We start from the raw sequence: 50,024 nt of genomic DNA, 5'->3' as shown, positions 1-50,024 counted from the left end.
TCGTCTACTGTTAAATCACCATGCTCGCGCGCCCAGGTGTCCCCCACCATGCATACGAGCGCACGCTAAGAAGGAAAAACCGAGCAGCCCCCCCCCACAAAAACCCCACACCCGCCCACCCCCCCGCCCCCAGCGCCCCCCCCCCACCACACCCCCCAGAAACCGGCCCCACACCCCCGAGTATAACCCCCCACAGAACCCCCCCCCCCGCCCGCCGCCTCACCTCCTCCACCACACTAAACGCCCCAATCCTCGCTACCCCCGCCCCCAACTTCGCCAACTGCGCCAATGCTTCCCCACTATTCCCTTCAATCGTCCCCGCCACCTTCAGCGAAAACTCCCGCCCCTCCACCCGAAACGGCCAATCCGGCGCCGCCCTGCGGAAGTTGAAGCGCAGGCAGTTGTGCTGCAGTAAATCCTGCGGCGTCACGGGAGTGCCATGCCGTGCCAGGTATTCCGGTGAGGCGACGATAACCTGCCCGGTAGAGCCGATAAGGCGAGCAGTCAGGGGGCTGTCAGCGAGGGGGCCGAAGCGGATGGCGACGTCGGCCTGGCCGCCGAGAATATCCACCACTTCATCGCCGAGCATCAGGTCGACGACGATGGCGGGATAGCGAGCGCTGAAGGCGGCAATCAGGGGGACGATGGTCATGCGGCCGTGGGCCAGTGCGGCGCTGACGCGCAGGCGTCCGCGTGGGGCGCCCTGGTCGGTAATGGCGTCTTCGACTTCGGCCATGTCGGCGAGGATGCGCCGGGCGCCGCGCAGGTAGGCTTCGCCTTCGACGGTGAAGGTGATGGCGCGGGTGGTGCGCAGCAGCAGGCGAGTGCCTATGCGCTGTTCGGTGCGGGTGATGATGCGGCTGATGGCCGATGGGGTCAGCCCCAACGCCCTGGCCGCACCCGACAGACTGCCGTGCTCGGCGACCATAGTGAAGACTTCCATCTCTCCCGAGCGCCCGCCGATGTCCATTTGTGCCTCCCGCGCAAAGCTGTAGTTCCCAACCAAGGGCTACTGCTGTAAAAGGCAGGATTGTAGCATTTGGCTCACAGATGAGGAGTCACCCATGCGTATCAATCCCCCCCTTGTAGCATTGTCCGTCGGTGCCTTTGGCATCGGAGTCACAGAGTTTGCCCCTATGGGCATGTTGCCCGGTATCGCCGCTGATCTTGGCGTTTCCATCCCCGCTGCGGGGCTGTTGGTAAGCGCCTACGCCATGGGCGTGTTGATTGGCGCGCCGATCATGACCCTGGCGACGGCCAGGGTGCCCCGCCGTTATCTGCTGATCGGGCTGATGGCGATTTTTACCCTGGGTAATTTGCTGTCGGCATTGGCCAGCAACTACCAGACGCTGATGATCGCCAGGCTGGTGACGTCGCTCAATCACGGAGCGTTCTTTGGGATTGGCTCGATTGTGGCCGCAAGCCTGGTGGCGCCCGAGAAGCGCGCGGGCGCTGTGGCGGCGATGTTCATGGGGCTGACCCTCGCAACCATTGGCGGCGTGCCCCTGGCGACCTGGTTTGGCGAGAACTTCGGTTGGCGTACCGCGTTCTGGGGCATCAGTGGGCTTGGCGCGGTGGTCATGGCCGCGCTGTGGTGGGCCTTGCCCAATACTCCCGCGCCCAAGGGTGGCGGGCTGATGGCGGAAATCCGTGTGCTGGGTCGCGGGCCGGTGCTGGCCGCGTTGGCGCTGACCGTGGTGGGCTCGAGTGCGATGTTTACGGTATTCACCTACATCGCGCCGATTTTGCGCGACGTCACCCACGCTTCGACCAACTTCGTCACCGGGATGCTGGTGCTGTTCGGAGTCGGGCTCACCCTGGGCAATGTGTGGGGTGGCAAGTCAGCGGACCGCTCGGTGGACCGCACCCTGATCATCTCGCTGGTGGTGTTGATTGCCGTGCTGTTGGCCTTCTCGGTCCTCATGCAATGGCCGCTGCCCGCCGCCTTGTCGATCCTGCTGTGGGGTGCTGCCAGCTTTGCCCTGGTGCCGCCGCTGCAGATGCGGGTGATGGAGGCTGCCAAAGACGCGCCTAACCTGGCTTCGGCGATGAACATTGGTGCGTTCAATTTTGGTAATGCGATTGGTGCGGCGTTGGGGGGTGCAGTGCTCAACGCTGGGCTGGGCTACCCGGCTATTTCTCTGGCAGGCGCAATCATGGCTGGGCTGGGTTTGTTGATGGTGCTGGGTTTGGGCTGGCGTGCGCGGCGTGCAGGTTTGCAGACTTGCCCGGAAGCGGTGCGAGCGTAAGCACACGCTGGAAAGCCCGATCCAACTGCCTTATAACTACGCCCTTCAGTCAAGGAGACGCGTAATGAAAACCATGGTAGTTGGCGCCAGCAAAGGCCTGGGCAAAGCCCTGATCGAGGGGTTGGGCGAAGCCGGGGATACGCTGATCGGTGTATCCCGCAGCCGTCCTGACCAGCTCAACCACAAGGCTGATGTGCAGGTGCACTGGATCGAAGCCAACCTGGCCGAACCCGCCAAAGCTGCTCAGACCATTGAAGCTTCGGTAGCCGAGAGCGGGCTGGATACTCTGATTTACAACCTGGGTATCTGGGAAGAGTTTGCCTTCGATCCGGCGTACAGCTTTTTGGCCGACAGTGATGAGCAGCTCGAAGCCATTGTCACGTGCAACATCACCTCTACTTTGTTGTTGATCAAACGCCTGCTGCCGGTGCTGCTCAACAGCGCCAACCCACGGATCATCCTGACCGGCTCCACCTCCGGCCTGCCGCAAAGCGGCCGCCCTGAGGTGGCCTTTGGTGCCTCCAAGTTTGCGCTGCGCGGGATTGCCGATGCCTTGCGTGAAGGTTATCGGCATCGTCGCCTGGGCGTGACCTGCCTGAACCTCGGTTACCTGAACACCGAAGACCCGTTGAGCGCCCCCCTCGCAGTGGCGGCGCAGCGCAGTGAAGGTCAGTTGATCCCCGTACATGACGTGGTGCAGGTGGTGCGCATGACGCTGAGCTTGTCGCCGGCCAGTTTCGTCAAGGACATCACCTTGCCGGCGATTCTGGATGAGCGGTTTTAGACGGAGAAGAACGCCTGCGGCTATCGTCTAGACTTCATACACCTTTCAACCCGAGGAGCCTTGCGATGAACAACAAGAATACGATCTGCCTCTGGTACAACGGCGATGCCCTGGAGGCAGCGACTTTTTACGCCAAGACCTTCCCAGACAGCGAAGTAAAGGCTGTACACCGTGCGCCTGGCGACTACCCGGCTGGCAAGCAGGGTGATGAGTTGACCGTGGAGTTCACCGTACTAGGCATCCCCTGCGTGGGTCTCAATGGGGGCCCCCTGTTCAAGCACAGTGAGGCGTTTTCCTTTCAGGTGTCTACCGAGGATCAGGAGGAAACTGACCGTTTGTGGCATGCCATCATCGACAACGGTGGGCAGGCGAGTGCTTGCGGTTGGTGCAAGGACAAGTGGGGGCTGTCGTGGCAGATCTCGCCGAAGGTGTTAGTCGATGCAGTTACCAGCAAAGATCCTGCCGTCGCCAAGCGTGCGTTTGAGGCGATGATGACCATGACCAAGATCGACATTGCTACCATCGAAGCCGCCATTGCCGGGAACTGAACTGTGGGAGCGCTCGAGCCTTGGCGAGACCGCGATGGCGGTGGGTCAGGCAACATAAATGCCGACAGTACCGCCGCCATCGCAGGCAAGCCAGCTCCCACATTTGGATTGCGCGCCCTCCCCCATGCGGCAAAAAAAGTCATACAACGGACGCCCGGTTGCGACACGGGCGATACCGGCCTATGTTCCAAGCCATGCTGTTTTTTTGCTGTCCCCCGCCCTACGCCCATCCCGTAACCAGGAGACGACATGCCCACGCCTTCACGTCCTGCCGTACTCGAACTGATCGGCAACACCCCGCTGGTCAAGGTCAGCCGCTTCGATACCGGCCCCTGCACGCTGTTTCTCAAGCTTGAATCGCAAAACCCCGGCGGTTCCATCAAGGACCGCATCGGCCTGGCGATGATCGACGCCGCTGAACGCGACGGTCGTTTGCGCCCTGGCGGTACCATCATTGAAGCCACCGCCGGCAATACCGGCCTGGGCCTGGCACTGGTGGGCCGGGCCAAGGGTTACCGGGTGGTGTTGGTGGTGCCCGACAAGATGTCCACGGAAAAGGTGCTGCACCTCAAGGCCATGGGCGCCGAGGTGCATATCACCCGCTCCGATGTGGGCAAGGGCCATCCCGAGTATTACCAGGATGTGGCGGCACGTTTGGCCAAAGATATTCCAGGCTCGTTCTTCGCCGACCAGTTCAATAACCCGGCCAACCCCTTGGCCCACGAAACCAGCACCGCGCCGGAGATCTGGGCGCAGACCCAGCACGACGTGGACGCCATCGTGGTGGGCGTCGGCTCGGCCGGCACCCTCACCGGTTTGACGCGTTTCTTCAAGCGCGTGCAACCCGAGCTGGCCATGGTGCTGGCCGACCCGGTCGGTTCGGTGATGGCCGAATACAGCCGCAGCGGCAAGTTGGAAACCCCTGGTTCCTGGGCCGTTGAAGGAATAGGCGAGGACTTCATCCCCTCGATCGCCGACCTGTCCAGCGTGCGTCACGCCTACTCCATCAGCGATGCCGACAGCTTCGACCACGCCCGCCAATTACTCAAGGCCGAAGGTATCCTCGGCGGCTCATCCACCGGCACCCTGCTCGCGGCTGCCTTGCGCTACTGCCGCGAGCAAACCGAACCCAAGCGCGTGGTGACCTTTGTCTGCGACACCGGCACGCGCTACCTGTCGAAGGTTTACAACGACCAGTGGATGAACGACGCCGGCCTGCTGCAGTACAAACACTACGGCGACCTGCGCGACCTGATCGCGCGCCGCTTCGAAGACGGCCGCGTGATCAGCGTGAGCCCAGGCGACACCCTGCTCACCGCCTTCCAGCGCATGCGCCTGGCGGACGTGTCGCAACTGCCGGTGCTGGTCGATGGCCAGACCCTGGTGGGCGTGATCGACGAGTCCGACATCCTGCTGGGCCTGCACCACGACGCCGCAGACTTTTCCATGACCGTCGCCAGCGCCATGACCAACACCCTGCACACCCTGGCCCCCAGCGCCAGCCTGGCCGAACTTCAGGCAGAGCTGGATCGCGGCCTGGTCGCCATCATTGCCGATGCCTCAGGCTTTTATGGCCTGATCACCCGCGTCGACCTGCTTAACCACCTACGGAGATCCCTTGCATGAGCCAGCCCGATAAAAGCGCGTTTGCCACCCGTGTGATCCACGCCGGGCAGTCACCCGACCCGACCACGGGCGCGCTGATGCCGCCGATCTACGCCAACTCCACCTACCTGCAAGACAGCCCCGGCGTGCACAAGGGCTTTGACTATGGCCGCTCCCATAACCCCACGCGCTTTGCCCTGGAACGCTGCGTGGCCGACCTTGAAGGCGGCAGCCAGGCGTTTGCGTTTGCCTCGGGGCTGGCGGCGATCTCCACCGTGCTGGAACTTCTGGATGCCGGTGCGCACATCGTCTCGGGCAACGACCTGTATGGCGGCACCTTCCGTCTGTTCGACAAAGTGCGCCAGCGCAGTGCCGGGCACCACTTCAGCTATGTCGACCTGAGCGACTTGTCGGCGTTTGAAGCGTCATTGCAGGACGACACGCGCATGGTCTGGGTCGAAACCCCAAGCAACCCGCTGCTGAGCCTGACCGACCTGCGCGCCGTCGCCCGCATCTGCCGTGCCCGCGGGATTATCTGCGTGGCCGACAACACCTTTGCCAGCCCCTGGATCCAGCGCCCGCTGGAGTTGGGCTTCGACATCGTGGTGCACTCCACCACCAAATACCTCAATGGGCATTCTGATGTGATCGGTGGTATCGCTGTTGTTGGTAACAACGCTGAATTGGCCGAACGCCTGGGCTTCCTGCAAAACTCCATCGGCGCCATCGCCGGGCCGTTCGATGCCTTCCTGACCCTGCGCGGGGTAAAAACCCTGGCGCTGCGCATGGAGCGCCATTGCAGCAATGCCCTGGACCTGGCCACCTGGCTGGAACAGCAACCGCAAGTGGCGCGGGTGTATTACCCCGGCCTGAAATCCCACCCGCAGCACGAGCTGGCCAAGCAGCAAATGCGCGGTTTTGGCGGGATGATTTCGGTGGATTTGAACAGTGACCTGGCCGGTGCCAGGCGCTTTCTTGAGAACGTCAGCATCTTCGCCCTGGCCGAGAGCCTGGGTGGTGTGGAAAGCCTGATCGAACACCCGGCGATCATGACGCACGCGAGCATCCCGGCGGCCACGCGGGCGCAGTTGGGGATCGGTGATGGGTTGGTGCGGTTGTCGGTAGGGGTTGAGGATGTGGAGGATCTGCGAGCGGACTTAGCCCAAGCCTTGGCACACATCTAACGATCAAAAATGTGGGTGGGGGGCTTGCCCACTGTAGGAGCGAGCTTGCTCGCGAAAAACCAATAGGCGCCGCGTTTATTCAGGAAACACGCGTTATCGTTGACGTTTTTCGCGAGCAAGCTCGCTCCTACAGGGGGCTCCAGGGCAGCCCCCCGCCCACATTTCAGCGCGCGGTGATGTTGGCCCGCGCCGCATGCAGCTTCTTGTAGCTGTCAATCAGGCGCAAATGCCGGTCCAGGCCTTCCAGCTTCATGCTGGTCGGCGTCAGCCCATAAAAGCGCACACTGCCGTCGACCGAGCCGATCACCGCGTCCATGCGCTCATTACCGAACATGCGCCGGAAGTTGGCCTCGTAGTCAGCCAGTTCCAGATCGTCATCCAACTCCATTTCCAGCACCGCATTCATCGCCTGGTAGAACAACCCACGCTCAACCGTGTTGTCGTTGTACTGCAGGAACATCTCCACGCACTCCTTGGCCTCTTCATATTGCTGCAAGGCCAGGAAGATCAGCAGCTTGAGTTCCAGAATGGTCAGTTGGCCCCATGCCGTGTTGTCATCGAACTCGATGCCAATCAGCGTAGTGATGTCGGTGTAGTCGTCCAGCTCGCTTTCTATCAGGCGCTCGACCAACGCCTGCAACTCCTCCTCGTTGAGGCGGTGCAGGTTGAGGATGTCTTCGCGGAAAAACAGCGCCTTGTTGGTGTTGTCCCAGATCAGGTCGTCCACCGGGTAGATTTCCGAGTAGTCCGGCACCAGGATGCGGCAGGCGGTAGCGCCCAGGTGCTCATACACCGCCATGTAGGACTCTTTGCCCATGCCTTCGAGGATGCCGAACAGCGTAGCGGCTTCCTGGGCGTTGGAGTCTTCGCCCTGGCCGGAGAAGTCCCACTCGACGAATTCATAATCGGACTGGGCACTGAAGAAGCGCCACGACACCACGCCGCTGGAGTCAATAAAGTGCTCCACGAAGTTGTTCGGCTCGGTGACCGCCTGGCCTTCGAAGGTCGGCTGCGGCAGGTCGTTCAAGCCTTCGAAGCTGCGGCCTTGCAACAGCTCGGTGAGGCTGCGTTCCAGCGCCACTTCCAGGCTCGGGTGCGCGCCGAACGAAGCGAACACGCCGCCGGTGCGCGGGTTCATCAAGGTCACGCACATTACCGGGAACTCTCCGCCCAGGGACGCGTCCTTGACCAGCACCGGAAAGCCCTGGGCTTCCAGGCCTTCGATGCCCGCCAGGATCCCGGGGTACTTGGCCAGCACTTCGGCGGGTACGTCCGGCAGCGCAAATTCGCCTTCGATGATTTCGCGCTTCACCGCCCGTTCGAAAATCTCCGACAGACACTGCACCTGGGCTTCGGCCAAGGTGTTGCCCGCGCTCATGCCGTTGCTCAGGTAGAGGTTTTCGATCAGGTTGGACGGGAAATACACTACCTCGCCATCGGACTGACGCACGAACGGCAGCGAGACAATGCCACGGGCTTCGTTGCCGGAGTTGGTGTCAAACAGATGCGAACCGCGCAGCTCGCCCTCGCGGTTGTAGACTTTCAGGCAGTAAGCATCGAGGATTTCACTCGGCAGCTCATCGTTGGGGCCCGGCTGGAACCAACGCTCGTCCGGGTAATGCACGAACGGCGCGTTGGCCAGGTCCTCGCCCCAGAACTGGTCGTTGTAGAAGAAGTTGCAGTTCAGGCGCTCGATGAACTCACCCAGCGCCGACGCCAACGCGCCCTCTTTTGTCGCGCCTTTGCCGTTGGTAAAGCACATCGGCGAATGGGCGTCGCGGATATGCAGCGACCACACGTTGGGCACGATATTGCGCCACGAAGCGATCTCGATCTTCATGCCCAGGCCCGCGAGAATCGCCGACATGTTGGCGATGGTCTGCTCCAGCGGCAGGTCCTTGCCGGCAATGTAGGTGCCCGCTGCGGACGTGGAGTTGGGCATCAACAACGCCTGGGCATCGGCGTCGAGGTTCTCGACTTCCTCAATCACGAATTGCGGCCCGGCCTGCACCACTTTTTTCACGGTGCAACGGTCGATGGAACGCAGGATGCCCTGGCGGTCCTTGTCGGAGATGTCTGCGGGCAATTCGACCTGGATCTTGAAAATCTGGTTGTAGCGGTTTTCCGGGTCGACGATGTTGTTCTGCGACAAGCGAATATTCTCGGTGGGAATATTGCGCGTCTGGCAGTACAACTTCACAAAGTACGCCGCACACAACGCCGACGAAGCCAGGAAGTAGTCGAATGGCCCCGGTGCCGACCCATCGCCCTTGTAGCGGATGGGCTGGTCGGCAATGACCGTGAAGTCATCGAACTTGGCTTCAAGCCGAAGGTTGTCGAGAAAGTTGACCTTAATTTCCATGCGGGCACACCAGAATAACGAGCTAAACAAATTGGCCGCCATTATGAAGCGTTTCGCCGGGAAGTCTCAGGGTTTTGCGTATGGGCTGCTGATCGGTGCTAATGTCCAACCTGTGGGAGCGGGCTTGCTCGCGAATGCATGCTGTCAGTTGATAAACACGTCACTGATAGACCGCATTCGCGAGCAAGCCCGCTCCCACATTTGGACTGCGTTATACCCGTTAGATAATGCTCACCACTGCCAGGACAGGCCATGGAACCGATAGCGCCGAACGCCGCATTGTTGATCATCGATATGCAAAAAGGCATGGCCGATCCCACCCTTGGGCGCCGCAACAACCCAGACGCTGAGCTGCACATACAGCAATTGCTCAATGCCTGGCGCCAGGCGCAACGCCCGATCATTCATGTGCGGCATATCTCCCGCTCTGCCGCTTCGGTGTTCCGGCCAGGCCAACCTGGCTGTGAGTTCCAGGATGCGCTGCACCCCCTGGCCCACGAGCATGTGGTGGAAAAAAACGTACCGGATGCATTCAGCGCCACGGGCCTGGAACGCTGGCTGCACCTGCGCTCGATCCAGCAGTTGGTAATCGTCGGGGTCATCACCAACAATTCAGTGGAATCCACCGCACGCTCGGGCGGCAACCTGGGGTTCGACGTGATCGTGGCGGCGGATGCCTGTTTTACCTTCGATCAAACCGACTTGTCGGGGCGGCTGTGGGCCGCAGAAGATGTGCATGCGTTGTCGCTGAGTAACTTGGCAATGGACTATGCCAGGGTGCTCAACACCGGGGAAATCCTGGCACGCCAATAACAAGGACGGCAGATATGGTTCAAGGCAAACGTATTGTGGTCATTGGCGCCGGTATCGTGGGGGCTTCACTGGCCTACCACCTGGCCGGCAAGGGCGCGAACGTGACGGTGGTCGATGCCGGCGATGTTGCGTCCGGGGTCACGGCTACTTCATTCGCCTGGATCAACACCACCCACAACGCGCCTGACCCCATTGCCTCTTTGCGCAGTGCAGCTATCCGCGAGTATCACCGCTTGGAACAGGAGCTGCCCAGCGTAAAAATTCGTTGGACGGGCGCCCTGTGTTATGGCACTGACACCCAACCGGCGATGGCTTTACGGGTCACCCGCGAGCGTATTCGCGAGCTTGAACCGCAGTTGAAAAAACCGCCCGAGCACGCGCAGTTCAAAGCCGAAGAAGGCGCGTTGGACGCGGTACGCACCACCCAGGCGTTAATAACGGGGGCCCAGGCCCACGGCGCCAAGCTGCTGACGCATACGCGGGTGTTGGGCTTCAAGACTCAGGGTTCACAGGTCACCGGCGTTGAAACCCGCCTAGGCGTCATCAATGCTGACGTAGTGGCGCTCGCCGCCGGAACGGGCACCCCAGCGCTAACGAAGCTGCTGGGTTTTCCCTTGCCGATTGACGCCTCCCCCGCGATCTTTATCCGCTACAGCGCCCCGTCCGGCATCGTGCGCACGCTTATTTCCAATGCGGCAATGGAGGTGCGCGAAAGTGCCGAAGGTATCTGGCTGGCAGCGGAAGACTACCTGGGCGATGCCGCGCACAACCAACCGGCCGCCATTGCCCTGCGCACCGCCCGCGCCATTGCGGATGAGCTCGAAGGCATCACGTCTATCGAGCCACAATTGGCCTGCGTCGGGCTCAGGCCCATGCCGGAAGATGGCATTCCCATCATTGGCGAGTTGCCAGGCCTCAGCGGTACGTATGTCTGCGCGATGCATCCCGGGGTAACGTTAGCGGCCATCGTCGGGCGGCTGGCCAGTGAAGAGATCATGGATGACAGGGCCTGCCCCGCCCTGGCCGCTTGCAGGCCGCACCGATTCTTTCCCCGCTAGAAACGGCTAAAACACCCCGGCATCTTCCAGCATTTGCGGTAACGCCTGCGGCCATACCGTATCGCTCGTCGCGCGTAGGGCCTCTGCCGACCACCAGCGATGATCCGCCATCACTTGGGCCTCCTGTACCGTCCACTCGGCCCTGGATAACGCCTCGCTGGGCGCATGCACAACGAAGTACCGCTCAACCGCCAGCACCGTTTCGCCGCAGGGTAGCATCAAGGTCACGTTGCGCTCTGCTACACATTCCCCGACGCTACTGACGGTGATCCCGGTCTCTTCGCGCAACTCACGAATCGCGGCGCAGTGAAAGCTCTCCCCCGCCTCCACGCCACCGCCCGGCGTGGCCCAGTAATCCTGGCCGGCCAGGGCGCCGTCTTTATGCACGAAGCGAAACAGCAACACTTGCTGTGCAGGGTTTATGACCAGTAATCGTGCGGCTTTGCGTTCACGCATCTGATTGATTCCTTTCTATGAGGGCCGAAACCATCCAGCTCAGAAACGCCCGTAGGCGTGTCGTAAATGCCTCGCCCTCGGCGCTCGGGTTGCGTGCTTCAAACAGGAAGTAGGCGATTTGCACGCGCATGTTCGGGTAATGCTGAACGAACAGCCCGACGTAGTCTTCCAGGGTTTGCGGCCAGGTTTGCGCATCCTCGGCTCGCAGGGTGTGGGTAGCGCGGATCAAGGCCCGCGATGCTTCCCGCTGCAGGCCAAGCCGTGTGTGTTCAGTGCTGGCCTGTTCGATACGCACCAGGTACGCCGTAAGCGCCTGTTCAAAATCGCCGTTGACCGCCAGGGCGATTGCGCGAGACGGGCGAAACGGCTCGAAGTGCAGTGACAGGTCTTCGCCCCAGAGACAGCGGCAATGATGTTTGAGCCAGAAGCCCCAACTGTTTCGGTTCTCGGGCGCCAACACCTGGGCGCGGTGGCCGATATCAAAGTCGATCTTGGTGACTTGGGGATGCCGTTGCCCCAAGACGAGTCGGGCCGACTCCAATTGTTCAAGCACGGGCGCATCCGGTGGTTCGACGAGTATCAGGGAAAGGTCAAGATCAGAAATGCCGGTCTCACCTTCGCCCCGTGCGATGCTGCCATACAGGTAAATCCCGTGCAGCCCGAGCTCAGGCCGGGACAAGGTAGCGCAAATGTCCGTCAGCAGGGGCTGGAACTCGGGTTGTATAGGCCCATCGGCGACGTTGAGGATATAGCCGTCGGCATCGATACCAGCAGGTTTTTGGGTGGTCACGGGCGATGCACCTCAATCACCAACCCTTCCTCTTCCCTCGGCACACTGAAATGGCGAGTGATCAGGTCGAACTCGGCATCGGTGGCGGCAAAGTCGTGGTCACCTCGGGCGTTGCGCGCATGCAGGCGCGCACGACAGGTGGCATCGTCCAGCTCCAGGTAATGCAGGCAGTGCGGCACCTTGGCTGCCTGGGCCAGGCCGAGTAACCATTGACGATTGGCCAGGGTATTGGCCGGAAAATCCAGCACCACATTGACGCCGCACGCCAACAGATCGATCACCAGCGGCTCAAGTACCCCACGAACCTGTTGGGCACAGCGCAGGTATTCGGCAATGCTCTGGATTTCAGCAGGGTAGAGACTGGCCAGCCACTGGTCTTCGCTGAGCACAATGGCTGCGTGCTCCGCGGCAAGGGTCTTGGCGAGTGTGGACTTACCGGAGGCGATCTTGCCGCATAACAGGTGCAGGGTTGGCATAAAACGATTCCTTGTTGTGGCCAAACAGGATGAGTCATGACGCTGGCGTCGTAAACACATCCAGGTACATCTGCCAGGAAACATCTCCATCTCTCAATGAACTTTCTTACAAATGCCATGCTCCTTTCCTATGCGAAGTCAGCGCGCCCTGAGTCCAGGGTGCAGAACGATAAGGAGCCGCCACCGACATGACTACCCTCCCCACTTACCCCGTCGTCAGGCCTGGGCCGTTGCATGGCTCTTTGCTTGCCGGCACCGTGCCGTTGTTTCTCGGGGCCTTGCTCAGTGATATCGCCTACGGCCAGACCTACCAGATTCAATGGGCCAATTTTGCCTCCTGGCTGATCGCCGGAGCGCTGGTGTTCTGTGGTTTTGCCCTGCTGTTTGCGTTGGTCAACCTAGTGCGTGCCGAACATAAGGGCGGGCGCCCGGTGGCGTACTTCCTGTTGTTGCTGGGCACTTGGGTGCTTGGGCTGGTGAACGCCTTTCAGCATGCCAAGGATGCCTACGCCATGATGCCTGCTGGCTTGGTGCTGTCGGCGATTGTCACCGTGCTGGCGATTGTCGCCACCTGGATCGGCTTGACCAACCTGCGCTCAGGAGCTGCCCGATGAAACCACTCAACACACTGACCCTGCTCAGCGCCGCCCTGTTGCTGAGTGCCTGTGGCGGCGAAGGAGACAAGACCCAGGCGCGCGGCCCTGACCCCAAACTGCCCGAGCAACAAAGCAGCCTGTTGCCGAGCATGAAGATTGCCGAGCCCACCCCGTGGGGCGATCAAAAACCCAAGGTGCCCGAAGGCTACAGCGTCACCGCCATCGCCACCGACCTTGCGATCCCGCGCCAGACCCTGGTGTTGCCCAACGGCGATATCCTGGTGGCCGAAGGCCGAGGCGGCAGTGCGGCCAAGCTCAAGCCCAAGGACGTGATCGCCAGTGTGATCAAGGCCCAGGGCAACACCAAGGTCAAGGGCGGCAACCGCATTACGCTGCTGCGTGACGCCGACGGTGACGGCACCTATGAACTCAAGACGGTATTCGCCGACAACCTCAACGCCCCCTCCGGCCTGGCATTCGCCGACGGCAAACTGTATGTGGCAACCCAGGACGCACTATTGCGTTTTGACTACGCCGACGGCCAGACCAAGGCCAGCGCCCCGCCTGTCAAAGTTACCGACCTGCCGGCGCAGATCAACCATCACTGGACCAAGTCATTGGCCGTAAGTGACGACGGGCTTCAGCTGTATGTGGGCATCGGCTCCAACAGCAACATCACCGAACGCGGCATGGAAGTGGAGATCGACCGCGCAATGGTCTGGCAGATCGATGCGGCCACCGGTGCGCATAAGCCCTACGCTACGGGCCTGCGCAATCCGACGGCGCTGACCATCCAACCGGGCTCCGGGCAACTGTGGACCGTGGTCAACGAGCGCGATGAACTCGGCCCCGACCTCGTTCCGGACTACCTGACGTCGGTGCGTGAAGGTGCCTTCTACGGCTGGCCGTACAGCTACTGGGGCCAGAACGTCGACCCTCGCGCACAACCGCAGAACCCGGCCAAGGTGGCTGCGGCGATCAAGCCCGATTACAGCCTGGGCTCACATGTGGCCGCGTTGGGCGTGGATTTTTCCATCCCTGCCATGGGTGAAAAATTCGCTGACGGCGCGTTTGTCGGCGAGCACGGCAGTTGGAACCGTGACAACCCAGTGGGCTACAAGGTGATCTTCGTACCGTTCAGCAACGGCAAGCCGGCGGGCGAGCCCATCGATTTTGCCACCGGTTTTCGCGGCGACGACGGCAAGACCCGTGGGCGTCCAGTGGGGGTGACGGTAGACCCCAAAGGCGCGCTGATCATTGCCGACGACTTGGCCAATACGATTTGGCGCGTCACGCGTAACCAATAACCGCAGATGACAGGGGCTGCGACGCCCCTGTCAGCCGTCACTCTGCAATTGTGCGTCAAGCCAGGCCAACAACGCCGTAACCTCCTCCCGACTGCCCGCCCCTTGCTGCTTGTAGACCGAAATAGCCTCGGGCAAAAACACGCTTTCAGCACAAGGCCGCACCAGCGCCCCACTCTCTATCAGCCGGCTTGCGGTACGACGCCAACCCATGGCGATACCGTGCCCTTCCACGGCGGCTTGCAACATCAGCGGGTAGCTGTCGAAGGTGGCACTGCGCACATCCCTGGCCAACGTGTGGCCGAACATCTGCAGCCACTCATCCCATTCCATCAAGTGCGGAGGCTCGGAGCTGTGGTGCAGAAATGTGCAGGGCTGTAATTCAGTCAGCGGTAACGGTTGTTCCGGGCAGAGATAGCCGGGGCTGCACACCGGGAACACTTCGTCGGAGGCGGTGAACATCAGCGTATGGCTGCCACTGGCGCGCCGGGTACTTTGCAGGGCCACATCGAAATGCCCGTCGAACTGGGTGATCGGCCGCGTACAGGTCACCACCTGGATCTCGATCTGCGGGTATTGCTGGTGGAAGGTCGCCAGACGCGGCATCAACCAATAGAACGCCTCGCATAGTTGACACAGCAGTACCACGCGATTGCGCTGCGGCGATGTTCTCAGGCTGACCGCGCCCTCACTGATGCTCTGCAAGGCCTGGCTGACCACCCGCCCCAGCTCACGCCCTTCTTGCGTCAGGAACACCCCACGGTTGCGCCGAGAAAACAGCTTGACCCCCAGGTTGTCTTCCAACCCGCGGATCTGCCGACTGACAGCCGCCTGGGTGATGTGCAACTCATCGGCCGCCTTGGAGAAACTCTCCAGGCGCGCCGCCGCTTCAAACGGCAACAAGCTGGCCAGAGGCGGTAAGGTTTTGCCAAGTGCATTCATAATCTGTGGTTATGCATCCAAGGCTGAAAACTCGTTTGTAGCACAGCCGCAGCGCTGGGCACCATGAATCTCTCACTTCATGGATCAGCCTGATGACCACCGCCCGCGCCTCACTCTTTACCGGTGTGACATTTGCCGTTGTCGCCACCCTGGGGTGGGCGCTGAACTTCATTGCGCCCTACGTCACGGGCGTCTACAGCCTCTACGACCTGATGGCCGTACGGTTCCTGATGGCCGGTGGGCTGGGCATCGTCTGGATGATGGTGTGCAGGGCGCAATTGAGTGCACTCAGCACCAGCCAGTGCCTGCTAGCCGCAGCACTGGGCGCGCTGGGTTGCCTCGGTTATGGCGTTTGCATTGCTGGCGGTGTGATGTTCGGCGGCCCGGTGCTGACGCCAGCGTTTGTCGGCATGGTCCCGGTGCTACTGGCGTTGATAGGCAACGCCAGTCACAAGACCCTGCACTGGCGCCAGTTGGTGATGCCGTTGTCCTGCCTCACAGTGGGGCTGTTGCTGGCCACAGTCAGCAGCCTCCACCTGCCCGGCACCGGTTCCTGGCTGGCGGGGTTGTGTTTCTCGCTGGGCGCAGTGGCCTTGTGGCTGGGGTTCAGCGTCATCAATCAGCAGCAACTGGCACGCCTGCCAGCCAGCGCAACTGGCCTGTGGACCGCCTTGATGCTAGTAGGCGCAGGAGGCGCGGCGCTGTGCCTGCTGCCGTGGATATACGCGCTGGGCGTGTTCCGATTGCCGACCCTTGGTGCGGCGTGGAACCAGGCATGGCCGCTGTATGCCTGGAGCCTGGGCATCGCGGTGATGTCAACGGTGGTCGGCGCCTGGGCCTGGAACGCGGCAACGCAGCGCCTGCCCATGGTACTGAGTGGCCAATTGATTGCCCTGGAATCACTCTTCGCCAGCCTGCTCGGTCTAGGCTTTCACCGGCGCTGGCCGACGCCAATGGAAGCCGTGGGCCTGGCTGCCGTGCTCGTCGGCGTGGTCATGGCGGTTCGTATCCTCCTGGCGCCGGCAACACCCGCCACACCCCATCAGACCTTAGGGGAGATTCAACCATGACCCATTCAAACGACGCACTGGCACTGCCCCACACCTTTGACTTCCACACTCAAGCCGTGCGCTGGGGCCAGCTAGGTACCCAGGGGCCGGCGCTGGTGATGGTGCATGGCACGCCGTTCTCTTCCCATGTGTGGCGGCGTATCGCGCCCTTGTTTGCCCAGCAGTACCGCGTGTTCTATTACGACCTGCTTGGCTACGGCCAGTCTGAACAGGCGCCGGGCCAGGACGTGTCTCTGGGCGTGCAAAACCTGTTGCTCGCCGCACTGCTACACCATTGGGGCCTGGAACGCCCCCACGTGCTGGCCCATGACTTTGGCGGCGCCACGGCGCTGCGTGCGCATCTGCTCGATGGCTGCGACTATGCCAGCCTGACCTTGATCGACCCCGTCGCCATGGCGCCCTGGGGTTCGCCGCTGGTGCAGCATGTGCGCCGCCATGAGCAGGCCTTCAGCGAAGCGCCGGCCTATATTCATCAGGCGATTGTGCGGGCCTATCTACAGGGCGCCGCCTTCACGCCGTTGCCTGCCGAGGTGCTGCACGCCTACGTCACGCCCTGGACAGACGAGATTGGCCAGCCCGCCTTCTATCGCCAGATTGCACAGATGGACCAGCGCTATACCGACACGATTGAAGACCGGCTCGCCGAACTGCGTTGCCCGGTGCAACTGCTCTGGGGCGAAGAAGACCAATGGATCAACGTGGCACAGGGCGACGCGCTCGCAGGTAGATTAGGTGCACGCTACCTGCGCGTCCCGCGTGCGGGGCATCTGATGCAAGAGGACGCGCCCGAGGTCATCGTCGCTGCCTTAATGACCTTTCTAGCTAGCGTCACAGATCAGTGATTTCCTTGTGGCGCGGCACCAGCGTCTTCATCACGCTCCAGGCCACCAGGTAAGCCAGAGCGCAGATGGCAAACATGATCATGTAGCCGGTATGGATGTCGTTGATGGACTTGTAATAGTCGAACACCCAACCGCCGATCTTGGTCATGAGCACGCCGCCCAGGCCACCGGCCATGCCGCCAATGCCGACCACCGAAGCCACGGTTTTCTGCGGGAACATATCGGACACGGTGGTGAAAATGTTGCATGACCACGCCTGGTGTGCCGAAGCGCCCACACCGATCAGCAGCACCGGCACCCAGAAGCTGAGGTAACCCAGTGGCTGCGCCAGCAACACCACCAGCGGGAACAGTGCAATCACCAGCATCGCTTTCATGCGCCCGTCATAGGGGGCATCGCCGCGCGCCATGAAGTAGCTGGGGAACCAGCCGCCGCCAATACTGCCGACCATGGTCATGCTGTACAGCACCGCCAGCGGCATCACGATATCGGCGCCTTTCATGCCGTATTGGGCGGACAGGTAAGTCGGCAACCAGAACAGGAAAAACCACCAAACGCCGTCGGTCATGAACTTGCCGAAGGCAAACGCCCAGGTCTGGCGGTAGGTCAACAGTTTGAACCAGGAGACTTTCTTCCCTGCGGTGCCCGTCGGGGCCGGGGTAAACGGTTGTGCGGTCTGGTCGCTGCGGATGTAGGCCAGTTCCTCAGGTGACAGGCGTTTTTGCTGTTCCGGTTTTTCGTACACGGCGGCCCACACGGCTACCCAGACAAAACCCAGCATACCGATGACCATAAACGCCGCCTCCCAACCCCACAGGCCGGCAATCAGAGGGACACAGATCGGCGCCAGGATCGCGCCGACGTTGGCGCCGGAATTGAAGATACCGGTGGCCAGGGAGCGTTCTTTCTTGGGGAAATACTCGGCAGTGGCCTTGATCGCGATCGGGAAGTTACCCGCTTCGCCAATCGCCAACACCGCCCGCGACAGCATGAAGCCGGCGATAGACACCGGGATCACCGCCAGGCCAATGGCACCACTGACGGCTGCGATACCCTCGCCCATCGGCACCGCAAACGCATGCATGATCGCGCCGGTGGACCAGATACCAATCGCCACCACGTAGGCGGCCTTGGTGCCGATCTTGTCGACGAAGCGCCCGGCAAACAGCATGGAAATGGCGTAGACGAACTGGAACACCGCCGCGATGTTGGCGTAATCGGTGTTGCTCCAGCCAAACTGCGTCGAGAGTTGCGGCGCCAACAGGCTCAGCACCTGGCGGTCGAGGTAATTGACCGTGGTCGCGAAAAACAGCATCGCGCAGATCGTCCAGCGATAGCTGCCGACCGCCTGGCCGACACGAAGGGCACTGATGGGCTCGTTCAGATTCATGGCATCACTTTTTATTTTTGTTAGATAGGACATATGTAACGTCATATGTCGTCGTACAACTATGAGTTTTATAGCGAGACGCACACGGGGTGTCAATCGCAAAGATTGCCGCTTATCCAGGATTTACGTGAAATATAAAAATGTCAGCTCTGCGCAGTTGTAGGATGACAAACCCTGAGCACTAGGCTGGGCGCTTGACCGGGGACATCATCGAGCAGGCCAAAGCGTTGCATGCCGAGTTTCTCAAGTACGCGGATCGACGCCGCATGATCGGGCCGCACCAGGCCGAAGACTTCCGGTAAAGACAGGGTGTCGAACGCCAGCGCTAGGGCATCCCGCCCCAGCTCAGTGGCATAGCCCTGCCCCCACGCCTCGACGGCCAGGCGATAGCCAAGGTTGATGCGCCGCTGCGTCAGATAGTTTAGTGGCGCAATGCCGCCAAACCCGATGATGTGTTCGGGGGCCTCTTTTCGGGCAATTGCCCACCAGCCGTAGCCGTGGGTGGTCCACTGTTGAATCCAGTGATCCAATAGCCGTTGTGCCGCCTCGAGGTTGGGCAGCGGGCCGGCAGGATTGAACAGGTTGGTTTGGGGATCGCCGAAGATCGCGAACAATCGCTGAACGTCTGCGGCCCGTGGTTGGCGGTAGGTGAGGCGCGAATGGCTGCTTGGCATATGAATGACTTCCCTGTTTTGCCTGACTGACAATGACACCCCCCTGTGGGAGCGGGCTTGCCCGCGAAAGCGGAGTGTCAGTCACTGAATCTTCGACTGAACCACCGCTTTCGCGGGCAAGCCAGCTCCCACATTTGATCTATTTTGCCGGTAGCCATGCATCGGCCTCCAGGACCAGGCATTTTTACCCCCGGGAGAAAAAATACACAAAGCGGTGAATTATTTCGTGTCCACTTGTATCTGAACTGACAGAGCGGTGCCATCGCAGCGATGGCACCTCCCCTGTTCAGCTTTTGAGTGGCCCGCATGAAACTACGTAAAAAACGCGTCAAACCCATCGGATTGAAAGACATCACCATTGTCGACGACAACAAGATGCGCAAGGCGATCACCGCTGCCGCACTTGGCAATGCCATGGAATGGTTCGACTTTGGCGTCTATGGCTTTGTCGCCTATGTGCTGGGCAAAGTGTTCTTCCCCGATGCCTCCCCCAGCGTGCAGATGATCGCTGCACTGGGCACCTTCTCCGTCCCCTTCCTGATTCGCCCGCTGGGCGGCCTGTTCTTCGGCGCACTGGGCGATAAGTACGGGCGGCAAAAAGTCCTGGCCGCCACCATCGTGATCATGTCCCTGAGCACGTTCGCCATCGGCTTGATCCCCGGCTATGCCTCCATTGGCATCTGGGCGCCGATACTGTTGCTGCTGTGCAAAATGGCCCAGGGTTTCTCGGTGGGCGGCGAGTACACCGGCGCGTCGATTTTCGTGGCTGAGTACGCCCCGGACCGCAAGCGCGGCTTCCTTGGCAGTTGGCTGGACTTCGGCTCCATCGCCGGTTTCGTCCTCGGCGCGGGTGTGGTGGTGTTGATCTCCACCGTGCTCGGTGAAGCAGAATTCGAGGCCTGGGGCTGGCGCCTGCCGTTCTTCCTCGCCCTGCCCCTGGGCATCATCGGCCTGTACCTGCGCCACGCGTTGGAAGAGACCCCGGCGTTTCAACAGCATGTCGACAAACTCGAACAGGGTGACCGCGAAGGCTTGAGCCACGGCCCTAAAGTCTCGTTCAAGGAAATCGCCACCAAGCACTGGCGTAGCCTGCTGACCTGCATCGGTATCGTCGCGGCCACCAACGTGACCTACTACATGCTGCTCACCTACATGCCGAGCTACCTGTCCCACAACCTGCACTATGCCGAAAACAGCGGCGTGCTGATCATCATCGCGATCATGGTCGGCATGTTGTTCGTGCAGCCGTTCATTGGCTTTGTCAGCGACAAGATCGGCCGCAAGCCGTTCATCATCGCCGGCAGCATTGGCCTGCTGTTCCTGTCGATCCCGGCCTTCATGCTGATCACCAGCGGCAAGACCGGCCTGATTTTCGGCGGTCTGTTGATTCTGGCGGTGGTGCTGAACTTCTTTATCGGTGTGATGGCTTCGACCTTGCCGGCAATGTTCCCCACCCACCTGCGCTACAGCGCCCTGGCCAGCGCCTTCAACGTGTCGGTACTGATCGCCGGTGTTACGCCGACCGCCGTGGCCTGGCTGGTGGAGAGCACCAACAACCTGTATATGCCCGCCTATTACTTGATGGTATTCGCAGTGGTTGGCCTGATCACGGGCCTGACCATGAAGGAAACCGCCAACAAGCCCCTGCGTGGCGCGGCCCCGGCAGCTTCTGACATGGAAGAAGCCAAGGAGCTGCTGCAGGAGCATCACGACAATATCGAGCAGAAAATCGAAGACATCGACGCCGAGATTGCCGCGCTGCAAACCAAGCGGGAAAACCTGGTACAGCAACACCCGCGCATCAATTAATAACCTGACTGTGCGTGGTCGCGGCCTGCGCCCACGCCATTGGAGCGTTCAGCATGGTTTCAAGCGTCACCGCCGCACACAGGTTACTCAGCGCAGACGAGCGCGCCGCCATTGCCGAAATTGAAGCAACCACCAACATCCTCAAGCTGGTCACCCGTCTGACCGGGATGAGATTCGCCGGCATCGCCAAGTTCACCGACCAGGAATGGATAGTGTGTTCGGCCTACGACCCGCTGCAAATGGGCATCAACGTCGACGACGTACTCGACCTTGAAACCACCCTGTGCAGTGAGTTCTGCATCAATCCGCACACCCTGTTCATTCCCCAGATCAGCCATAACGGCCGCTTTGCCTCGCGCCCGGTGGTCAAGCAATACGCCATCGAAAGCTATGCCGGCGCGCCGATCTTCCTGCCCGATGGCCGCCTGTTCGGGGCGCTGTGCGCGCTGGACTCACGGGCCATGCTGTTCGACGACCCGAACCTGCCGGAAACCCTGAGCCTGTTCGCACGGCTTATTGGCTGCATCTTCTACGCTAATCTGACCCCGGCGGATCACTGACACCCGCCCGGCCCCGCAGTGTTGCCATATCACGCTTGGGCGGCACCCCGAACAGCCGGCTGTACTCACGGCTGAATTGAGACGGGCTCTCATACCCGACTTTGAACGCGGCACTGGAGACATCCTGGTGCTCGTTCAACATCAATCGTCGTGCTTCATTCAGACGCAGCCATTTCTGGTATTGCAGCGGGCTCATCGCGGTCAGTTGCCGGAAGTGATGGTGAAAGGTCGCCGCGCTCATTTGCACCCGCGCTGCCAGTTCTTCCACACGCAAGGCCGCGTCGAAATTCAACTTCAACCAGTCGATGGCCTTGGCAATCCGATAGCCCTGCCCGTCCACCGAGCAGATCTGGCGCAGTCGGCCGGCCTGGTCGCTTTTCAATAGCCGGTAATGTATCTCGCGCTGGATCAGTGGCGCGAGTACTGGGATAGCCTCGGGCTCATCCAGCAACGCCACCAGGCGCGCGAATGCGGCCAGCATGCCGTCGGTGACCGTGCCGATCCCCACGCCCTTCATGACCGCACGCTCACGCACCGGCGGCAAGCCACCCTGGGCGATCAGCTCGGCGAGCATGCGCAGGTCCAGCTTGAACGTCAGCCCCAGGCACGGCTGCTCGGGGCTGGCCGCCAGCACCTCGGAATTGGCCGGGATATCCAGCGATGTCACCAGGAACCGGGAAGTGTCGTAGGGGTAGCCCTCGCCACCGACCCACAACTGCTTCTCGCCCTGGGCCACCAGCACGATGCACGGCTCAACCATGCACACCACCGGCGCAGCGGGTTGCTCACGCCGATAAAAGCCCAGGCCGGAGATCGGCATGGTGTAGTCGCCGGGCGACGGCGTGCGCGAACCAATCGAGTGAATCAGCGCGTTCAATGGGGTGGGAGTGGACGTCATGACAGACCCTTTCAATGCTTCATTGCACTTTACTCGCGCAAGCCACGGGCGTCGTCACCTGGCACTGAAACTCAGAGGATCAGGCAAGTAATCCACTCAAATGCACTACAGAAGCCCTGCCGTCACCCGGAAAATGTGCGGACACTTCACGAGGAACATCCCTATGAAACGCCTCTTGCTCGCTCTGGGTTTACTGGTGAGTTCTCTTTCTTCATTTGGAGCCGATATGTCTAACGGTGCGGATAACTTCTACAGCAGCGACACAGTGACGGCCGAGCCTGTCACCTTCAACAATCAATACGGCATGCAGGTCGCAGGCACGCTGTTCGTGCCCAAGCACCTTGCCCCAGGCTCAAAGCACGCAGCCCTTGTCGTTGGCCACCCGATGGGCGCCGTAAAAGAGCAAAGCGCCAACCTCTACGCCACCAAAATGGCTGAACAGGGTTTCGTGACCCTGTCCCTGGACCTGTCGTTCTGGGGCCAAAGCGCCGGCACACCACGCAACGCGGTATTGCCCGACCTCTACGTGGAAGACTTCAGCGCCGCCGTGGACTTTCTGGGCACTCGCCCACAGGTCGACCGGGAACGCATTGGTGCCATCGGCATTTGTGGCAGCGGTAGTTTTGTGATCAGTGCTGCGAAGATCGATCCGCGTCTGAGGGCAATCGCCACCGTCAGCATGTACGACATGGGCGCGGCCAACCGCAATGGCCTCAAGCACGGCATGACCTTGCAACAGCGCCAGCAGATCCTGCGCCAGGCCGCCAACCAGCGCTATGTAGAGTTCCAGGGCGGCGAAACCCTCTACACCGGAGGCACGCCGCAGAGCCTCACCGGCGACCCGGTCGGCGACGAGTTCTACGACTTCTACCGCACCCCGCGCGGCGAAGTCACCCCGGCGGGCGCCTCATCGCAAACCACCACCCGGCCGACGCTGACCAGCAACGTCAAGTTCATGAACTTCTACCCCTTCAACGATATCGAGACGATCTCGCCGCGCCCACTGCTGCTGATTACCGGGGCCAACGCGCACTCCCGGGAATTCAGTGAAGACGCCTATCAACGCGCCGCCGAGCCCAAGCAATTGCTGGTCATCCCCAACGCCGGCCATGTAGACCTGTACGACCGCGTCGAACTGATCCCCTTCGACAAGCTCACCACCTTCTTCCAGAGCCACTTGCAGTGAGGTCCGTTACCCCTCAATCGCAACGCTGGGGCGCGGTACTGGCGATGTCGCTCGCGGCGTTTGCCTTGGTCGCCTCCGAGTTCATGCCCGTCAGCCTGCTGACCCCGCTGGCCGCTGACTTGCACATCACTGAAGGCCAGGCTGGCCAGGGTATTTCCGTGTCCGGGGTGTTTGCCCTGCTCACCAGCCTGGTGATCGCTGCGGTTGCCGCGCGGATAGATCGCAAGCGCCTGCTGATGGCCTTGACCCTACTGATGATCGTCTCTGGCAGCGTGGTGGCGTTCGCACCGAATTACGCGGTGTTCATGTTCGGGCGCGCGTTGATTGGGGTGGCGATTGGCGGCTTCTGGTCACTGTCGGCGGCCACGGCAATGCGCCTGGTCGAGCCCGCCCAAGTGCCAAGGGCCTTGGCCATCGTCAACGGTGGCAACGCCCTGGCGACGGTGATCGCGGCGCCGCTGGGCAGCTTTCTCGGCGGCCTGATTGGCTGGCGCGGCGCATTTTTTTGCGTGGTGCCGGTGGCCGTGATTGCGCTGGCCTGGCTGTGGCTGAGCTTGCCGGCGCTCAAGCACAGCGGCACGGCGGCCACCGGCAATGCGCTGCGCCTGCTGAAAAACCCCAAGGTGGCCTTGGGCATGTGCGCTGTCAGCCTGTTCTTCATGGGCCAGTTCATGCTGTTCACTTACCTGCGGCCGTTCCTGGAAGGCGTGACCCGGGTCGAGGTGTCCACCCTGTCGCTGATGCTGCTGGTACTTGGCCTGGCCGGCCTGGCGGGCACGGTATTGATTGAACATTTGCTCAAGCACTACCTCTACCCGACGCTGATTGCCATCCCGTTGATCATGGCGGGCATCGCCCTTGCACTGGTGGGGCTCGGCGGTTCGGCGATTGTCACCACCGTGCTGTTGGGCTGCTGGGGCCTGGTAGCGACAGCCGCACCGGTTGGCTGGTGGACATGGCTGGCACGCACCTTGCCCGACGACGCTGAGGCCGGTGGGGGGTTGATGGTCGCCATCATCCAGTTGGCGATTGCCGCCGGCGCCACCGTCGGTGGTGTGGCATTCGACTTGAGCGGTTATCAGGCCACCTTCGAGCTGAGCGCCGCCTTGCTGGTAGTCGCCACGCTGCTGGCTTACCTGGCATCCCGGCGCCCTGCTCACGCGCCCATGGCAAGCGGCACTACTTGAAAAAATGACTCGGCGTTTTGCCAAACTGTTTCTTGAACATACTGGTAAAAGCACTGGGGCTTTCGTAGCCCAGTTCAAACGCCACATCGATGATCTTCTCCCCCACCGCAATACGCTCCAGCGCCAGCAGCAACCGCGCCTGCTGGCGCCATTGGCCGAAGGTCATGCCGGTTTCCTTGCGGAACAGGCGCTGAATGGTGGTTTGGTCCAATCCCAACCGCGCACTCCAGTCGGCGACGGTGGAGGCGTCACTGGGTTCATCCTGCAACGCCAGACAGATCGGGCTCAGCCGCGGGTCGGCAGGCTGGGGCAGCGACAGCGGCAAGGCCGGGAGAATGGCCAGTTCGTCAAGAATCAGGTGCATGATCCGCGCGTCGCGTGAATCCTCGGCATACGGCGGCTTCAAGCTCACCGAGGCCTTGATCAGTTCACTCAGCAACGGCGAGACCGTCACGGTCTTGGGCTCGGCCGGCAGGTTCGGGAAGCTGTCCGGGCGCACGAACACGCTGCGCATTTTCAGTGTACCCACGCAGCGCAGTGAGTGAACTTGACCGCAAGGCATCCAAAAGCCACGATTGGGCGGCACCGTCCATTGCCTCAGGGCCGAGTACACCACCATCACACCGCCAATGGCGTACAGCAGTTGGTGCTTGTTGTGGCTGTGTTCGGGGATCACCCAGTTTTCGGGGTAATCGGTGGCCGAGCTGATGACGGCCCAGTCGCCCTCATCGATTTCTCGCAGAAATTTATCCAGTGATTTGATCATTTCGCCCTTTTTGCGATGGTTTCTGCCCGAATTGCGCGAGACAGGCATTGGCGCCGAATCTAGCATAAACGCCGAGTCCACATGGAGTGGCGGTTCACATCACCGTCGCCCGCCTCCACGCCTGTCAGCTGCCTTGTACGGAATGCCCGCATGTCCACAGTCACAGCGTCACCCGCCGCACCTTCGACCAGCCCGCAAGTAAGCCCCTTAGTCATGCGCGTCCTGGGCGCCTGTGCCCTGGCGCACCTGATCAATGACTTGATCCAGGCTGTGCTGCCATCGATCTATCCGATGCTCAAGGCCAACTACGGCCTGAGCTTCACCCAGGTCGGCCTGATCACCCTGACCTTCCAGTTGACCGCCTCCCTGCTGCAACCGTGGATCGGCTACCACACCGACCGCCATCCCAAACCCTGGTTATTACCAGCGGGCATGGTGTGCACCTTGATCGGCATCTTGATGCTGGCCTTTGTCGGCAACTTCCCGGCGATATTGCTCGCGGCGGCGCTGGTGGGTGTGGGCTCATCGACCTTCCACCCAGAAACCTCCCGCGTCGCACGCCTGGCTTCCGGCGGGCGCTACGGCCTGGCGCAATCGACCTTCCAGGTCGGCGGCAACACCGGCAGCGCTTTCGGCCCGCTGCTGGCGGCGGCGATCATCATTCCCTACGGCCAAAGCCACATTGCCTGGTTCGGCCTGTTTGCGGTGTTCGCCATCCTGGTGCTGTACGGCTTGAGCCGCTGGTACCGCCACCACCTCAACCTGTTCAAGCTCAAGCAAGGCAGCCAGGCGACCCACGGTTTGTCCAAAGGCCGCGTGACCTTCGCCCTGGTGGTATTGGCCGTGCTGGTGTTTTCCAAATACTGGTACATGACCAGCCTGACCAGTTACTTCACGTTCTACCTGATCGAAAAATTCCAGCTGTCGGTAGCCAGCTCGCAGATGTACCTGTTCCTGTTCCTCGGCGCAGTGGCCGTGGGCACCTTTGCCGGTGGCCCGATCGGCGACAAGATCGGCCGCAAGAAAGTCATCTGGTTCTCGATCCTCGGCGCCGCACCGTTCACCCTGGCCCTGCCCTACGTCGACCTGTTCTGGACCGCCGTACTCAGCGTGGTCATCGGCTTTATCATCGCCTCGGCGTTCTCGGCCATCGTGGTGTTTGCCCAGGAACTGGTGCCGGGCAATGTGGGCATGATCGCCGGAATATTCTTCGGCCTGATGTTCGGCTTCAGTGGGATCGGCGCGGCGCTGCTCGGGATGCTCGCCGATCATCACGGCATCGAGTACGTGTACAAACTGTGCTCGTTCCTGCCGCTGGTGGGCATCCTCACGGTACTGTTGCCGTCGACCAAAGGCGTTTGATCGAAAGCCGTCATCACCTTCTGTAGGAGCGAGCTTGCTCGCGAAAAACTCACAAGCGCCGCGTTTATCCAGAAAGCACGCGTTATCGTTGACGTTTTTCGCAAGCAAGAACTAGGCGTCCCCCTCGCTCCTACAGGTTATGACTGACCCTCACACTGCGCCCGGTCTTCACCGACTCCAGCGCACAATCAGCCAGATGCAACGCATACAAACCATCGCGCATACTGGTGGGCAACTCGCGCCCCTCATTCAGCGCATCGATGAACTGCGTCAGCTCATTGCGATACGCATCCGCGTAACGCTCAAGGAAAAAATGCTGCAACGGCTCTAACGCTTCGGTGTGCTCAGCGCTCCAATGGCGTACGGTGCTGGGCCGGTGATTGTCGGTCAGCAGCACGCCGCTGGCGCCGGAAACTTCTACGCGCTGGTCGTAGCCATACACCGCCTGGCGGCAGCAGTTGATATGGCATTGTTTGCCCGAAGCGGTACGTAGCAGGACCATGACGCTGTCGTAGTCGTCGATCTGCTCCAGGGTCGGGTCCACCAGGCGGCTGGCGAAGGCGCTGACATCTACGGGTTCCTCGCCGAGCAAGTGGCGAGCAGTGTCAAAGTCATGGATGGTCATGTCGCGCAGGATCCCGCCAGAGTGTTCCAGGTAGTCACGCGGTGCCAGGCCAGGGTCGCGACTGGTGATGATCACCTGGCGCACGGCGCCGATCTGGCCGGCGTCCAGCGCCTGGCGCAGGCGCAGCATGTCGGGGTCGAAGCGCCGGTTAAAGCCAAGCATTACCTTGCCGCCCTGGCGCTCCACGGTTTGCGCCGCGCTGCGCGCCTTGGCGATGTCCAGGTCGATGGTTTTTTCGCAGAGCACCGCCTTGCCCTGGGCCACCGCAGCCAGCAACAGGTCGATGTGGGTGTCGGTGGGCGTGCCGATCACCACCGCATCGATGTCCTCGCGGCTCAGCACGGCGGCGCAGTCATACGCGGCGTCACACCCTAACTGAGTGCTCAAGGCATCGACACCTGCGCGCCAGGGGTCGGCCACCAGCACCAGCGTGGCATTAGGATGGGCGGCAACGTTGGCGGCGTGGATCTTGGCGATGCGCCCGGCACCTAGAACGGCGATACGTAGCATGGTCGAACTCCTGGATTATTATTGGATAGGGTGTTTCAGCGCTTCAGTCCGGCAGGTTGAACGGCGTGACGATCTGCACCTGTGACGGCGCAATCGGCCCGGCCTTCCATAGCCGGTGGTATTGCAGGATGTGCAGGAATACGTGGCGGGCATCGATCTGCAGGTTGTGATCAATGATCGCCGCGACTTTTTCTTCGCGCAGCAGTTGGCGGTTTTCTTCGTCAAGGTCGTGGCCGATGAATACCTCCAATGGGCGGTCCTGCGCGGCAAACGCGTCGACAATTGCGCGGTTGCCACCGCCGACGCTGTACACCGCCTTCAGCCCGGGATGCTGGTGCAAGGCTTGGGTCACTCGTTCAAAGGTGCGCTCATACACGCCGTAGCCGCCGCTGATATCCAGTACCCGCAGGTGCTCGGCGCGGCCACGCAGCCAGGCACGAAAACCCATCTCGCGCTCTTCTTCACCGCGGAACAATTCGCTGCCAATCACCACTGCCACGTCCTGAGGATCGGTCGGCAGCCAGCGCGACATCAGGTAGGCAGCGGTCTGGCCGGCCGTGCGATTGTCCATGCCCACATAGCCGATGCGCTCGCTTTGGGGCAGGTCGGTGACCAAGGTCACCACCGGAATGCCGGCCGCAATCAGCTGCTTGACGGCCAGGTTCACCGCCGGTTCATCCGCAGCCTTGAGCACCACACCCTGGCTGCCCGTGTCGAGGCAGCGCAGCAGTTGGTCGTGCATGGCCTGGGGCTCGATCTCCTCGAACAGGTGAAAACGTGGCGCGATGCGAAACGGTGCCAGGCTGGCCAATTGGCCAACTATCGCCGCCTGCACCGCCGCGCTGAAACGCTGGGGCGTGTGCATGATGACGTCCACATGGAAGGTGCGCCCCACGGCCAAGCCATTTTTTTCCTGGGATTCCAACTCCTCCAATGCCTGCTCGATACGCCGCCGGGTCTGGGCATGCACGCTGCCGCGCTGGTGCAGCACGCGGTCCACCGTGGCCTTGCTGACGCCAGCCTGGGTGGCGAGTTGCTTGATGGAAAAATGTTTTGCGCGTTCGAGCATGGGTTTCGCCTGAGGTGTATTTGAGGTCTTTTTTGGGCGTTACTGAGGTTTTGCAATGCTAATCTCAGTTTTGCCTGGCGTCGAGCCGGGCCAGCAAAACAATAAAAATTCCAGGAGAACCCTCATGCTCCACACCGATCTTGCGACCTCGTTCAGCGGCCAATACTTTGTCGTGACCGGCAGCACCCAGGGCCTCGGCGCGGCGGTGGCCCATACCCTGGCTCGCCGTGGTGCGGCCGGGCTGATCATTTGCGGGCGTCGCCGTACCGAGGGCGACGAGCAGGTTCGCCAACTGGCACAGTTGGATTGCCAGGCGTTTTTTGTCGAGGCCGACCTGGAAAAGGTCGAGGACTGCCGCGCAATCATCGAAGCGGCGCGCGTCCATTTCGGCACCTTGCACGGCTTGGTGAACTGCGCCGGCATGTCTGACCGTGGCACCATTCTCGACACCTCGCCGGAACTGTTCGAGCGCTTGTTTGCGGTGAATGTGCGGGCGCCGTTTTTCTTAATGCAAGAAGCGCTGAAGCTGATGATCAGCAGCGGTGTTGAGGGCGCGGTAGTCAATATCCAGAGCGTTACCGGCCATGGTGGGCAGTCGTTCTTGAGTGCTTATGCGGCGTCCAAGGGCGCGCTGGCGATCCTGACCAAGAACGTCGCGTTCAGTGCCTTGCGCAACCGCATCCGCGTGAATGGCCTGAACATCGGCTGGATGGACACGCCCCACGAGGATCAGATCCAGCGCCAGTACCACGGCGCCCAGGACGGCTGGCTGGCCGATGCCGAACGCACCCAACCGTTTGGGCGCCTGCTCAAGCCCGAAGAGGTGGCGCGCAGCGTGGCATTTTTGCTGTCCACTGAGTCGGGAATGATGAGCGGCGCAGTGATCGACCTGGAACAAGGCGTGGTCGGCTGCACCGACAGCAGCACCCCACAACCTCACCAGGCCCTGAGCCTTCCAGGAGGTATGTGATGTCGGCTTTCGTAACCGGCGACGCGGTGCACCTGGCCGACTTCAGCCGGATCTGTGCGCAGCGCACCAACGCCAGCGACTACCCGCTGTGCCTTGAGGTACAAGGCAATGTGCCGATCTATCAGGCCCACACCTTGCGCAACAGCGACCGCCTGGTCGTCATGAACGAACTGCATCACCTGTTCCGTGACGGGCCCGGCGTAATGGTGGTGCGCCAAGCCTATGAAGACCTGGAAGTGGTGGACCGCCACAGCCAGGTCTTCGACGCGATCTTTGCCCATGAAGCCGCCCAGGGCGTGGCCGCCGATCACTTTGCCAAGGCCGGCAGCAATGGCAGGATCTGGAACGCGCTGCAGAAGGCGGCCTTACAGTCCCCCGAATCCTTTGCCGAGTACTACGCCAACCCTCTGCTGGGGCTGATCGCCGAAGCCTGGTTGGGGCCGGGCTTTCAAGTCACGGCGCAAGTCAACGTGGTGCATCCAGGTGGCCAGGCGCAGCAGCCGCACCGTGACTATCACCTGGGTTTCCAGACCAACGATGTGATCGAACGTTTTCCGCTGCCGCTGCATGCGCTGTCCCAACATCTGACGTTGCAAGGTGCTATCGCACACTCGGACATGCCGCTGGAAACCGGCCCCACCCAGCTGCTGCCCTTTTCCCAACAGTACGCCTTGGGGTACCTGGCGTGGCGACGCACGGACTTTATCGACTACTTCCAGCAACACGCGGTGCAATTGCCGCTGAACAAGGGCGACTTGCTGTTCTTCAACCCAGCGCTGTTCCATGCCGCCGGCACCAATCGCACGGCCGATCGCCAGCGCACGGCCAACCTGCTGCAAATCTCCTCGGCGTTCGGCAAGCCAATGGAAGCCATCGACCGCGACCGCATGATGCTGGCGGTGTATCCGGTGCTGCTCGCCAACCCCAACCTGGATGCCCACGCCGTGGTCGCCTGTACCGCAGACGGGTACTCCTTCCCCACTAACCTCGACACCGACCCACCCTTGAGGGGCCTGGCCCCGCAAACCGGGCAACAACTGATGCTGCAAGCCCTCGACGAACGCTGGCCGTGCTCGGACTTCGCCGCCGCCGTGGCGCAGCTGCGGGCCAAACGCCAAGCGTGAACCGCCCTGCTTTGACAACAACAAAAACAACGGAGCACAACCATGAAGAAGCAACTCCTTGCGGCACTGTTAGTCCTTGCGTTCAGCCCTTGGGCGCTGGCGGACATTCGCATCGGCGTGAGCATCGCCCAGGTAGACGACGTATTCCTCGCACAAATGCGCGACTACATGGCCGCCCACGCCAGGGAACTGCCCGATGTCACCCTGCAATTCGAAGACGCCCAGGGCGACGTGGTGCGTCAACTCAATCAGGTGCAAAACTTCACCGCCCAAGGCATGGACGCGATTATCGTCAACGCAGTGGACACGGCCGCCACCCAGAAGATGACGCTCAATGCCCAGCAGGCCAAGATTCCGCTGGTGTACGTCAACCGCCGTCCGGAGTTCAAGGAGGTGCCAGCGGGCGTGGGCTATGTCGGTTCGGACGAGATCAAGGCCGGCGAAATCCAGATGCGCTACCTGGCCGAGAAAATGGGCGGCAAGGGCAACCTGGCGATCATGCTCGGGCTGCTGTCCAACAACGCCACCCATAACCGCACGCTGGGGGTGAAGACCGTGCTAAAGGACTACCCCGACATCAAAATCATCGAGGAACAAAGCGCCGATTGGCAGCGCGGCAAGGCGATTGACCTGATGAACAACTGGATCGTATCCGGGCGCAAAATCGATGCCGTGGCCGCGAATGCCGATGAAATGGCGATTGGCGCGGCCATGGCTATCAGCCAGGCAGGCATGCAGCCAGGCAAGGACATCCTAGTGGCCGGCAGTGACGGCGGCGCAGCTGGATTGGACGCGGTGAAAAAAGGCCAGCTGTTGGTCACGGTGTACCAAGACAACAAGGGCCAGGCAGTGGGTTCCATCGACCTGGCAGTGAAGATGGTCAAGCAGCAGCCGTACACGGCGGAACTGACGATTCCTTATCAGCAGATCACCAAGGACAACTACCAAGCGTTCCTTAATCCCTGAAGACCGCGCACTACTCATGGCAAGGGAGCTTGCGCCCTTGCCATACAGGCTTAGTTGAGCGCTCGCCGAGAAAACCCATTAACCACGATATAGAGCAACGGCCCTACCGACACAAATACTGCCGTCAGCACAAAGTACGGCAACACCGAGCCTATCGACCGCCCTCTCCCACGCGCATCCCGGTACATCCACACACACGCCAGCACCGCCATCAGGTACAGGTCAATCACCACCTGCGCCGTATCGGGCCTGGACATCAGTTCCCATCCAAATGCCAACAGTGACTGCTCGGCCGTGAACATGGTCGCCACGGTATAGACGGTAAATCCCAGCAAGGCCGCCAGGGCGATATAAGGTTTTTGCATGGTCTCTTCCTTGAAGTGCAACGTTAATCAGCGCGGTCACCTTAGCGATAAGAGGCTGCCGCTCGCAATCCTGCTGACGTCTTTCTCGAGATGTCCTGCGCGCCGCCTACGCGAAGTATGCCGCGCTGGTTTTGTGAAATATCTGTACGTAGACTGCCGCCATACCCCCAATTGAAGGCGGCGAAAAAAACGTGATGCAAGTTACTGAAGTCTCCATTGCCCAATTGCGCGCTGCGCTTGACGCCGGCCAGACCACGGCAGTTGAACTGGTGCAGGCGTACCTGGCGCGGATCGATGCCTACGATGGCCCGCAGACGGCCACTGCACTGAACGCCGTGGTGGTACGCAATCCCGAGGCGATCAACGAAGCCCAGGCGTCCGATGCGCGCCGCGCCAAGGGGCAAACCCTGGGGCCGCTGGATGGCATTCCTTACACCGCCAAGGACAGTTACCTGGTCAAGGGGTTGACGGCTGCATCCGGCAGCCCGGCGTTTGCCAAGCTGGTGGCCCAGCGCGATGCCTTCACCATTGAGCGTCTGCGTGCCGGTGGCGCTATCTGCCTGGGCAAGACCAACATGCCGCCGATGGCCAATGGCGGTATGCAGCGTGGCGTGTATGGTCGCGCCGAAAGCCCCTACAACGCCGACTACCTCACCGCGCCGTTTGCTTCGGGCTCCTCCAACGGTGCCGGCACCGCCACCGCCGCGAGCTTTGCCGCCTTCGGGCTGGCAGAAGAAACCTGGTCCAGCGGTCGCGGCCCGGCCTCCAACAATGGCCTGTGTGCCTACACGCCTTCGCGAGGGGTGATTTCGGTGCGCGGCAACTGGCCGTTGACCCCGACCATGGACGTGGTGGTGCCCTATGCGCGCACCATGGCCGACCTGCTGGAGGTGCTCGACGTCGTGGTGGCCGAAGACCTGGACACACGTGGCGACCTGTGGCGCCTGCAACCCTGGGTGCCGATCCCCAGCGTCACCTCGGTGCGCCCGGCCTCGTACATTGCGCTGGCAGCCAGTAGCGAGAGCCTGGCCGGCAAGCGCTTTGGCGTGCCGCGTATGTACATCAACGCTGACCCGGATGCTGGCAGCAGCGAAAAACCCGGTATCGGCGGCCCGACCGGGCAAAAGATCCACACCCGCGCCACGGTGATCGAACTGTGGCAAGCCGCGCGCCAGGCATTGGAAGCGGCGGGTGCCGAAGTGATCGAAGTGGATTTCCCGCTGGTGTCCAACTGCGAAGGCGACCGCCCCGGCGCACCGACGGTGTTTACCCGTGGCCTGGTCTCCAAAGAGTTCCTCCACGATGAGCTGTGGGAACTGTCTGCATGGGCCTTCGATGACTTCCTGCGCGCCAACGGTGACCCTAGCCTGAACCGCCTGGCCGATGTGGACGGGCCAAAAATCTTCCCTCACGACCCGGGCACCCTGCCCAACCGTGAAGACGACCTGGCCGCCGGCATGGACGAATACGTGCGCATGGCCCAGCGCGGCATCACGCCGTGGGACCAGATCAGCACCGTGCCCGATGGCCTGCGCGGCCTGGAGCAAACCCGGCGCCTGGACCTGGAAGACTGGATGGACACTCTAGGGCTCGACGCCGTGCTGTTCCCCACCGTGGCCGACGTAGGCCCGGCGGATGCCGATGTGAACGAAGCCTCCGCCGACATTGCCTGGAGCAACGGCGTGTGGGTGGCTAACGGCAACCTCGCCATCCGCCACCTGGGCGTGCCCACTGTCACCGTGCCGATGGGCGTGATGGCGGACATCGGCATGCCGGTGGGGCTGACCTTCGCCGGGCGTGCCTATGACGATTCGGCGCTGTTGCGCTTTGCCTCGGCGTTCGAAGCCACCGGCAGCAAACGGATGATCCCGCCGCGTACGCCACCATTGGCAGCCAGCTAAACGCGGTCACCTGTGGGAGCTGGCTTGCCTGCGATGGCGGCCGTTCAATCGACAGAGATGTCGAATGTGCCGCCCACAGGTAACTACGATGCGAAGCGAGCCGCTCTTGATCTTGATCTGCTTTTGATCTTGATCTCAGGCGCCCCGTTAAACCACGCTGGCCGCACGCAGGCTTGAATTCGTGGGTAACCCGGCAGGACGCCGGGTTAGCCGCCCCGCGCCATGGATGGCGCGTGGTGGCGGCCCACGGATTCAAGCCTGCGTTCGGGCACACCGAGCCTAGGCGAGGTGCCGAGTGGTTGGGCAAGAGCGTTTTGCTTACTTTTGCGCTGTTCAAAAGTGAGCCGCTGTAAAAGCGGAACCCTAAGTAGCCGTTACCGTAGGAATGGATATGTACTCGGTATTACGGTGTCGACTGTGAGGCCGTTTTCGCAGGCAAGCCAGCTCCCACAGTTGGATCATGGGGTGTCAGGTAGATAGGCGTCTCCTGGCAGGCCGCCATCGCAGGCAAGCCAGCTCCCACATTTTGCCCGTATTTCAAATCAAGCCCTGTGGCTAGGTCTTGACTCACCACGCCACCACCTTGCGCACCTTCACCAGCGCCTCACGCAGCGCCGCCATGGGCACCGAACCCAGGGCCAGGCGCAGTGCATGGGGCACCTGGGCCGAGACCGCGAACGGTTCGGCGGTTGAAACAGAGATGCCTGCGCGCTGCAAGGTCATGGCGACCTGATCGGCGCGGGCGTCTTGCGCCAACGGCAGCCACAGAAAGTAGGATGACGGGTGGCTGATGGTCTTCACACCGCTCAGCACCTGTGCCGCCAACGCCTGGCGAGCCTGGGCATCCGCGCGCTTTTGCGCCTCCAGTTGCGCCACCGTGCCGTCTTCGAGCCAGCCCACCGCAATCGCGCTCATCACCCCCGGCACGTTCCAGGTGGTGGCCATGATCGTGCGTTCCAGGCCGCTTACCCAAGCCATAGGCCCAGCGATAAAGCCCACGCGTAACCCGGTGGCGACACTCTTGGACAGCCCGCCGATGTACACCGTGCGCTCCGGTGCGAGGGTCGCCAAGGGTGGCGGCGCTTCTTCGGCGAGAAACGCATAGGCGCCATCCTCGATGATCATCAGGTTGTGCTGCCGGGCGAGTGCCACCAAGCGCTCGCGCTGCGCCAGGCTCATCACCCAGCCCAATGGGTTATGCAGGGTCGGCATGCTGTACACCGCTCGCACCGGGCGCTGGCGACACAGGCTGTGCAGGTGGCCCAGGTCCGGGCCGCTGGCGGTGACGGGGATGGCGACGATTTCCAGGTGCAGGGTTTCGGCCAGTACCTTGAAACCCGAATAGGTCAATGCATCCACCGCGACCACATCCCCAGGCTTGAGCAAGGTCATCATGCTCACCGCCAGGCCATGCTGGGCGCCGCTGACCACCAGCACCTGCTCGGCTGGCACCGTCAGCCCTCGGTTCAACAAGTGCCGGGCCACGGCGGCGCGCTCGTGCACACGCCCGGCATGGGGCTGGTAGCGCAGCAGCGCCTCCAGGTCGCCAGACAGGGCGAGTTGGCGCAACGCCGTGCGCAGCAGCTCGGCCTGACCCGGCAAAGACGGGTAGTTGAAATTCAGGTCAAGCAAACCCGCCGCAACCGTCATCTGCCCACTGCCCTGCCCCGGTGGCAAGGCAATCTCACGCACGAAGGTGCCGCGCCCGGTTTCGCCACTGACCAGGCCCATGGCTTCCAGCTCGCTGTACACCCGGCTGGCGGTGACCAGCGCCAGGCCATGCTCGGCGGCCAATTGCCGATGGGTAGGCAACCGCGTGCCGGGCTGCAATTGGCCGCTGCGGATGGCCTCGGCGAAGGTATCGACCAGCGTCTTGTAGCGCGCACGGGGCATAAGGATGTATCCATGACAATTTTTTGATTGTCTTAATCTTCAATCCTAGGATGCCCAGCACGCAACTGCCATTTTCGGACAGGTCCCCCATGGAACGCACTTCTCCCCTCGCCACTCTGGACAGCAGCACCCAGGGTTGGATCAACGGCTTTATCGGCGTAGTGATTTTCAGCGGCTCGCTGCCAGCCACGCGCCTGGCGGTCATGGAATTCGACCCGGTGTTCCTGACCATGATCCGCGCCACCCTCGCTGCACTACTGGGGCTGTGCCTGCTGGGGTTATTCAAGGAAAAACGCCCCACGCGCCAGCAATGGGCACCGCTGGTAATCGTCGCGCTTGGCGTGGTGATCGGCTTTCCACTGCTGACGGCCCTGGCCCTGCAGTACGTGACCTCGGCCCACTCCATCGTCTTTATCGGCCTGCTGCCACTGGCTACGGCGGTGTTCGGCGTGCTGCGCGGCGGTGAGCGGCCGAGGCCGGTGTTCTGGTTGTTTTCGATCCTGGGCAGCCTGCTGGTGATGGGTTATGCCGTTGCACAAGGTTTGAGCGCCGCACCCGCGGGCGATGTGCTGATGCTGTTGGCGGTGCTGGTGTGCGGCCTGGGGTATGCCGAAGGCGCCAAGCTGTCGCGCAGCCTGGGCGGCTGGCAGGTGATCTGCTGGGCGCTGGTGGTGTCGCTGCCGGTGGTGGCGCCCTTGAGCCTGCTGCTGGCGCCGTCCACCCTCAGCGGTATCAGTTTGCCGGCGTGGTTGAGCCTGGGCTATGTGGCGTTGTTCAGCATGTTGATCGGCTTTGTGTTCTGGTACCGCGGCCTGGCCCAGGGCGGGATTGCCGCGGTCGGCCAGTTGCAGTTGCTGCAACCGTTCTTCGGCCTGGCGCTGGCAGCGGGTTTGCTGCATGAACAGGTCAGCCTGGGCATGGTGCAGGTGACGGTGGCGGTGATCGGCTGCGTGGCCGGGGCGAAGAAGTTTGCTCGCTGACCCCTGGCCTGCTAAATAGAGGCGTCGCCCAAAAAATAACAAGGACTCTGCATGCACAGCGCTTCTCTCCAGGACACCACGGCGCCGGAAGGCATCTGCTACGGCTGCGGCAGCAGCAACCCCCATGGCCTGCACATCAAGAGCCGCTGGGATGACGATGGCGTGCACGTCATTGCCGAGCATCAACCCGAGGCTAAATACAGCGGCTGGCCAGACTTGGTCTACGGTGGCCTGATCGCCATGCTGGTGGACTGTCATTCCAACTGGACCGCCATGGCCTACCACTACCGCGCCGAACAGCGTGAACCTGGCAGCCTGCCGCGCATCGATTGCGTCACCGGTAATCTGGGGATCAAATTCATCAAGCCCACGCCCATGGGTGTTCCCCTGGTCCTGCGGGCTCGGGTCGAAGGCGAAGTCGGCCGCAAAAGCCGTGTGGTCTGCGAAGTGTATGCAGGCAGCGTGCTCACCGCCGTCGGCGACTCGGTGTTCGTGCGCGTCGACACCGGGCAACTGGCCGCTGCCGCCCATGGCCGCGAGGTTTGATCCTGGTCTACAGTGACGGCAACCGCTAATCGAGGACTGCACCGATGACTCGTCTGACCGCGAAAGACTTTGCTCCCGAACTGCTGGAACTCTACGACGGCTACGCCCACGGCAAGATCAACCGCCGCGAATTTCTCGACCGCGCCGCGCTGTTCACCCTCGGTGGCCTCACCGCTTCGGCATTGCTCGCGGCCCTGAGCCCCAATTACGCCCTGGCCGAACAGGTGAAGTTCACCGACCCGGATATCGTCGCCGACTACATCACCTACCCCTCGCCCAAAGGCAACGGCACCGTGCGCGGCTACCTGGTACGCCCAGCCAAGGCCGCAGGCAAGCTGCCCGCCGTGGTGGTGGTGCATGAAAATCGGGGCCTGAACCCCTATATCGAAGACGTCGCCCGACGCCTGGCCAAGGCCGGCTTTATCGCCCTGGCCCCGGACGGCCTGACCTCGGTGGGCGGCTACCCTGGCAATGATGAAAAAGGCGTGGCACTGCAACAGACCGTCGACCCGACCAAACTGATGAACGACTTCTTCGCCGCCATCGAATGGCTGATGCACCACGACAGCAGCACGGGCAAAGTCGGCATCACCGGGTTCTGTTATGGCGGTGGCGTGACCAATGCAGCGGCGGTGGCCTACCCGGAACTGGGCGCGGCAGTGTCGTTCTACGGGCGCCAACCCGACGCCAGGGATGTGCCGCGCATCAAGGCGCCGATCATGTTGCATTTCGGTGAGCTGGATACGCGCATCAATGAAGGCTGGCCAGCGTATGAGCAGGCATTGAAGACCGCAGGTACGACGTATGAGGCGTTTATCTACAAAGGCGCCAATCATGGTTTTCATAATGATTCGACGCCGCGCTATGACGAAGCAGCGGCGAACCTTGCCTGGGAACGCACCCTGGGATGGTTCCGCAAATACCTCGTGTAGGAGCGAGCTTGCTCGCGAAAAACGACAACGCTAACGCGGGTTTCCTGGATAGACGCGGCGCCTGGGAGTTTTTCGCGAGCAAGCTCGCTCCTACATAATATGGAGGCCTGCCCCCCAAAAATGTTATCCAACACTCGCCTGCAACCACCCCTTGAACGCCACCATCGCTGACGTCTCAGCCCGCGACTGCAAGCGCGTCAACCAATAGCTGCCGGTGGTGATGCCCACCTCGAACGGCTGGCGGATCACATCGTTCTCCAATTGCCGCGAGAACATACGGGCTGGCGCCAGTGCCACGCCGGCACCTTGCAACGCGGCCTCCATCATTGCCAGCGAGGAGTCGAACACCACGCTGCGCGGCACCCGGGTATCGCTGGGCAAACCGGCGGCCTGGAACCACAGGTTCCACTCATCGGCACGGTAGGAACGCAGCAAGGTATGCTTCAACACATCAGCCGGGTTGCGCAGTTGTTCGGCAATTTGCGGCACGCACAACACCGTCAACGGTGCCTCAAGCAACGGGCACGCATCGGTGCCGTGCCACGCGCCGGCGCCAAAGCGGATGGCATAATCCAGGCCCTCGGCGGCGACATCCACGCGGTTGTTGTGGGTGGACAAGCGCAAGTCGATCAACGGGTAGCGGCTGTGAAAATCCGCCAGGCGTGGCAACAACCAGCCCACCGCAAAGGTACCGACCGCCCCCACCGTCAGGACTTCGCGGTAATGGCCGCCTTCAAACTGATCCAAGGTCAGGGCGATACGGTCGAAGGCGTCACGCAGCACGGGCAGCAGGGATTCGCCTTCGCTGGTGAGCATCAGGCCCCGAGGCAGACGCTTGAACAGCGTGACGTTGAGTTGCGCTTCGAGACTTTTGACCTGATGACTGACCGCCGCTTGGGTCACGCATAACTCGATGGCCGCACGGGTGAAGCTCAAGTGGCGCGCCGACGCTTCGAAGGCGCGCAAGGCATTGAGCGGCAGGTGGGAACGCAGCATGGCATGACCCAAATTTTTCTAATGGCTGGTGCGAGATATCATCGTTTGCCCAGGCCCGGAAATCCACCTACATTTGCCACGCCTGCGCAGGCCACCATCGCCACTGCCTTATTTACATGGAAGCGAAGCATGAAACACACCGTGAAAAAATATGCGATTTCAGCCTTGCTGCTCGGAGCCGGCAGCTGCATGGCCGCCACCGATATGCGCCAGGTCGTGGACAGCCACGTCACCCCCTTGATGAAACAGCAAGGTATCCCCGGCCTGACGGTCGCGGTGGTCCAACACGGCAAGGTGCAATACTTTAATTACGGCGTCGCCGCCAAGGACACCCAGGCACCCGTCACCGAAAACACCCTGTTCGAAATCGGCTCGGTGAGCAAAACCTTCACAGCCACCCTCGGCGCTTATGCCCAAGCCATCGGCAAGCTAAAGCTCTCGGACATGGCCAGCCAACATCTGCCCGCCCTGGCCGGCAGTGCGTTCGAGCGCATCAGCCTGCTACAACTGGCGACCTATACCCCCGGCGGCCTGCCGCTGCAGTTTCCGGATGAGGCCGATAACGCCAGCACCATGCTCGGCTATTTCCAGCACTGGAAGCCCGCTTACGCCCCAGGTGAGCAGCGCTTGTATTCCAACCCCAGTATCGGCCTGTTCGGCTACCTGGCAGCGCAAAGCCTGGGCCAGCCGTTCAACGTCGCCATGGAGAAAAACCTGCTGCCCAAGCTTGGCCTGACCAACACTTATGTCAGCGTGCGCACCGACAAAGCCAGCCAATATGCCCAAGGCTATGACAACCAGCAAAAACCCGTGCGCGTCGGCCCCGGCGCCCTGGACAGCGAAGCCTACGGCCTCAAGACCAGCAGCCAAGACCTGGCCCGCTACGTGATCGCGAACCTGCACCCGCAAACCCTGGAGCAACCGCTGCAACAAGCCATTGCTACAACTCACACCGGCTACTACACCGTCAACGGCATGACCCAGGGCCTGGGCTGGGAACGCTACCCCTACCCCATCGCCCTGCAAGCGTTACTTGACGGCAACTCCACACCGATGGCGATGCAGCCGCACAAAGTCACCTGGCTCAAACCCGCCCAGGCGCAGCCTGCCAACGTGCTCTACAACAAAACCGGCTCCACCGGCGGTTTTGGCGCCTATGTGGCGTATGTACCCAGCAAGGACATGGGGGTGGTGATCCTCGCCAACAAAAACTACCCGAATGCCGAGCGGGTGAAAGTGGCCTATGCGATCTTGAGTGCGATGGATAACTGAAGCAGCAAACACCCCAAGGGCGGGGGTTTGCCTTAGAGTTCGCGGTGCACGTTTGAAGATCGCCGACCTCTAGGTACAATCACCGCCCTCTCCCACTCCCCCAAGGATCCGCCATGTCCGGGCTTGAACTGTTCGCCGCCGCCCTGGGGGTGATCGCCGTTTGGCTGACGGTCAAACAAAACCCCTGGTGCTGGCCCATCGGCCTGGTGATGGTGCTGCTCTACACCTGGGTTTTCTTTGAGGTCAAGCTCTACTCCGACATGCTCCTGCAAGTGGTCTACGCGGCCTTGCAGGTCTACGGCTGGTGGCAGTGGACCCGCGCCGGCGAGGTCAAGCAGGGCCGCCAGGTCACTAGCCTGGGCGTGCCGGCGATCATGGCCAGCCTGGCTGTTGGCGCCGTCGGCAGCCTGTTGCTGGGTGCCGCCATGGCCCATTGGACCGACGCTGCCCAGCCCTGGCTGGACGCCGCGCTCACCGGGTTCAGCCTGGTGGCGCAGATGTGGATGGCGCAAAAACGCGTGCAGTGCTGGGCATTATGGATCGTGGTGGATGTGATCTTCGTCGGCCTGTTCCTTTACAAAGGCCTCTACCTCACCGCCGCGCTCTACGCGCTGTTTACCGTGATTGCCGTGCAAGGTTGGCGCGAGTGGCGCGCCGACCCGGCGTTGCACGCATGAAAGTGGTGGTATTGGCAGGCCCCGAATCCAGTGGCAAGAGCTGGCTGGCGGCGCAGTTGCACGCGCACTTCGGCGGGGTGATGGGGGGGGAATATGTGCGGTACTTCATCGATCAGCATCAGCGCGACACCACCCTGGCGGATATCCCGGCCATCGCCGAAGGCCAGTTGGCCTGGGAGGATGCCGCCCGCGCCAAATGCCCCGCATTGCTGATCCTCGACACCCACCTGCTGACCAACAGGCTCTGGAGCCAGACCCTGTTCGGCGACTACCCCGGCTGGCTTGATGACGAACTCCTGGCGCGGCATTACGACCTGCACCTGCTGCTCTCCCCCGAAGACGTGGAATGGAGTGCCGACGGCCAGCGCTGCCAACCGGAACTGGCGGATCGCCGGGCGTTTTTCCAGGCCAGTCTGGAGTGGATGCAGGAGCATCAGCAGCAGGTGGTAGTGATTCGCGGGGATTGGGAGCAGCGCCGCCAGGCTGCATTTACCGCCGTCAAGCAGTTGCTCGCCCTCCCCCTGTAGGAGCGAGCTTGCTCGCGAAAAACCGGAGTGCGCCGCTGTGAATCAGGCACCCCGCGTTATCGTTAACGATCTTCGCGAGCAAGCTCGCTCCTACACCAACGGTGTGAAGCCTTAGTAACCCAACGACAAGCCCGTATTGCGCCGCGGATCGTTCGCCCCATAGAAACGGTTGTTACCCACCGGCTTGCCACCCAGGGACGGCGCGCCTACCAGAATCGCGGCCAGGTGGTTAGCATCTTGCGGGCCGGCGAACGTGTGGCCCCAGCTTTCGAGGATCTTCTGGGTGTCCGGGCTGACCGCAAAGGTCTCAAGGTTAGTGGTCTGCGGCATCCATTGCTGGTGGAAACGCGGCGCGTCCACGGCTTCCTGGATGTTCATCTTGTAGTCGATGACATTCAGGATGGTCAGCAAGGTAGCGGTAATAATGCGACTGCCCCCCGGTGTACCAACCACCATCACCGCCTTGCCGTCCTTGGTGACGATGGTCGGGCTCATCGACGACAGCGGCGCCTTGCCCGGTGCGATGGCGTTGGCTTCGCCCTGCACCAGCCCGTACATATTCGGTACGCCGACCTTGACGGTGAAGTCATCCATCTCATCGTTGAGGATCACCCCGGTCTTGCTCGCCATCACCCCGGCGCCAAACCAGTCGTTGAGGGTGTAGGTCACCGAGACCGCGTTACCCCATTTGTCGACGATGGAATAGTGGGTGGTGTTATTGCCTTCGTGGGGCGACACGCCCGGCTTGATCGCTTGGGAATCACCGGCCTTCTGCGGTTCGATCGCCGCGCGCAGCTTGGCCGCGTAGTTCTTGTCCAGCAGGTGCTCGATGGGGTTCTTCACGAAGTCCGGGTCACCGAGGTAGCTGTTGCGGTCCACGTAGGCGTGGCGCATCGCTTCGATCTGGTAGTGCAGGCCCTGGGCCGAGTGATAGCCCAGGTCGGCCATCGGGTAGCCTTCGAGGATGTTCATGATCTGGCAGATCACCACACCGCCCGAGCTGGGTGGCGGCGCCGAGACCACATGGTAGCCACGGTAGTCGCACTCGATGGGGGCCAATTCGCGGGTTTTGTAGGCGTCGAGGTCGGCCTGGGTGATGATGCCTTTGCCGGCCTGGCTGGAATCCACCACCGCCTTGGCGACCCAGCCTTTATAGAAACCGTCGGTGCCCTTGGCCGAGATTTCCTTGAGGGTCTTGGCCAGGTCCTTCTGTACCAGCTTCTGGCCTACCTGCATCGGCTCGCCGTTATGCAGGAAGATGCCACGCATATCCTGATCTTTTTCGAACTCACCGGTGGCGGTGTGCAACAGGTCGATATCGCCCTGCTCCAACGCAAAGCCGTTTTCCGCCAGCTGGATCGCCGGGGCAATCACCTGGGCGCGCTTGAGGGTGCCGTATTTGCTCAGGGCCAGCTCCATGCCGGACACCGTACCCGGTACGCCAACCGCCAAATGGCCTTTGGCGCTGAGGCCTTCGACCACATTGCCGGCCTTGTCGAGGTACATGTCGGCCGTCGCCGCCAACGGGGCTTTTTCGCGGAAGTCGAGGAAGGTCTTGCGCCCGTCCGCCAGTTGCACGGTCATGAAGCCGCCGCCGCCCAGGTTACCTGCGGCCGGGTACACCACCGCCAGTGCGTAACCTACCGCCACCGCCGCATCGACCGCGTTACCACCAGCCTTGAGCACATCGACACCCACGTGGGTTGCCAGGTGCTGGGCCGTTACCACCATGCCATTTTCACCCGCAACCGGGGCTTGGGAAGCTGCGTGCACACCGCTGACCGTCAATACCAGCGCGGTGGCAATCAAGGTGTGGCTGAAGGGTTGGTATTTCATCCATGGCTACTCTGATTATTGAGATGCACCAAAATAGCCCTTCGCTGATTCAATCCCCAGCGCAGTGGCGTTTTTATTACAGAACTTGTCGGTCACGGAACGCACGCCGCTGTGCTAGGCGGCAATCAGCTCTGGCCTATAAAATTAATGGCGCTAGAATCGGCGCCATTCTTTTACCGCCGCCCTGATACGAGCCTGTCCATGAGCTTTGATTTCGACACCCTCCACCCACGCTTCGATACCGGCAGTACTAAGTGGAGCCGTTACCCGCAAGACGTCCTGCCGATGTGGATCGCCGACATGGACATCGCCGCGCCGCCCGCCATCTTGCAAGCCCTGCACGCACGCCTCGACCAGCAGATTCTCGGCTACAGCGTGGCCGGCCAGGACGTGCGCGACGCTATCGTTGCTGACCTGTGGGCCAAGTACGCCTGGCGCGTACAGCCCGAAGAACTGCTGTTCCTGCCCGGCGTGGAGCCTGGCTTCAATATGGCCCTGCACGCCTTCGTCCAGCCTGGCCAGGCGGTGGTGCTGCAAACCCCCAACTATCGGCCGATTCGCCTGGCGCCCGGCAACTGGAACCTGCCACGCATTGAGGTGCCTTTCGAGCAGGTCAACGGCGAATTCCTCACGCCCCTGCCGGCGATGCGCCAAGCCCTAAACGGGGCCGGAGCCCTGTTGCTGAGTAACCCGCACAACCCCATCGGCAAAGTGTTTCCCCGTGAAGAGCTAATGGCAGTGGCCAATGCCTGCCTTGAAACCGGCGCATTGATCATCAGCGACGAAATCCACGCCGAGCTGTGCTTTGACGGCCGTCGCCACATCCCCACCGCCAGCCTCAGCCCAGAGATTGCCCAGCGCACCATTACACTGATGTCGGCGAGCAAGGCGTATAACGTGGCCGGCCTGAAGACCTGCTTCGCCGTGGTCCAGAACGCCGAGGTGCGCGAGCGCTTCAATCAGGCGCGCTGCGGCATGGTCGACAGCGTCAGCCCCCTGGGCCTGGAAGCCCCCCGCGCCGCCTACAGCGAATGCACCGACTGGCTCAGCGCGCTGGTGCAGTACCTGCAAGCCAACCGCGACTACCTGCTTGACGCGGTAAAAACCCGTCTGCCCGGCGTGGTGATGCATGCACCACAGGGCACCTTCCTGGCGTGGCTCGATTGCAGCGCATTGGGCCTGGAAGACCCGCAACGGTTCTTTCTGGAACAGGCCAAGGTGGGCCTGAGCGCAGGGCTCGAATTTGGCGATGACAGCCAGCAATTCGTGCGCCTGAACTTCGGTTGCCCACGGGCGATGCTGGAGGAAGGCGTGCAGCGCATGCAGATCAGCTTACAAAACCGCTGACGCTGGCCGGAACCGCATAGGAGGCTTTCAACACACACCAGGCTTAGCCGCCCGTTGTGCCATTGAAATCCTCCCGGAGCCGACCGCCGATGATCCTGCCGCCACGCCCCTTCTCGCCGACTGCCTGGAATTTCAAGCCCGCCGCCGACGATCCTCCTGCGCAATTGCCTGTTCACTCGGTGCAGCCTCTGCAATCCCCGCGCGAACCAACATTGACGCAATCGATAGCCCGCCAGAAAGCCCGCTACCGGCAACTGCTGCAAGCCACGCATGCTGCGTTGCCCAGGGTACGCGACGAAGCCAAACAATGGGCGCAAGCGATGGTCTTGAAGTTGACCGGCCTCAAGGTCGATGCCGACACCCTCTTCCTGAATCGCTTCCAGCAGGCACAAAGCGCCAATACCGTCACCGACTGGGAACATCTGGGGGAAGAGCCCACCGTTTCCCAAGCACTGCCGGATGCACTGTTGAGCAACTTCAACGAACACGACGCGCTCCCCGGCGTGCTTGACCAGCAAGCCGGCTTGTACACCGTGGGCCGCGGGCAAAGTACCCTAGGCGGCTATGGCGCCCATAACCAGTTTGCACTCGCGCCTTCCCAACTGATGCATGAAAGCTGGAAAAGCGACTTTCAGGCCCACATGACCGAAAAGCTCGAACGCTTCTGGCGCGACCATGGCGATGACTACCGAACCAGCCTGAAAGGCGAGTTCGTCTATCAGGCCCGCGAACAGCTCAAGGCCTACGAGCGTGCCTCACCCGCCGAGCGCCTGAAAATACCGGCCGAGCAACGCTTTACCCGTGATGACTACCGCCTGGTGATGGGCGCGGCCAGCAACCTGCCGCTGGATGAGAACCAGCCCCTCACCGTGGATCAACTGCGTGCGATGGCGCCAGTAGAAGGCCGGACACTCATCCACGTGTTCGATATCAACGGGCTTGCCGCTCACGACATCCTGCGTTTCACCGCCACTGATTACGGCAGCCACGGGCAATTACGTGATCGTCGAGACGGTGTGCAAGTCCTGTATATGCCAGGGCATAAGCCGGCTTTCCTGCGCTTTGATTCACTGGACGCGATGGACCAATGGGTGGCAGAGCAAGGCCGGCATGCCGATACGCGCAAGGCGCTGGAGTCGCACTTCTCCTTACGGGATCGACAGGACAGCGACCTGGGGTTCTGGAGCGATTTCAAGTCCTTCATCACCGGTGACACGCGCTCGAACAAAGGCGCGGACAGCGCCATTCGCTACCTGGCCAGCGGCTACTGGGACACAGTGGAAGGGACCGTTATCGACAGCGCCAATGTGCGCATTCACGGCGACGTGTTCAGCGTGATCAAAGACGCCACCCGCGAACGCATGTCCCGCGATGCAGACGTCATGATCAAGTCCAACAGCGAAGTCACCCGCGATACCTGGCTTAATGATTTGACGGTAGCCGCGGGCCTGGCGGCCAAGTTCGCAGTGATTGGCGAACCGGTCGCGGTCGGTTTCGCGGCGGCCACCGGCCTTGTAGAAGCCGAATTGGGTGTCGAGCAATCGATCACGGGCGACACGCAGGAAGAGCGAAAACATGGCAGCACTGCCGCACTGGATGGCGCGCTCAATGAGCTGTTTGCCATCGTGGGCGGTACCGTGAAGGAGCCTGCCTTTGAGCAACCGGCCACGATCCCCCTGACCCGCGAGCTTTTCAGCGACGGCCGGCAGGCGATGGTCATCGAACACCCGTTGAGTCCCAGTGCCTACACCCTGCCGCGGGCCAATGGCTATGACCTTGTGGACCGTGGTCGGGTATATCGCTACCTCAATACGAGACCTGGCGAGCTGACCGATCTGCAAGCAGCAGAACACGCCAAGCCCTTGGAGGACTTTGAGGCGCTTTGCCCTGTGCCCGCTCCGGGTGGGCGGGTGCGACGCGGCATCCAAGACGAGTGTTTCGTTAAACTCGTCGCCGACCTGCCCAAACCCGAACAACGCCTGCAGGCCCTGGAGCACGTGCGGTTGTTTCCGTCCAAGGCAGGGCTGTTCACGCGCGAGCGCACGGTGGTCTATGAAAAACGCCTGCACAAAATGGTCAAAGGCGACACCGGCCCCCAACTGGTGCCCGTCGCCAGCGGCGAACGCATCACTTACAAAGCACAAGTGCACGGCCAACTCGTTGACGACCCCGATTTCGGCTTTTACGCAGGCGATAGCGCCGACACGCTTGCTAAAGATACCCGGGTGGTCAAGCTCGGCAGCATCAGCAATGCCAGCAATGATCAGCGCCAGCTCAGAGGCGTGGTCGTCACCAGCGGCAGCCAGCGTTACCTGGTGGTAGAGGCAGACACCGCCGAGTTCTATTACGCACCGCTGGATAACACGCAGACGCGGGATATCCGGTTCAAGAAATGCGGGCCTCTAGAATTGAGCCTTGCACAAGGGTACCGCCAGTTTCTGAGTGCCAACCACGGTGTGCAGGCCCTGAATGCCGACTTTGTCGCGCTGGCTCCGCTCAAAAAAGCCTTCAAGCAGCTGCAGCGCGCAGGTTTTAGCAAAGCCGACATCGACGATTTGAAGCGCCACTGCAAGGGCATGAACCCTGAGCAGAAGCGCGAAGTGGTGTACCGGCTGCAGCAGGCCAACGCCATCGTGAAACCGGATGTGGCCTTGCGCCCCCATCGTGTTTCACCGTTGCAGACACCGGCTGGCTTTGAGCGTTGGCCAGAGAAACAGCAAAACCAGTTTTACGCGCAAAGTGCCAAAGACCGTGTGAGCCAAGCCCTCAAGGCCACTGGGCTGGGGCCTGGCAACCAGGTACATTCGGCCGCAGACCTGGCCAGGGCCGACGCGGCCACGCTCACCCTGGGCTGGTTGCGGCGCACCGCCAACCTGAAAGCCCCCAATGCCGGCGACTTGATCATGAAAACCGGCGCAGGCAATTGCGGCGAAATGGCCATCCTGGCCCGGGACCTCCTCAACAAAAGTGGTGCAAGGGCCGCCGAGTGGCAAGCCGGCGATGCACACGCCTTTACCGTGATCGGTGGCCCCCAAGGCCCTGCCCGCCCGACCCTGGACTTTTCCGAGCCAGCGTGGGCGAACGCCTGGATTGTCGACCCGTGGGCTGGCATCGCCTGCCCGGCGGCTGATTACACCCAGCAACTACACGCCACCATGGAGAAATGGGCCAAGGCCGGCTGGAAAATTCGTGACGGCATCAAGCGCAACATGAGCCCCCTGGACCCGGACTGGATGGACAGGCTCATCAACCAACCCAAACACCCCTACTGCGCTGAACCGCAGGCCGAGAAGCCAACGCCAATCCTGCCAAGGTTGCCGCTCAAGCCCGCCAATACCGTGCAGGTGGCCATGGGTGAAGCCACGACACTCACGAGCGGCAATGAAGCGCTCTGCACCCGCAGCCTGACCGACTGCTCGGCCATTGCGGTGCTCACCGACTGGGACGGTGCGCGTTACCAGGCCCGCACGCTGATGCACCTGACCGGCAGCAACCTGGAGCTGGGCCTGCGGGGCGGCAATACCCAAGCGCTGCTGGACCGATTGAACGCATCACTGAACAAAGGTGGGCAGGTCATCCTGGTAGGCGGGATCAATTCAGATTCAGTGCAAGGCATGGCCACCACCATCGGGCAATCGTTCCAGGGCGAACAACCGCTCAGGACACTGCTTCAAGCGCGGCCCGGCGTCAGCGTCACGCTGGCCAGCTCGCTGGGCATCACGGTTCATGCCGATGGTACGTTCGAGCTGATAGAAGGAACCGGCAAAGGTGTAGTGCCCGAGGATCAGGTCAGGGAGATCTTCAATCGAATTGACTGAGGTAGCTGCCCACCCCTTTCCCTGACCCTATTGGGCGTTTACAACTTGGCGATGGACACTTCAGTCGATTTCACGAAGGCAATCACTTCACTGCCCACCTTCAATTCCAGGTCACGCACCGAGCGCGTGGTAATCACCGACGTCACAATGCCCGAGGCGGTCTGCACGTCAATTTCCGACACCACTTCCCCCAGCAGAATCTCCTTGATCACACCTTTGAACTGGTTGCGCACGTTGATCGCTTTGATGGTCATGTCGGCTTTCCTTTTGGCTGTTGGGTCAATCCGCACGAATGCGCAGGCCCTCAAAATGCGCTGCCGGATAAAATATTAAAAGGAATAAATACCTATTTATTTATTCCATAACGACATATTAACAATTATGGGTCATGCCCAGGCCACCGCTGAATCTATATATGGCAGCGACCTATGACCGCACATCTTGTGCGTTGACCAACTTTGTTACACCCCATATAGTGTGCCCACAAACAGATCAGACCACTACATAGTGTGCAGCGCCGGTATTTACCGACCACACTACGCGCAGTATTTCAATGCCTTGTAGCCTGCAAAAACATTTATTTTTCGAGTACCAGGAAGGAGTATTTCCATGCTGAGTTGGGATGAAGTCGACAACGAAGACACCGGTGCAGCGGTGATCAAAGGCGCCAACGCCGGCCACGCCACCGAAGCCAACATGGACCGCCTCGACGGTGCCGGCGCCGCTGCCGCCGTGGAAGCCCGCGCCGTCACTGCCAAC

At 61.6% G+C, this 50,024-nt stretch carries 45 protein-coding genes and 1 pseudogene; 29 read left to right on the top strand and 17 right to left on the bottom strand.

The window, feature by feature from the left end:
• Positions 1–10: 10 nt before the first annotated feature.
• On the bottom strand, positions 11–970 hold the full coding sequence (locus CER19_RS27300; protein WP_256660561.1) for a LysR substrate-binding domain-containing protein: 960 nt from the start codon (positions 968–970) through the stop codon (positions 11–13).
• 94 nt (positions 971–1,064) lie between these two features.
• On the opposite strand from CER19_RS27300, the gene CER19_RS27295 reads away from it, so the two are divergent.
• The 5 genes from CER19_RS27295 (at position 1,065) to CER19_RS27275 (ending at position 6,370) form a co-directional block, all read left to right on the top strand.
• Positions 1,065–2,249 (top strand): MFS transporter, encoded by a 1,185-nt coding sequence (locus tag CER19_RS27295; protein ID WP_116668660.1) that lies wholly within the window; start codon positions 1,065–1,067, stop codon positions 2,247–2,249.
• A 64-nt stretch (positions 2,250–2,313) separates the two neighbouring features.
• A complete protein-coding gene (locus tag CER19_RS27290) occupies positions 2,314–3,033 on the top strand; it encodes an SDR family oxidoreductase (RefSeq protein ID WP_116668659.1) in 720 nt (239 codons plus the stop codon).
• 65 nt (positions 3,034–3,098) lie between these two features.
• Positions 3,099–3,581, top strand: a complete 483-nt coding sequence (locus tag CER19_RS27285; RefSeq protein ID WP_116668658.1) for a VOC family protein — start codon at positions 3,099–3,101, stop codon at positions 3,579–3,581.
• Positions 3,582–3,830: 249 nt separating this feature from the next.
• Complete coding sequence (locus CER19_RS27280) at positions 3,831–5,207, top strand: cystathionine beta-synthase (protein WP_116668657.1); 1,377 nt, start codon at positions 3,831–3,833, stop codon at positions 5,205–5,207.
• Positions 5,204–6,370, top strand: a complete 1,167-nt coding sequence (locus tag CER19_RS27275; protein ID WP_116668656.1) for a cystathionine gamma-synthase — start codon at positions 5,204–5,206, stop codon at positions 6,368–6,370. The genes CER19_RS27280 and CER19_RS27275 overlap by 4 nt, the downstream gene beginning before the upstream one ends.
• Before the next feature lie 163 nt (positions 6,371–6,533).
• Here the strand turns inward: CER19_RS27275 and CER19_RS27270 are convergent, their stop codons facing one another.
• Complete coding sequence (locus tag CER19_RS27270; protein WP_116668655.1) at positions 6,534–8,732, bottom strand: OsmC domain/YcaO domain-containing protein; 2,199 nt, start codon at positions 8,730–8,732, stop codon at positions 6,534–6,536.
• Positions 8,733–8,984: 252 nt separating this feature from the next.
• Here CER19_RS27270 and CER19_RS27265 point away from each other — a divergent pair, with 252 nt between their 5' ends.
• Together CER19_RS27265 and CER19_RS27260 are read left to right on the top strand one after the other, a co-directional pair.
• Positions 8,985–9,545 (top strand): cysteine hydrolase family protein, encoded by a 561-nt coding sequence (locus tag CER19_RS27265; protein WP_116668654.1) that lies wholly within the window; start codon positions 8,985–8,987, stop codon positions 9,543–9,545.
• Positions 9,546–9,559: 14 nt separating this feature from the next.
• On the top strand, positions 9,560–10,603 hold the full coding sequence (locus CER19_RS27260; protein WP_116668653.1) for an FAD-binding oxidoreductase: 1,044 nt from the start codon (positions 9,560–9,562) through the stop codon (positions 10,601–10,603).
• A 6-nt stretch (positions 10,604–10,609) separates the two neighbouring features.
• Here the strand turns inward: CER19_RS27260 and CER19_RS27255 are convergent, their stop codons facing one another.
• The 3 genes from CER19_RS27255 to CER19_RS27245 are packed head-to-tail and all read right to left on the bottom strand — an operon-like array spanning position 10,610 to position 12,325.
• A complete protein-coding gene (locus CER19_RS27255) occupies positions 10,610–11,059 on the bottom strand; it encodes an NUDIX hydrolase (protein WP_116668652.1) in 450 nt (149 codons plus the stop codon).
• Entirely contained in the window at positions 11,052–11,849 is a 798-nt protein-coding gene (locus CER19_RS27250) for a nucleotidyltransferase domain-containing protein (protein WP_116668651.1), read from the bottom strand. The genes CER19_RS27255 and CER19_RS27250 overlap by 8 nt, the downstream gene beginning before the upstream one ends.
• Positions 11,846–12,325 carry an ATP-binding protein gene (locus CER19_RS27245; RefSeq protein ID WP_116668650.1) on the bottom strand — a complete coding sequence of 160 codons (480 nt, stop codon included), beginning with the start codon at positions 12,323–12,325 and terminating at the stop codon, positions 11,846–11,848. Before CER19_RS27245 ends, CER19_RS27250 begins: the two co-directional genes overlap by 4 nt.
• Positions 12,326–12,513: 188 nt before the next feature.
• Between CER19_RS27245 and CER19_RS27240 the strand changes: the two genes are divergently transcribed.
• Positions 12,514–12,939, top strand: coding sequence for a DUF2231 domain-containing protein (locus CER19_RS27240; RefSeq protein ID WP_116668649.1), 426 nt, complete (start codon positions 12,514–12,516; stop codon positions 12,937–12,939).
• Positions 12,936–14,228, top strand: a complete 1,293-nt coding sequence (locus CER19_RS27235) for a sorbosone dehydrogenase family protein (RefSeq protein ID WP_116668648.1) — start codon at positions 12,936–12,938, stop codon at positions 14,226–14,228. Before CER19_RS27240 ends, CER19_RS27235 begins: the two co-directional genes overlap by 4 nt.
• A 30-nt stretch (positions 14,229–14,258) precedes the next feature.
• Here CER19_RS27235 and CER19_RS27230 read toward each other — a convergent pair whose 3' ends face one another.
• Positions 14,259–15,167 carry a LysR substrate-binding domain-containing protein gene (locus CER19_RS27230; RefSeq protein WP_116668647.1) on the bottom strand — a complete coding sequence of 303 codons (909 nt, stop codon included), beginning with the start codon at positions 15,165–15,167 and terminating at the stop codon, positions 14,259–14,261.
• Positions 15,168–15,259: 92 nt separating this feature from the next.
• On the opposite strand from CER19_RS27230, the gene CER19_RS27225 reads away from it, so the two are divergent.
• Together CER19_RS27225 and CER19_RS27220 are read left to right on the top strand one after the other, a co-directional pair.
• Positions 15,260–16,237 (top strand): DMT family transporter, encoded by a 978-nt coding sequence (locus tag CER19_RS27225; protein WP_116668646.1) that lies wholly within the window; start codon positions 15,260–15,262, stop codon positions 16,235–16,237.
• Positions 16,234–17,079: an alpha/beta fold hydrolase gene (locus tag CER19_RS27220; protein WP_116668645.1), complete on the top strand. Its 846-nt coding sequence runs from the start codon at positions 16,234–16,236 to the stop codon at positions 17,077–17,079. Before CER19_RS27225 ends, CER19_RS27220 begins: the two co-directional genes overlap by 4 nt.
• Here CER19_RS27220 and CER19_RS27215 read toward each other — a convergent pair.
• The gene (locus tag CER19_RS27215; RefSeq protein ID WP_116668644.1) at positions 17,066–18,469 is read right to left on the bottom strand and encodes an MFS transporter; all 1,404 of its coding nucleotides are present in this window, start codon (positions 18,467–18,469) and stop codon (positions 17,066–17,068) included. The genes CER19_RS27220 and CER19_RS27215 overlap by 14 nt on opposite strands.
• A gap of 143 nt (positions 18,470–18,612) precedes the next feature.
• A complete protein-coding gene (locus tag CER19_RS27210; protein ID WP_116668643.1) occupies positions 18,613–19,143 on the bottom strand; it encodes a GNAT family N-acetyltransferase in 531 nt (176 codons plus the stop codon).
• Positions 19,144–19,449: 306 nt separating this feature from the next.
• On the opposite strand from CER19_RS27210, the gene proP reads away from it, so the two are divergent.
• Both proP and CER19_RS27200 read left to right on the top strand, forming a co-directional pair.
• Positions 19,450–20,952, top strand: a complete 1,503-nt coding sequence (gene proP / locus CER19_RS27205) for a glycine betaine/L-proline transporter ProP (protein WP_003190871.1) — start codon at positions 19,450–19,452, stop codon at positions 20,950–20,952.
• Positions 20,953–21,005: 53 nt separating this feature from the next.
• Positions 21,006–21,512, top strand: coding sequence for a GAF domain-containing protein (locus CER19_RS27200; RefSeq protein ID WP_116668642.1), 507 nt, complete (start codon positions 21,006–21,008; stop codon positions 21,510–21,512).
• Here CER19_RS27200 and CER19_RS27195 read toward each other — a convergent pair.
• Entirely contained in the window at positions 21,487–22,410 is a 924-nt protein-coding gene (locus CER19_RS27195) for an AraC family transcriptional regulator (protein WP_116668641.1), read from the bottom strand. The two genes, CER19_RS27200 and CER19_RS27195, sit on opposite strands and share 26 nt — an antisense overlap.
• A gap of 163 nt (positions 22,411–22,573) precedes the next feature.
• Here CER19_RS27195 and CER19_RS27190 point away from each other — a divergent pair, with 163 nt between their 5' ends.
• Both CER19_RS27190 and CER19_RS27185 read left to right on the top strand, forming a co-directional pair.
• A complete protein-coding gene (locus CER19_RS27190; RefSeq protein ID WP_116668640.1) occupies positions 22,574–23,596 on the top strand; it encodes an alpha/beta hydrolase in 1,023 nt (340 codons plus the stop codon).
• A complete protein-coding gene (locus CER19_RS27185; RefSeq protein ID WP_116668639.1) occupies positions 23,593–24,783 on the top strand; it encodes an MFS transporter in 1,191 nt (396 codons plus the stop codon). The genes CER19_RS27190 and CER19_RS27185 overlap by 4 nt, the downstream gene beginning before the upstream one ends.
• On the opposite strand, the gene CER19_RS27180 is transcribed toward CER19_RS27185, so the two are convergent.
• Positions 24,776–25,597, bottom strand: a complete 822-nt coding sequence (locus CER19_RS27180) for a helix-turn-helix domain-containing protein (protein ID WP_014718649.1) — start codon at positions 25,595–25,597, stop codon at positions 24,776–24,778. The genes CER19_RS27185 and CER19_RS27180 overlap by 8 nt on opposite strands.
• Before the next feature lie 102 nt (positions 25,598–25,699).
• Between CER19_RS27180 and CER19_RS27175 the strand changes: the two genes are divergently transcribed.
• Positions 25,700–26,911, top strand: coding sequence for an MFS transporter (locus CER19_RS27175; protein ID WP_003190861.1), 1,212 nt, complete (start codon positions 25,700–25,702; stop codon positions 26,909–26,911).
• Positions 26,912–27,041: 130 nt separating this feature from the next.
• Here the strand turns inward: CER19_RS27175 and iolG are convergent, their stop codons facing one another.
• Entirely contained in the window at positions 27,042–28,046 is a 1,005-nt protein-coding gene (iolG, locus tag CER19_RS27170) for an inositol 2-dehydrogenase (protein ID WP_116668638.1), read from the bottom strand.
• A 43-nt stretch (positions 28,047–28,089) separates the two neighbouring features.
• Positions 28,090–29,115, bottom strand: coding sequence for a LacI family DNA-binding transcriptional regulator (locus CER19_RS27165; RefSeq protein WP_116668637.1), 1,026 nt, complete (start codon positions 29,113–29,115; stop codon positions 28,090–28,092).
• Between the two features lie 124 nt (positions 29,116–29,239).
• Here CER19_RS27165 and CER19_RS27160 point away from each other — a divergent pair, with 124 nt between their 5' ends.
• Genes CER19_RS27160 through CER19_RS27150 form a run of 3 tightly spaced genes read left to right on the top strand, consistent with a single transcriptional unit; the run spans position 29,240 to position 32,175 of the window.
• Positions 29,240–30,085 carry an SDR family oxidoreductase gene (locus CER19_RS27160; RefSeq protein WP_116668636.1) on the top strand — a complete coding sequence of 282 codons (846 nt, stop codon included), beginning with the start codon at positions 29,240–29,242 and terminating at the stop codon, positions 30,083–30,085.
• Positions 30,085–31,209, top strand: coding sequence for a phytanoyl-CoA dioxygenase family protein (locus CER19_RS27155; protein ID WP_116668635.1), 1,125 nt, complete (start codon positions 30,085–30,087; stop codon positions 31,207–31,209). The genes CER19_RS27160 and CER19_RS27155 overlap by 1 nt, the downstream gene beginning before the upstream one ends.
• 42 nt (positions 31,210–31,251) lie before the next feature.
• A complete protein-coding gene (locus tag CER19_RS27150) occupies positions 31,252–32,175 on the top strand; it encodes a sugar ABC transporter substrate-binding protein (protein WP_116668634.1) in 924 nt (307 codons plus the stop codon).
• A gap of 50 nt (positions 32,176–32,225) precedes the next feature.
• On the opposite strand, the gene CER19_RS27145 is transcribed toward CER19_RS27150, so the two are convergent.
• Complete coding sequence (locus tag CER19_RS27145; protein ID WP_116668633.1) at positions 32,226–32,540, bottom strand: DUF2834 domain-containing protein; 315 nt, start codon at positions 32,538–32,540, stop codon at positions 32,226–32,228.
• Positions 32,541–32,731: 191 nt separating this feature from the next.
• On the opposite strand from CER19_RS27145, the gene CER19_RS27140 reads away from it, so the two are divergent.
• Complete coding sequence (locus tag CER19_RS27140) at positions 32,732–34,441, top strand: amidase (RefSeq protein WP_116668632.1); 1,710 nt, start codon at positions 32,732–32,734, stop codon at positions 34,439–34,441.
• Between the two features lie 567 nt (positions 34,442–35,008).
• Here CER19_RS27140 and CER19_RS27130 read toward each other — a convergent pair.
• Complete coding sequence (locus CER19_RS27130; protein ID WP_116668631.1) at positions 35,009–36,334, bottom strand: PLP-dependent aminotransferase family protein; 1,326 nt, start codon at positions 36,332–36,334, stop codon at positions 35,009–35,011.
• 89 nt (positions 36,335–36,423) lie between these two features.
• On the opposite strand from CER19_RS27130, the gene CER19_RS27125 reads away from it, so the two are divergent.
• The 3 genes from CER19_RS27125 to yghX are packed head-to-tail and all read left to right on the top strand — an operon-like array spanning position 36,424 to position 38,792.
• Positions 36,424–37,314 carry a DMT family transporter gene (locus CER19_RS27125; RefSeq protein WP_116668630.1) on the top strand — a complete coding sequence of 297 codons (891 nt, stop codon included), beginning with the start codon at positions 36,424–36,426 and terminating at the stop codon, positions 37,312–37,314.
• A 51-nt stretch (positions 37,315–37,365) separates the two neighbouring features.
• Positions 37,366–37,860 (top strand): PaaI family thioesterase, encoded by a 495-nt coding sequence (locus tag CER19_RS27120; RefSeq protein ID WP_032892109.1) that lies wholly within the window; start codon positions 37,366–37,368, stop codon positions 37,858–37,860.
• Between the two features lie 44 nt (positions 37,861–37,904).
• Positions 37,905–38,792, top strand: coding sequence for a YghX family hydrolase (gene yghX / locus CER19_RS27115; protein WP_116668629.1), 888 nt, complete (start codon positions 37,905–37,907; stop codon positions 38,790–38,792).
• Between the two features lie 123 nt (positions 38,793–38,915).
• On the opposite strand, the gene CER19_RS27105 is transcribed toward yghX, so the two are convergent.
• A complete protein-coding gene (locus tag CER19_RS27105) occupies positions 38,916–39,788 on the bottom strand; it encodes a LysR family transcriptional regulator (RefSeq protein WP_116668627.1) in 873 nt (290 codons plus the stop codon).
• A 129-nt stretch (positions 39,789–39,917) separates the two neighbouring features.
• On the opposite strand from CER19_RS27105, the gene ampC reads away from it, so the two are divergent.
• The 3 genes from ampC to CER19_RS27090 all read left to right on the top strand — a co-directional run bounded on the left by ampC (position 39,918) and on the right by CER19_RS27090 (position 42,264).
• Positions 39,918–41,060 carry a class C beta-lactamase gene (ampC, locus tag CER19_RS27100; protein ID WP_116668626.1) on the top strand — a complete coding sequence of 381 codons (1,143 nt, stop codon included), beginning with the start codon at positions 39,918–39,920 and terminating at the stop codon, positions 41,058–41,060.
• Between the two features lie 113 nt (positions 41,061–41,173).
• Positions 41,174–41,737 (top strand): nicotinamide riboside transporter PnuC, encoded by a 564-nt coding sequence (gene pnuC / locus CER19_RS27095; RefSeq protein ID WP_116668625.1) that lies wholly within the window; start codon positions 41,174–41,176, stop codon positions 41,735–41,737.
• On the top strand, positions 41,734–42,264 hold the full coding sequence (locus tag CER19_RS27090) for an AAA family ATPase (RefSeq protein ID WP_116668624.1): 531 nt from the start codon (positions 41,734–41,736) through the stop codon (positions 42,262–42,264). Before pnuC ends, CER19_RS27090 begins: the two co-directional genes overlap by 4 nt.
• A gap of 111 nt (positions 42,265–42,375) precedes the next feature.
• Here the strand turns inward: CER19_RS27090 and ggt are convergent, their stop codons facing one another.
• The gene (gene ggt, locus CER19_RS27085) at positions 42,376–44,100 is read right to left on the bottom strand and encodes a gamma-glutamyltransferase (RefSeq protein ID WP_116668623.1); all 1,725 of its coding nucleotides are present in this window, start codon (positions 44,098–44,100) and stop codon (positions 42,376–42,378) included.
• A gap of 201 nt (positions 44,101–44,301) precedes the next feature.
• Here ggt and CER19_RS27080 point away from each other — a divergent pair, with 201 nt between their 5' ends.
• Positions 44,302–45,447, top strand: coding sequence for a MalY/PatB family protein (locus CER19_RS27080; protein ID WP_116668622.1), 1,146 nt, complete (start codon positions 44,302–44,304; stop codon positions 45,445–45,447).
• Between the two features lie 89 nt (positions 45,448–45,536).
• A complete protein-coding gene (locus CER19_RS27075; protein WP_178088140.1) occupies positions 45,537–49,265 on the top strand; it encodes a dermonecrotic toxin domain-containing protein in 3,729 nt (1,242 codons plus the stop codon).
• Positions 49,266–49,303: 38 nt separating this feature from the next.
• On the opposite strand, the gene CER19_RS27070 is transcribed toward CER19_RS27075, so the two are convergent.
• Positions 49,304–49,519 carry a molybdopterin-binding protein gene (locus CER19_RS27070; RefSeq protein ID WP_003173733.1) on the bottom strand — a complete coding sequence of 72 codons (216 nt, stop codon included), beginning with the start codon at positions 49,517–49,519 and terminating at the stop codon, positions 49,304–49,306.
• 355 nt (positions 49,520–49,874) lie between these two features.
• On the opposite strand from CER19_RS27070, the pseudogene CER19_RS27065 reads away from it, so the two are divergent.
• Positions 49,875–50,024: pseudogene (locus CER19_RS27065) on the top strand (ribonucleotide-diphosphate reductase subunit beta); the annotation flags it as partial.

This window comes from Pseudomonas sp. GL93, from assembly GCF_003408955.1.
Taxonomy (GTDB): Bacteria; Pseudomonadota; Gammaproteobacteria; order Pseudomonadales; family Pseudomonadaceae; genus Aquipseudomonas; species Aquipseudomonas paracarnis.
The sequence above is the reverse complement of the archived record's forward strand: the minus strand, read 5'-3'. Positions and strand labels throughout refer to the sequence as shown.

Coding starts and splice junctions, on each gene's coding strand:
- CER19_RS27300 (WP_256660561.1), bottom strand. CDS start 970: ATGGACATCGGCGGGCGCTCGGGAGAGATGGAAGTCTTCACTATGGTC.
- CER19_RS27295 (WP_116668660.1), top strand. CDS start 1,065: ATGCGTATCAATCCCCCCCTTGTAGCATTGTCCGTCGGTGCCTTTGGC.
- CER19_RS27290 (WP_116668659.1), top strand. CDS start 2,314: ATGAAAACCATGGTAGTTGGCGCCAGCAAAGGCCTGGGCAAAGCCCTG.
- CER19_RS27285 (WP_116668658.1), top strand. CDS start 3,099: ATGAACAACAAGAATACGATCTGCCTCTGGTACAACGGCGATGCCCTG.
- CER19_RS27280 (WP_116668657.1), top strand. CDS start 3,831: ATGCCCACGCCTTCACGTCCTGCCGTACTCGAACTGATCGGCAACACC.
- CER19_RS27275 (WP_116668656.1), top strand. CDS start 5,204: ATGAGCCAGCCCGATAAAAGCGCGTTTGCCACCCGTGTGATCCACGCC.
- CER19_RS27270 (WP_116668655.1), bottom strand. CDS start 8,732: ATGGAAATTAAGGTCAACTTTCTCGACAACCTTCGGCTTGAAGCCAAG.
- CER19_RS27265 (WP_116668654.1), top strand. CDS start 8,985: ATGGAACCGATAGCGCCGAACGCCGCATTGTTGATCATCGATATGCAA.
- CER19_RS27260 (WP_116668653.1), top strand. CDS start 9,560: ATGGTTCAAGGCAAACGTATTGTGGTCATTGGCGCCGGTATCGTGGGG.
- CER19_RS27255 (WP_116668652.1), bottom strand. CDS start 11,059: ATGCGTGAACGCAAAGCCGCACGATTACTGGTCATAAACCCTGCACAG.
- CER19_RS27245 (WP_116668650.1), bottom strand. CDS start 12,325: ATGCCAACCCTGCACCTGTTATGCGGCAAGATCGCCTCCGGTAAGTCC.
- CER19_RS27240 (WP_116668649.1), top strand. CDS start 12,514: ATGACTACCCTCCCCACTTACCCCGTCGTCAGGCCTGGGCCGTTGCAT.
- CER19_RS27235 (WP_116668648.1), top strand. CDS start 12,936: ATGAAACCACTCAACACACTGACCCTGCTCAGCGCCGCCCTGTTGCTG.
- CER19_RS27230 (WP_116668647.1), bottom strand. CDS start 15,167: ATGAATGCACTTGGCAAAACCTTACCGCCTCTGGCCAGCTTGTTGCCG.
- CER19_RS27225 (WP_116668646.1), top strand. CDS start 15,260: ATGACCACCGCCCGCGCCTCACTCTTTACCGGTGTGACATTTGCCGTT.
- CER19_RS27220 (WP_116668645.1), top strand. CDS start 16,234: ATGACCCATTCAAACGACGCACTGGCACTGCCCCACACCTTTGACTTC.
- CER19_RS27215 (WP_116668644.1), bottom strand. CDS start 18,469: ATGAATCTGAACGAGCCCATCAGTGCCCTTCGTGTCGGCCAGGCGGTC.
- CER19_RS27210 (WP_116668643.1), bottom strand. CDS start 19,143: ATGCCAAGCAGCCATTCGCGCCTCACCTACCGCCAACCACGGGCCGCA.
- proP (WP_003190871.1), top strand. CDS start 19,450: ATGAAACTACGTAAAAAACGCGTCAAACCCATCGGATTGAAAGACATC.
- CER19_RS27200 (WP_116668642.1), top strand. CDS start 21,006: ATGGTTTCAAGCGTCACCGCCGCACACAGGTTACTCAGCGCAGACGAG.
- CER19_RS27195 (WP_116668641.1), bottom strand. CDS start 22,410: ATGACGTCCACTCCCACCCCATTGAACGCGCTGATTCACTCGATTGGT.
- CER19_RS27190 (WP_116668640.1), top strand. CDS start 22,574: ATGAAACGCCTCTTGCTCGCTCTGGGTTTACTGGTGAGTTCTCTTTCT.
- CER19_RS27180 (WP_014718649.1), bottom strand. CDS start 25,597: ATGCCTGTCTCGCGCAATTCGGGCAGAAACCATCGCAAAAAGGGCGAA.
- CER19_RS27175 (WP_003190861.1), top strand. CDS start 25,700: ATGTCCACAGTCACAGCGTCACCCGCCGCACCTTCGACCAGCCCGCAA.
- iolG (WP_116668638.1), bottom strand. CDS start 28,046: ATGCTACGTATCGCCGTTCTAGGTGCCGGGCGCATCGCCAAGATCCAC.
- CER19_RS27165 (WP_116668637.1), bottom strand. CDS start 29,115: ATGCTCGAACGCGCAAAACATTTTTCCATCAAGCAACTCGCCACCCAG.
- CER19_RS27160 (WP_116668636.1), top strand. CDS start 29,240: ATGCTCCACACCGATCTTGCGACCTCGTTCAGCGGCCAATACTTTGTC.
- CER19_RS27155 (WP_116668635.1), top strand. CDS start 30,085: ATGTCGGCTTTCGTAACCGGCGACGCGGTGCACCTGGCCGACTTCAGC.
- CER19_RS27150 (WP_116668634.1), top strand. CDS start 31,252: ATGAAGAAGCAACTCCTTGCGGCACTGTTAGTCCTTGCGTTCAGCCCT.
- CER19_RS27145 (WP_116668633.1), bottom strand. CDS start 32,540: ATGCAAAAACCTTATATCGCCCTGGCGGCCTTGCTGGGATTTACCGTC.
- CER19_RS27130 (WP_116668631.1), bottom strand. CDS start 36,334: ATGCCCCGTGCGCGCTACAAGACGCTGGTCGATACCTTCGCCGAGGCC.
- CER19_RS27125 (WP_116668630.1), top strand. CDS start 36,424: ATGGAACGCACTTCTCCCCTCGCCACTCTGGACAGCAGCACCCAGGGT.
- CER19_RS27120 (WP_032892109.1), top strand. CDS start 37,366: ATGCACAGCGCTTCTCTCCAGGACACCACGGCGCCGGAAGGCATCTGC.
- yghX (WP_116668629.1), top strand. CDS start 37,905: ATGACTCGTCTGACCGCGAAAGACTTTGCTCCCGAACTGCTGGAACTC.
- CER19_RS27105 (WP_116668627.1), bottom strand. CDS start 39,788: ATGCTGCGTTCCCACCTGCCGCTCAATGCCTTGCGCGCCTTCGAAGCG.
- ampC (WP_116668626.1), top strand. CDS start 39,918: ATGAAACACACCGTGAAAAAATATGCGATTTCAGCCTTGCTGCTCGGA.
- pnuC (WP_116668625.1), top strand. CDS start 41,174: ATGTCCGGGCTTGAACTGTTCGCCGCCGCCCTGGGGGTGATCGCCGTT.
- CER19_RS27090 (WP_116668624.1), top strand. CDS start 41,734: ATGAAAGTGGTGGTATTGGCAGGCCCCGAATCCAGTGGCAAGAGCTGG.
- ggt (WP_116668623.1), bottom strand. CDS start 44,100: ATGAAATACCAACCCTTCAGCCACACCTTGATTGCCACCGCGCTGGTA.
- CER19_RS27080 (WP_116668622.1), top strand. CDS start 44,302: ATGAGCTTTGATTTCGACACCCTCCACCCACGCTTCGATACCGGCAGT.
- CER19_RS27075 (WP_178088140.1), top strand. CDS start 45,537: ATGATCCTGCCGCCACGCCCCTTCTCGCCGACTGCCTGGAATTTCAAG.
- CER19_RS27070 (WP_003173733.1), bottom strand. CDS start 49,519: ATGACCATCAAAGCGATCAACGTGCGCAACCAGTTCAAAGGTGTGATC.